This window comes from Cedecea davisae DSM 4568 (genome assembly GCF_000412335.2).
GTDB classification, from domain to species: domain Bacteria; phylum Pseudomonadota; class Gammaproteobacteria; order Enterobacterales; family Enterobacteriaceae; genus Cedecea; species Cedecea davisae.
Map to the genome: position 1 here is coordinate 426,982 of NZ_KE161030.1, position 57,671 is coordinate 484,652.

51 protein-coding genes and 1 other annotated feature (1 of these 52 running past the window's edge) are annotated in these 57,671 nt (G+C 54.9%); of the genes, 37 read left to right on the plus strand and 14 right to left on the minus strand.

The window, feature by feature from the left end; genetic code table 11:
- Positions 1–107 precede the first annotated feature (107 nt).
- Both sltY and trpR read left to right on the plus strand, forming a co-directional pair.
- Complete coding sequence (gene sltY / locus HMPREF0201_RS02115; RefSeq protein WP_016534796.1) at positions 108–2,042, plus strand: murein transglycosylase; 1,935 nt, start codon at positions 108–110, stop codon at positions 2,040–2,042.
- Positions 2,043–2,097: 55 nt separating this feature from the next.
- Complete coding sequence (trpR, locus tag HMPREF0201_RS02120; RefSeq protein WP_016534797.1) at positions 2,098–2,436, plus strand: trp operon repressor; 339 nt, start codon at positions 2,098–2,100, stop codon at positions 2,434–2,436.
- Positions 2,437–2,441: 5 nt separating this feature from the next.
- Here trpR and yjjX read toward each other — a convergent pair whose 3' ends face one another.
- Positions 2,442–2,960: an inosine/xanthosine triphosphatase gene (gene yjjX / locus HMPREF0201_RS02125; RefSeq protein WP_016534798.1), complete on the minus strand. Its 519-nt coding sequence runs from the start codon at positions 2,958–2,960 to the stop codon at positions 2,442–2,444.
- A 52-nt stretch (positions 2,961–3,012) separates the two neighbouring features.
- Between yjjX and gpmB the strand changes: the two genes are divergently transcribed.
- Positions 3,013–3,660: a 2,3-diphosphoglycerate-dependent phosphoglycerate mutase GpmB gene (gpmB, locus tag HMPREF0201_RS02130; RefSeq protein ID WP_016534799.1), complete on the plus strand. Its 648-nt coding sequence runs from the start codon at positions 3,013–3,015 to the stop codon at positions 3,658–3,660.
- Here gpmB and robA read toward each other — a convergent pair.
- Complete coding sequence (gene robA, locus HMPREF0201_RS02135; RefSeq protein WP_016534800.1) at positions 3,657–4,526, minus strand: MDR efflux pump AcrAB transcriptional activator RobA; 870 nt, start codon at positions 4,524–4,526, stop codon at positions 3,657–3,659. The two genes, gpmB and robA, sit on opposite strands and share 4 nt — an antisense overlap.
- 211 nt (positions 4,527–4,737) lie before the next feature.
- On the opposite strand from robA, the gene creA reads away from it, so the two are divergent.
- Both creA and HMPREF0201_RS02145 read left to right on the plus strand, forming a co-directional pair.
- The gene (gene creA / locus HMPREF0201_RS02140; protein ID WP_016534801.1) at positions 4,738–5,211 is read left to right on the plus strand and encodes a protein CreA; all 474 of its coding nucleotides are present in this window, start codon (positions 4,738–4,740) and stop codon (positions 5,209–5,211) included.
- A gap of 143 nt (positions 5,212–5,354) precedes the next feature.
- Complete coding sequence (locus HMPREF0201_RS02145; RefSeq protein WP_016534802.1) at positions 5,355–6,275, plus strand: LysR substrate-binding domain-containing protein; 921 nt, start codon at positions 5,355–5,357, stop codon at positions 6,273–6,275.
- Between the two features lie 125 nt (positions 6,276–6,400).
- Here HMPREF0201_RS02145 and HMPREF0201_RS02150 read toward each other — a convergent pair whose 3' ends face one another.
- On the minus strand, positions 6,401–6,688 hold the full coding sequence (locus HMPREF0201_RS02150; protein WP_039899095.1) for a CBU_0592 family membrane protein: 288 nt from the start codon (positions 6,686–6,688) through the stop codon (positions 6,401–6,403).
- A 191-nt stretch (positions 6,689–6,879) separates the two neighbouring features.
- Here HMPREF0201_RS02150 and HMPREF0201_RS02155 point away from each other — a divergent pair, with 191 nt between their 5' ends.
- Genes HMPREF0201_RS02155 through HMPREF0201_RS02175 form a run of 5 tightly spaced genes read left to right on the plus strand, consistent with a single transcriptional unit; the run spans position 6,880 to position 13,887 of the window.
- Positions 6,880–8,469 carry an ABC transporter substrate-binding protein gene (locus tag HMPREF0201_RS02155; RefSeq protein WP_016534804.1) on the plus strand — a complete coding sequence of 530 codons (1,590 nt, stop codon included), beginning with the start codon at positions 6,880–6,882 and terminating at the stop codon, positions 8,467–8,469.
- The gene (locus HMPREF0201_RS02160; RefSeq protein WP_016534805.1) at positions 8,469–9,416 is read left to right on the plus strand and encodes an ABC transporter permease; all 948 of its coding nucleotides are present in this window, start codon (positions 8,469–8,471) and stop codon (positions 9,414–9,416) included. The genes HMPREF0201_RS02155 and HMPREF0201_RS02160 overlap by 1 nt, the downstream gene beginning before the upstream one ends.
- Positions 9,417–9,419: 3 nt before the next feature.
- Complete coding sequence (locus tag HMPREF0201_RS02165; protein ID WP_016534806.1) at positions 9,420–10,250, plus strand: ABC transporter permease; 831 nt, start codon at positions 9,420–9,422, stop codon at positions 10,248–10,250.
- Positions 10,247–11,869: an ABC transporter ATP-binding protein gene (locus HMPREF0201_RS02170; RefSeq protein WP_016534807.1), complete on the plus strand. Its 1,623-nt coding sequence runs from the start codon at positions 10,247–10,249 to the stop codon at positions 11,867–11,869. Before HMPREF0201_RS02165 ends, HMPREF0201_RS02170 begins: the two co-directional genes overlap by 4 nt.
- Positions 11,866–13,887, plus strand: a complete 2,022-nt coding sequence (locus HMPREF0201_RS02175) for a CocE/NonD family hydrolase (RefSeq protein WP_016534808.1) — start codon at positions 11,866–11,868, stop codon at positions 13,885–13,887. Before HMPREF0201_RS02170 ends, HMPREF0201_RS02175 begins: the two co-directional genes overlap by 4 nt.
- A 58-nt stretch (positions 13,888–13,945) precedes the next feature.
- On the opposite strand, the gene arcA is transcribed toward HMPREF0201_RS02175, so the two are convergent.
- Positions 13,946–14,662 carry a two-component system response regulator ArcA gene (gene arcA / locus HMPREF0201_RS02180; RefSeq protein WP_008461663.1) on the minus strand — a complete coding sequence of 239 codons (717 nt, stop codon included), beginning with the start codon at positions 14,660–14,662 and terminating at the stop codon, positions 13,946–13,948.
- A 96-nt stretch (positions 14,663–14,758) separates the two neighbouring features.
- Between arcA and yjjY the strand changes: the two genes are divergently transcribed.
- From yjjY to thrC, 6 genes are all read left to right on the plus strand, one after another.
- Positions 14,759–14,899 (plus strand): YjjY family protein, encoded by a 141-nt coding sequence (yjjY, locus tag HMPREF0201_RS22960; RefSeq protein WP_115586303.1) that lies wholly within the window; start codon positions 14,759–14,761, stop codon positions 14,897–14,899.
- Positions 14,900–15,300: 401 nt separating this feature from the next.
- Positions 15,301–15,987, plus strand: coding sequence for a tRNA/rRNA methyltransferase (locus tag HMPREF0201_RS02185; protein ID WP_016534809.1), 687 nt, complete (start codon positions 15,301–15,303; stop codon positions 15,985–15,987).
- Positions 15,988–16,184: 197 nt separating this feature from the next.
- Positions 16,185–16,253, plus strand: coding sequence for a thr operon leader peptide (gene thrL, locus HMPREF0201_RS22325; RefSeq protein ID WP_071530522.1), 69 nt, complete (start codon positions 16,185–16,187; stop codon positions 16,251–16,253).
- Positions 16,192–16,309: a sequence feature (Thr leader region), on the plus strand. Its footprint overlaps the gene before it by 62 nt.
- Positions 16,310–16,334: 25 nt before the next feature.
- Positions 16,335–18,797 carry a bifunctional aspartate kinase/homoserine dehydrogenase I gene (gene thrA, locus HMPREF0201_RS02190; RefSeq protein WP_016534810.1) on the plus strand — a complete coding sequence of 821 codons (2,463 nt, stop codon included), beginning with the start codon at positions 16,335–16,337 and terminating at the stop codon, positions 18,795–18,797.
- Between the two features lies 1 nt (position 18,798).
- Positions 18,799–19,728, plus strand: a complete 930-nt coding sequence (thrB, locus tag HMPREF0201_RS02195) for a homoserine kinase (RefSeq protein WP_016534811.1) — start codon at positions 18,799–18,801, stop codon at positions 19,726–19,728.
- Positions 19,729–19,731: 3 nt separating this feature from the next.
- The gene (gene thrC, locus HMPREF0201_RS02200; RefSeq protein ID WP_016534812.1) at positions 19,732–21,018 is read left to right on the plus strand and encodes a threonine synthase; all 1,287 of its coding nucleotides are present in this window, start codon (positions 19,732–19,734) and stop codon (positions 21,016–21,018) included.
- A 46-nt stretch (positions 21,019–21,064) separates the two neighbouring features.
- Here thrC and yaaA read toward each other — a convergent pair whose 3' ends face one another.
- Both yaaA and HMPREF0201_RS02210 read right to left on the minus strand, forming a co-directional pair.
- Positions 21,065–21,838: a peroxide stress protein YaaA gene (yaaA, locus tag HMPREF0201_RS02205; RefSeq protein WP_016534813.1), complete on the minus strand. Its 774-nt coding sequence runs from the start codon at positions 21,836–21,838 to the stop codon at positions 21,065–21,067.
- Between the two features lie 68 nt (positions 21,839–21,906).
- Positions 21,907–23,352: an alanine/glycine:cation symporter family protein gene (locus HMPREF0201_RS02210; RefSeq protein WP_016534814.1), complete on the minus strand. Its 1,446-nt coding sequence runs from the start codon at positions 23,350–23,352 to the stop codon at positions 21,907–21,909.
- Between the two features lie 217 nt (positions 23,353–23,569).
- Between HMPREF0201_RS02210 and tal the strand changes: the two genes are divergently transcribed.
- The 3 genes from tal (at position 23,570) to HMPREF0201_RS02225 (ending at position 26,656) form a co-directional block, all read left to right on the plus strand.
- Positions 23,570–24,523, plus strand: coding sequence for a transaldolase (gene tal / locus HMPREF0201_RS02215; RefSeq protein WP_016534815.1), 954 nt, complete (start codon positions 23,570–23,572; stop codon positions 24,521–24,523).
- 109 nt (positions 24,524–24,632) lie between these two features.
- Positions 24,633–25,220: a molybdopterin adenylyltransferase gene (gene mog, locus HMPREF0201_RS02220; RefSeq protein ID WP_016534817.1), complete on the plus strand. Its 588-nt coding sequence runs from the start codon at positions 24,633–24,635 to the stop codon at positions 25,218–25,220.
- 125 nt (positions 25,221–25,345) lie between these two features.
- Complete coding sequence (locus HMPREF0201_RS02225; protein ID WP_016534818.1) at positions 25,346–26,656, plus strand: MFS transporter; 1,311 nt, start codon at positions 25,346–25,348, stop codon at positions 26,654–26,656.
- 51 nt (positions 26,657–26,707) lie between these two features.
- Here HMPREF0201_RS02225 and satP read toward each other — a convergent pair whose 3' ends face one another.
- Entirely contained in the window at positions 26,708–27,274 is a 567-nt protein-coding gene (satP, locus tag HMPREF0201_RS02230; RefSeq protein ID WP_016534819.1) for an acetate uptake transporter, read from the minus strand.
- Positions 27,275–27,570: 296 nt separating this feature from the next.
- Between satP and dnaK the strand changes: the two genes are divergently transcribed.
- The 4 genes from dnaK (at position 27,571) to nhaR (ending at position 33,042) form a co-directional block, all read left to right on the plus strand.
- Positions 27,571–29,493, plus strand: a complete 1,923-nt coding sequence (gene dnaK, locus HMPREF0201_RS02235; RefSeq protein WP_016534821.1) for a molecular chaperone DnaK — start codon at positions 27,571–27,573, stop codon at positions 29,491–29,493.
- An 84-nt stretch (positions 29,494–29,577) separates the two neighbouring features.
- Positions 29,578–30,711 carry a molecular chaperone DnaJ gene (gene dnaJ, locus HMPREF0201_RS02240; RefSeq protein WP_016534822.1) on the plus strand — a complete coding sequence of 378 codons (1,134 nt, stop codon included), beginning with the start codon at positions 29,578–29,580 and terminating at the stop codon, positions 30,709–30,711.
- 196 nt (positions 30,712–30,907) lie between these two features.
- The gene (gene nhaA, locus HMPREF0201_RS02245) at positions 30,908–32,080 is read left to right on the plus strand and encodes a Na+/H+ antiporter NhaA (RefSeq protein ID WP_016534824.1); all 1,173 of its coding nucleotides are present in this window, start codon (positions 30,908–30,910) and stop codon (positions 32,078–32,080) included.
- A 68-nt stretch (positions 32,081–32,148) separates the two neighbouring features.
- Positions 32,149–33,042 (plus strand): transcriptional activator NhaR, encoded by an 894-nt coding sequence (gene nhaR / locus HMPREF0201_RS02250; RefSeq protein ID WP_016534825.1) that lies wholly within the window; start codon positions 32,149–32,151, stop codon positions 33,040–33,042.
- A 63-nt stretch (positions 33,043–33,105) separates the two neighbouring features.
- Here the strand turns inward: nhaR and rpsT are convergent, their stop codons facing one another.
- Positions 33,106–33,369, minus strand: a complete 264-nt coding sequence (gene rpsT / locus HMPREF0201_RS02255) for a 30S ribosomal protein S20 (protein WP_039897887.1) — start codon at positions 33,367–33,369, stop codon at positions 33,106–33,108.
- A 327-nt stretch (positions 33,370–33,696) separates the two neighbouring features.
- Here rpsT and ribF point away from each other — a divergent pair, with 327 nt between their 5' ends.
- The 5 genes from ribF to ispH are packed head-to-tail and all read left to right on the plus strand — an operon-like array spanning position 33,697 to position 39,386.
- Positions 33,697–34,629, plus strand: a complete 933-nt coding sequence (gene ribF / locus HMPREF0201_RS02260; RefSeq protein ID WP_016534828.1) for a bifunctional riboflavin kinase/FAD synthetase — start codon at positions 33,697–33,699, stop codon at positions 34,627–34,629.
- 32 nt (positions 34,630–34,661) lie between these two features.
- Positions 34,662–37,478, plus strand: coding sequence for an isoleucine--tRNA ligase (gene ileS, locus HMPREF0201_RS02265; protein ID WP_016534829.1), 2,817 nt, complete (start codon positions 34,662–34,664; stop codon positions 37,476–37,478).
- Positions 37,475–37,981, plus strand: coding sequence for a signal peptidase II (lspA, locus tag HMPREF0201_RS02270; protein ID WP_039897888.1), 507 nt, complete (start codon positions 37,475–37,477; stop codon positions 37,979–37,981). The genes ileS and lspA overlap by 4 nt, the downstream gene beginning before the upstream one ends.
- A 3-nt stretch (positions 37,982–37,984) precedes the next feature.
- Entirely contained in the window at positions 37,985–38,455 is a 471-nt protein-coding gene (gene fkpB, locus HMPREF0201_RS02275) for an FKBP-type peptidyl-prolyl cis-trans isomerase (RefSeq protein WP_016534831.1), read from the plus strand.
- On the plus strand, positions 38,436–39,386 hold the full coding sequence (gene ispH, locus HMPREF0201_RS02280) for a 4-hydroxy-3-methylbut-2-enyl diphosphate reductase (protein WP_016534832.1): 951 nt from the start codon (positions 38,436–38,438) through the stop codon (positions 39,384–39,386). The genes fkpB and ispH overlap by 20 nt, the downstream gene beginning before the upstream one ends.
- An 84-nt stretch (positions 39,387–39,470) precedes the next feature.
- On the opposite strand, the gene HMPREF0201_RS02285 is transcribed toward ispH, so the two are convergent.
- Positions 39,471–40,400, minus strand: coding sequence for a LysR family transcriptional regulator (locus HMPREF0201_RS02285; protein WP_039897889.1), 930 nt, complete (start codon positions 40,398–40,400; stop codon positions 39,471–39,473).
- A 91-nt stretch (positions 40,401–40,491) separates the two neighbouring features.
- Here HMPREF0201_RS02285 and HMPREF0201_RS02290 point away from each other — a divergent pair, with 91 nt between their 5' ends.
- From HMPREF0201_RS02290 to caiF, 5 genes are all read left to right on the plus strand, one after another.
- Positions 40,492–41,121, plus strand: a complete 630-nt coding sequence (locus HMPREF0201_RS02290; protein ID WP_016534834.1) for an alanyl-tRNA editing protein — start codon at positions 40,492–40,494, stop codon at positions 41,119–41,121.
- Positions 41,122–41,364: 243 nt separating this feature from the next.
- The gene (gene dapB, locus HMPREF0201_RS02295; protein ID WP_016534836.1) at positions 41,365–42,186 is read left to right on the plus strand and encodes a 4-hydroxy-tetrahydrodipicolinate reductase; all 822 of its coding nucleotides are present in this window, start codon (positions 41,365–41,367) and stop codon (positions 42,184–42,186) included.
- A 468-nt stretch (positions 42,187–42,654) separates the two neighbouring features.
- Entirely contained in the window at positions 42,655–43,803 is a 1,149-nt protein-coding gene (carA, locus tag HMPREF0201_RS02300) for a glutamine-hydrolyzing carbamoyl-phosphate synthase small subunit (protein WP_039899097.1), read from the plus strand.
- Positions 43,804–43,821: 18 nt separating this feature from the next.
- Positions 43,822–47,046 carry a carbamoyl-phosphate synthase large subunit gene (gene carB, locus HMPREF0201_RS02305; protein ID WP_016534839.1) on the plus strand — a complete coding sequence of 1,075 codons (3,225 nt, stop codon included), beginning with the start codon at positions 43,822–43,824 and terminating at the stop codon, positions 47,044–47,046.
- Positions 47,047–47,200: 154 nt separating this feature from the next.
- A complete protein-coding gene (gene caiF, locus HMPREF0201_RS02310; protein WP_016534840.1) occupies positions 47,201–47,596 on the plus strand; it encodes a carnitine metabolism transcriptional regulator CaiF in 396 nt (131 codons plus the stop codon).
- Between the two features lie 6 nt (positions 47,597–47,602).
- Here caiF and caiD read toward each other — a convergent pair whose 3' ends face one another.
- From caiD to caiT, 5 genes are all read right to left on the minus strand, one after another.
- The gene (caiD, locus tag HMPREF0201_RS02315; protein ID WP_016534841.1) at positions 47,603–48,388 is read right to left on the minus strand and encodes a crotonobetainyl-CoA hydratase; all 786 of its coding nucleotides are present in this window, start codon (positions 48,386–48,388) and stop codon (positions 47,603–47,605) included.
- Between the two features lie 73 nt (positions 48,389–48,461).
- Positions 48,462–50,015 (minus strand): crotonobetaine/carnitine-CoA ligase, encoded by a 1,554-nt coding sequence (gene caiC, locus HMPREF0201_RS02320; protein WP_039897892.1) that lies wholly within the window; start codon positions 50,013–50,015, stop codon positions 48,462–48,464.
- Positions 50,016–50,046: 31 nt separating this feature from the next.
- Entirely contained in the window at positions 50,047–51,288 is a 1,242-nt protein-coding gene (gene caiB, locus HMPREF0201_RS02325; RefSeq protein WP_039897894.1) for an L-carnitine CoA-transferase, read from the minus strand.
- 63 nt (positions 51,289–51,351) lie between these two features.
- A complete protein-coding gene (gene caiA, locus HMPREF0201_RS02330; protein ID WP_016534844.1) occupies positions 51,352–52,494 on the minus strand; it encodes a crotonobetainyl-CoA dehydrogenase in 1,143 nt (380 codons plus the stop codon).
- A gap of 25 nt (positions 52,495–52,519) precedes the next feature.
- On the minus strand, positions 52,520–54,043 hold the full coding sequence (gene caiT / locus HMPREF0201_RS02335) for an L-carnitine/gamma-butyrobetaine antiporter (RefSeq protein WP_016534845.1): 1,524 nt from the start codon (positions 54,041–54,043) through the stop codon (positions 52,520–52,522).
- 384 nt (positions 54,044–54,427) lie between these two features.
- Between caiT and fixA the strand changes: the two genes are divergently transcribed.
- The 4 genes in view from fixA to fixX are tightly spaced (at most 20 nt apart) and all read left to right on the plus strand, a layout consistent with a single transcriptional unit that may run on beyond the window.
- Complete coding sequence (gene fixA / locus HMPREF0201_RS02340) at positions 54,428–55,201, plus strand: putative electron transfer flavoprotein FixA (RefSeq protein ID WP_039897895.1); 774 nt, start codon at positions 54,428–54,430, stop codon at positions 55,199–55,201.
- 11 nt (positions 55,202–55,212) lie between these two features.
- Positions 55,213–56,154 (plus strand): FAD-binding protein, encoded by a 942-nt coding sequence (locus HMPREF0201_RS02345; RefSeq protein ID WP_016534848.1) that lies wholly within the window; start codon positions 55,213–55,215, stop codon positions 56,152–56,154.
- A gap of 20 nt (positions 56,155–56,174) precedes the next feature.
- Positions 56,175–57,461 (plus strand): FAD-dependent oxidoreductase FixC, encoded by a 1,287-nt coding sequence (fixC, locus tag HMPREF0201_RS02350; protein WP_016534849.1) that lies wholly within the window; start codon positions 56,175–56,177, stop codon positions 57,459–57,461.
- Positions 57,458–57,671: the 5' portion of a ferredoxin-like protein FixX gene (gene fixX, locus HMPREF0201_RS02355; RefSeq protein ID WP_016534850.1), read on the plus strand. 74 nt of this gene lie beyond the right edge of the window; only the first 214 of its 288 coding nucleotides appear in the window; it begins with the start codon at positions 57,458–57,460; its stop codon lies off the right edge, out of view. Before fixC ends, fixX begins: the two co-directional genes overlap by 4 nt.

Here is a 57,671-nt window from a genome sequence, read left to right on the forward strand (position 1 = left end):
AATATACCTTTCGGACATGGCGTAATGGGCGCCCCCTGGTTAGCATGAATTCATTCGCTTATTGCAGCGCTGGCATGATGCCGTCAGGAAAATAGTGAGGAGAAGTTGTGGTAAAAGCCAAACAAGTCGTATGGCAGTTGCTTGTCGCGGGCGTCAGCCTGGTGATGTTAAACAGCGCGGTGCGTGCTGACTCGCTGGATGAGCAACGCGGCCGCTACGCGCAAATCAAACAGGCGTGGGATAACAAGCAAATGGATGTGGTGGCGCAGCTGATGCCCACGCTACAAACTTATCCTCTTTACCCTTATCTCGAATATCGCCAGCTAACCGATGACCTGATGAATGAGCCCGCCATGTCGGTGGCCCAGTTTATTCAGGCTAACCCCACGCTGCCGCCCGCGCGCTCGTTAAGCTCACGCTTTGTTAATGAACTGGCAAGACGCCAGGACTGGCGCGGCCTGCTGGCGTTTAGCCCCGAGCCGCCGGCCACCAATGAAGCAAAATGTAATTACTACTTTGCGAAGTGGAGCACCGGGCAGATGGACGCTGCCTGGGCCGGAGCCAAAGAGCTGTGGCTGACGGGCAAAAGCCAGCCTTCGAGCTGCGATGCGCTGTTCTCGGCGTGGCGCGCCTCGGGCACTCAGGACCCGCTCGCTTATCTGGAACGTATTCGCCTGGCGATGAAAGAGGGCAATACCTCGCTGGTGAACGCTCTTGCAAACCAAATGCCTGCGGATTATCAGACCATCGCCAGCGCGCTGATTAGCCTGCAAAACAACCCCAGCACGGTGCTGACTTTCGCCAATAGCGTTGGGGCGACGGATTTCACGCGCCAGGCGGCGGCCATCGCCTTTGCGAGCGTTGCTCGCCAGGACGTTGAGAATGCTCGTTTGATGATCCCGTCCCTGGTTCAGGCGCAAAAGCTGAACGATGAGCAGGCGCAGGAACTGAGGGACACCGTGGCGTGGCGGCTGATGGGCAACGACGTTACCGACGAGCAGGCCAAATGGCGTGATGATGCGATCATGCGCTCCCAGTCTACTTCGCTGATTGAGCGCCGGGTGCGCATGGCTCTGGGTAGCGGAGACCGTTCCGGCCTGAACACCTGGCTTGCGCGTCTGCCGATGGAATCGAAGGAAAAAGATGAATGGCGCTACTGGCAGGCGGACCTGTTACTGGAGCGCGGGCGCGATGATGAAGCAAAAGAGATTCTGCATGCGCTGATGAAAGAGCGCGGTTTCTATCCGATGGTCGCCGCCCAGCGCCTTGGGGAAGAGTATCCGCTGCGCGTAGAGAAGGCCGAAAGCGTGAACCCGGCGCTGGTGCAGGGGCCGGAGATGGCGCGCGTGCGCGAGCTGATGTACTGGAATATGGATAACACCGCGCGCAGCGAGTGGGCTAACCTGGTCACCAGCCGAACCAAACAGGAACAGGGCGGGCTGGCGCGTTATGCCTTTGAGCAGGACTGGTGGGATCTCAGCGTGCAGGCAACCATTGCCGGTAAGCTGTGGGATAACCTCGAGGAGCGCTTCCCGCTGGCTTACAAGGAGACGTTTGCCCGCTACGTTAGCGGCAAAACCGTGCCGCAAAGCTATGCCATGGCGATTGCCCGCCAGGAGAGCGCATGGAACCCGAAAGTTCGTTCTCCGGTAGGCGCCAGCGGCCTGATGCAAATCATGCCGGGAACCGCCACCCATACCGTGAAGATGTTCAGCATCCCAGGCTACAGCAGCCCGGTGCAGCTGCTCGACCCGGAGACCAATATCAATATTGGCACCAGCTATCTGCAATACGTGTTCCAGCAGTTTGAGAGCAACCGTATCTTTGCCTCCGCCGCCTACAACGCCGGGCCGGGGCGGGTCAGAACCTGGCTTGGCAATAGCGGGGGGCGCATCGACGCTATCGCCTTTGTGGAGAGTATTCCGTTCTCGGAAACTCGGGGTTACGTGAAAAACGTGCTGGCTTACGACGCCTACTATCGCTATTTCATGGGGCAGCCCGACAAAATTCTGTCGGATAGCGAGTGGCAGCGGCGTTACTGATTGCGCTGAGAGTATGTTATGCTGCCGTACTAGTTAAAGAGTATGGTGGCCTGACATGACTCAGCTCTCTCAATATTCGGCGGAACAGGCCGAGCAAAGTAACAAAGAGTGGCTCCGCTTTGTGGGGCTGTTGCAGCAGGCGTTTGGGCAGGAGCTTCATTTGCCCCTGCTGACGCTGCTGCTAACCCCGGATGAGCGCACGGCGCTCGGCACCCGGGTGCGGATTATCGAAGAGCTACTGCGCGGTGAACTGAGCCAGCGCGAGCTGAAGAATGAACTGGGCGCGGGGATAGCAACAATTACTCGCGGCTCTAACAGCCTGAAGGCCGCGCCTCCCGAGCTGCGGGCATGGCTGGAACAGCAGTTGCTTCAGGGCGGCAAGCCCGCCGAATAAAGTCTCTAGCGGCGATAAATCTCGTTATGAAACGGGCTTAGCGCCAGAATCACCGCCTGATGGTAAACGCTGCTGCGCGTGAGCTTTCCGGCGGTGAAAACCCCGATTGCCCCCTCTTTACGCCCAATTTTATCGATACCGGTGTATTCCGACATAACCGGCCCGAGCGCGTTCCCGGCGGTCACTTTTTCAAGAATAACGTCCGGCAGCGGCAGGGTGGCGGAGCGCGCTTCACCGCGCTGATTACCCGCTTCTATCACCACCCAACTGAAGGTACTGCCTTCGTCAATTCCGGCCTCAATGGCGACCCAGAAGTCGGCTTCTGGTCTGACTTCCCGGGCATTTAGCACCCGGCTTCGTGCGCCAGTTCGCGTTTCGCTGCTGCCGAAGGGTTGTTCAGGCACGCCGCTATCGACGACAACCGACTCAATATGGCAGGATCCTTCACCATAGATTTGGTTAAAAGCCTGCAGAATCGCCTGAATTTTGGCGGGATTAGTTGTTGCAGCAACGACATGGTTCATAATAAGTCAGAACTCTCGATATTTCGTGACCGCAGTATAACGGATAAAACGCATGTTACAGGTATACCTTGTTCGTCATGGCGAAACGCAGTGGAACGCGGAACGCCGCATTCAGGGCCAGTCAGACAGCGCGCTGACTGAAAACGGAGAACGTCAGGCCTGGCAAGTTGCCGAGCGGGCCAGAGCCCTTGGAGTCACCCACATTATCAGCAGCGATTTAGGCCGCACGCGCCGCACCGCAGAGATTATCGCCGAGGCTTGCGGCTGCGATATTATTTTTGATGAGCGCCTGCGTGAGCTGAACATGGGCGTGCTTGAATGCCGCAAAATGGATACGCTGACCGAGGAAGAAGAGGGCTGGCGCCGTCGCCTGGTGGACGGTACGCCGGACGGGCGTATTCCCGAGGGCGAAAGCATGCAGGAGCTGAGCAATCGCATGCATGAGGCGCTTAACGCCTGCCGCGAACTGCCGGAAGGAAGCCGACCGCTGCTGGTGAGCCACGGCATGGCGCTGGGTGGGTTGGTGAGCACTATTCTGGGGTTGCCCGCATCGGCTGAACGCCGTCTGCGCCTGCGTAACTGCTCAATCTCCCGGGTGGATTATCAGCACAGCCCGTGGCTGGCGTCCGGGTGGGTAGTTGAAACGGCAGGAGACATCTCGCATCTCGACGCTCCTGCCCTGGATGAACTCCAGCGTTAACGGCGTACCGGGATCAGGTATTCGCAGCGGATTTGCATCGGCACGTCCTGTTCCCGCGTTTCATCCTGCGGATAGAAAAGCTCAATGTCCTGACCCTGGCGGCGCGTAAGGTTCAGGGAAGGCATGCAGGTGCCGTAAACCGTCAGGATAAAGTCCTGTAGCCCGGTGCCCAGCCCTTCATAGTTAAACTGCACGTAATCCCCGCCTTCCAGCACCACCGGGTGCGAGTCCGGCAGGAACCCGTTGGCCAGTTCCGGCGTCAGCGCGGTGGTGTAGAACACTTCCTGCTCGTCATCTTTTTCCGAGCTTGGGCGCGGTTCATGCAGGCCATACAGTACTCGCGGAATGGTTGGCGAATTGCCCAGGAACTGCGTCCAGAACTGAATACGCATTTCATTACGGAAGTCTGATATCTGCTCCAGCGTGCAGCTGTAGCTTTGCGTCACCCCGACCAGATGGGTTTCCGGCAACGTAATGAAATGGGCCTGAGGCAGCGTGAACTCGCCCAGGCGCAGCGGCGGACGCATACCGAATGCGCTCCAGTCCGGGGAACGGCGGTACAGGGCCGGCGTTTGAGCGAACTGTTTCTTAAAGGCGCGGGTAAACGTCTGCTGTGAGTCAAAACGATATTGCAGCGCAATATCAAGAATTGGGCGCGCCGTTAAACGCAGGGCAACGGCAGATTTGGAGAGTCGGCGGGCGCGAATATAGGCACCTATGGCGTGCCCGGTAACCTCTTTGAACATCCGTTGTAAATGCCACTTGGAATACCCTGCTTTTGCCGCCACATTATCAAGGGCGAGGGGCTGATCGAGGTGGCCCTCCAGCCAGCTAAGCAGATCGCGAATGATCGCAGCCTGATCCATAAAATATCCTCATCCATACAAGCGAATGCCTGTTTACTAAGGTAGCGGATGATAGCATTTTTGTACTTTATGCATTCAGCGTTTTTTTTTAACAAGTTGTGCCAAATCTGCGCATTATGGAGACAGGTTTTGCTAATAATGTGATATTCAACGGTTTTTTACGCAACTATTGAATAATCGCGTAGTGTAATTTTTATACAATGGTAACAATATGAAATATAAAGCTTTAGCACTTTGCAGTGCGCTTCTGGCTCTGAGCTACGGCGCTCACGCGGAGCAGATCGGATCGGTCGATACGGTGTTTAAAGTCTTTGGCCCGGATCACAAGATCGTAGTAGAAGCGTTTGACGATCCCGACGTTAAGAACGTGACCTGCTACATCAGCCGCGCCAAAACCGGCGGTATCAAAGGCGGGCTTGGGTTGGCGGAAGATACTTCCGACGCAGCAATTTCCTGCCAGCAGGTCGGGCCTGTTGAGCTAAGCGACAAGATCAAAGCGGGTAAAGCTCAGGGCGATGTCGTATTCCAGAAGCGTACCTCGCTGGTGTTCAAGAAGCTTCAGGTTGTGCGTTTTTACGATTCAAAACGCAACACGCTCGCCTATCTGGCCTACTCCGACAGAGTGGTAGAAGGCTCGCCGAAAAACGCCATCAGCGCGGTGCCGATTATTCCGTGGAGTAAATAATCACCCGGCCGGCGCTGAACGGATGCGCTTGCGCGTCATCAGCATGAGAAGCCTGATGTATTTCTGACTCATCAGGCTTGTCAGCCCCGGCCTTCCTTATTAGTGTGTGCTCACGACTCCGCCGCCGATTAAGGCATCGATTGATGCAGATTGAACCTCTACCGCCCCTCAATACCCTTATCGCTTTCGAATGTGTTGCCCGCTACGGCAATATCTCTCGCGCCGCGGAAGAGCTAAACCTCACGCAAAGTGCCATCAGCCGCCAGATTTTACAGCTGGAAGAGATGCTGGGGTGCAAGCTGTTTACCCGCACCCAGAGACGAGTTTTACTTACGCCGCGCGGTGAATCCTACGCAACCAGGGTACGCCAGCAGCTGGCCGCATTGTCTCACGCGACTGCCGAAGTTATGGGCTGGACCGGACTGCCGCAGGTGACCATTGCCTGTACCAGCGCCATGAGTTCGCTCTGGTTGTCATCGCGTTTATCTGCGCTGCACCGCGAACTTCCGGATTTACAGGTGCGGATGAAAATTACCGACAACTTCACCGAACTTCGCTCATCTGAATTCGATCTGGCTATCTTTTATCTGCGTGAGGCACCGCCGGGGTTTCATGCTGAGCCACTGTTTGATGAAGTCTGCTACCCGATGTGTTCCCCGGCGTTCTTGTCGCGTATCGATACCGCTGCACCCGCAGAAGCGCTGCTACAGCACACATTGCTGATTCAGGACGATCCGCAGCGGGAATGGACGGGCTGGAGCGACTGGTTTGCCTCGCAGAATGTTCTCAGCTTTGTGCCTCGCCAGACCTGGCGGGCAAATAATTATCCGTTTTTAGTCGAGACGGCGGCGCGCGGAGACGGGATATTACTCGGCTGGGAAGGGCTGGTGCAGGATTATCTTAATCGCGGCGATCTGGTGGCGGCGCACCCGGGAAAACTGGCGGCGGGCAGTAAGTGCTTCTTGCTGGTTCCTGAAGATCGTTATATCAAGCCGGTTGTTCGCCATGTGATGAGCTGGCTGCAGCGGCCGCAGCCAGTTGAATCGGGTATTCCTGGCGTGTAGTCGCCACGGAATATTATTTTACTATGGAATGTATCACTAAATTATTTATCTGAAATCTTTGCCATAACATTTTCTTATATATATTCCGTGAACTGACAGGAATAAATAAGTATTAAGCCACTGGTTTATTTGTGGGTGTCTAAATCTAAAGGCGGTAATTTATTTCTTAAGGCTCCACGTCGGCGATAAGAAGTATGCATACCTACAAGGGTGAAAACCAGCCACATTGATTGCGATATTACCGATGCCAAATTAAAATCATGGCTTAAGGAATACAGCCCGCCCACGCAGCCTGCGATATTAAGACAGGCATAACTGTTTGAATCTATTGATACCCTGCGCATCTGAACCAGCGCGTATGCCAGCAGGTAGCAAAACACGCCCACTAATCCTACAAAGGTATGCAGTTCCACTTTTTTTTCCTGAGATGACTCCGTGATCGGCAAATTATCTTTTTTGCTGAAGCTCTGCTGTGCATTTTTTTCATAGTCTGATACGAAAAACTCATGCATCAGAATTAAGCGCTTTTGATATAAATCATAAATAGATGTGCTATGGCATCAGACCCGTGGTCAGACAGACAAATAATAACGGAGAAAAATAAATGAAAGACGAGCGTTCAGATTTGAATAAATACATGCAGGGCGTAAACATCAGCCGCCGTTCATTTATCAACACTGCCGCCCTTATCGGGGCGGGCACCGCGTTGTCGCTCTCGCCGCTGGCCGGTTTCGCCGCAGAGGCTGCGCCAAAAAAAGGGGGCGTGCTAAAGCTTGGGATGTCGGGCGGCAATACCAGCGACTCGCTCGACCCTACGTTGTTTAGCGACTGGGTACCGCTTAACCAGGCCTATATGCTGATGAACGGCCTGGTGGAGATTGATGAAAATAACCAGGCTATACCCGAGCTGCTCGAAAGCTGGGAGGCGAAGCCGGGAGCGCAGGAGTGGACGTTTAAGGTTCGCTCCGGCGTCACCTTCCATAACGGCAAGATCCTGAGCGTGGAAGACATTCTCTATTCTATCAACCTGCACCGCGGCGACCAGTCGCGCAGCGCCATTAAGACCCAGCTCGCCAGCATCAAAGAGCTGAAAAAGAGCGGCGATAACGAAATCAGTATCGTGCTGGACGGCGGCAACGCGGACCTGCCGTTCCTGCTGGCGGACTACCACCTCGTCGTGGTGCCGGACGGCTTTACCGACTGGAAGCATCCGATTGGGACAGGTGGCTTTGTCTTCGACCAATATCAGCCGGGCGTACGCTCCTTCTTCAAGCGTAATCCTGATTACTGGAAACCGAATCGTGCGTTCGTGGATGCGGTGGAAGTGCTGGTCATCAACGATGCCACGGCACGAACCAACGCCCTGATTTCCGGCCAGGTACACGCTATCAACCGCGTTGACTTCAAAACCGTCGATTTCCTCAAACGCAGCCCGGCGCTGAATATCGTGCGTTCTTCGGGCGGCCAACACTTCACTTTCCTGATGGATTGCCGCGTTGCGCCGTTTAACAACAACGATGTGCGCATGGCGATTAAGTACGGCATCGATCGCGAAAAGCTGCTGGCCACCGTGCTGCGTGGCTATGGCGCGCTGGGCAACGATCATCCGATCCCGAAAACCGATCGCTTCTTTAATAAGAGCCTCGCGCAGCGCGCCTACGATCCGGATAAAGCGAAGTTCTATCTGCAAAAAGCCGGGCTTAGCACCTTGCCGCTGGAGCTTTCTTCCTCGGACGCCGCCTTTGCCGGAGCGCTGGATGCCGCGGCCCTGTTCCAGAGCGAGGCCTCTGCCGCCGGGATCCAGGTGAACATCAAACGGCAGCCCGCCGACAGCTACTGGGATGATGTCTGGATGAAAGCGCCGTTCAGCATGGGCTATTGGGGAGGCCGCCCGACGGCGGACCAGATGTTCTCCACCGCCTGGCAGTCCACGGCGAAATGGAATGACTCCCACTGGAAGAATGAGAAATTCGACAGCCTGCTGCTCCAGGCTCGTTCGCTGCTCGATGACCAGAAACGAGCGGAAATCTATGGCGAATTGCAGACTATTGCCCACGACGACGGTGGCGCAATGATCCCGCTATTTGGCGACTATCTGGACGCCGCCAGCAAGAAAGTCGGCGGGGTGAAGCCGCACCCGCTGTTCAACTTTATGGGTGGCCGTCTGGCTGAACGCGTCTGGCTGGAGTCGTAATGAAAAAACAGATCCTTCATCGCCTGCTGCTGGGCATTCTTACGCTGTGGCTGGTCTCGGTACTGATTTTTGTTGGCACCGAGCTGCTGCCGGGAGACGTGGCCAGCGCGATCCTTGGTCAAAACGGCACGCCTGAAACCATTGCCGCGCTGCGCCTGCAGCTCGGGCTCGATCAGCCAGCCGTCTACCGCTACCTGCACTGGTTTTCCGGCGTGCTGCACGGGGATTTGGGCAATTCGCTTACCAATAATCAACCGATTGGCGCCGAGCTGCTGCCCCGGCTGGCAAATACGCTGTTCCTTGCCGCCTATGCCGCGCTGATTGCTATTCCGCTGGCCGTAATGCTGGGCATTGCTTCTGCGGTATGGCGTGGCTCCTGGTTTGACCGCCTGGCAAACACGCTGACGCTGCTGAGTATATCGGTGCCGGAGTTTTTCGTCGGCTACGTGCTGGTTATCTTCTTTGCTATTCGCCTCGCCTGGTTTCCGAGCCTCGCGCTGGTCGACCCCGATGCCAGCCTGGGGGATCGTCTCTATGCCTGCACTTTGCCGATGCTGACGCTGGTGCTGGTCGTGCTGGCGCATATGCTGCGCATGACCCGGGCCTCGGTAGGAGCAGTGATGTCCAGCAGCTATATCGAAACGGCGCTGCTGAAAGGGCTATCCCGCTGGCGCATCGTGCTGGGTCACGCGCTGCCCAACGCGCTGGCGCCGATCATCAACGTTATCGCCTTTAACCTCGCCTACCTGGTGGTGGGCGTGATTCTGGTGGAAGTGGTGTTTGTCTATCCGGGCATTGGTCAACTGATGGTGGACGCGGTGACTAAACGTGATTTGCCGGTGGTGCAGGCGTGCGGGCTGCTGTTTGGTGGAACCTACATCCTGCTGAATACCACCGCAGATTTGCTGGCTATTTGGTTTAACCCACGACTGCGGCATGCGAGGTAAGTCATGAACAAGATAAAAATTCGCACGGTGCCGCTGTCGGCGATGCTGGGGATGGCAATTATTGCCGTCAATCTGATAGCCGCGCTTTTTGCGCCCTGGCTTGCTCCACACAGCGAAACCGCACAGGTTGGCGATATCTGGATGCTGCCATCCGGTGCGCTGCCGTTCGGCACCGACAGCCTCGGGCGCGATATGCTTTCGCGTATTTTGTATGGCGCTCGCACCACTATCGCTATTGCGCTGTCGATTACCGCCATCTCCTTTGTACTCGGGATTATCACCGGGTTTACCGCCGCTATTTATGGCCGCTGGGTGGATGTGGTCCTGACGCGCATTGTCGATACGCTGATGTCGATTCCGGTTCTGATCCTGGCCTTGATTGTGCTGTCGGTACTTGGAACCTCAATCCCTGTTTTGGTCGGCACTATTGCTTTGCTGGACGCCACGCGTGTGTTCCGGCTTGCGCGCCTCGTCGCTCAGGGGATTGTTTGCCTTGAGTATGTTGAGGCCGCTCGTCTGCGCGGGGAAGGTCTTTGGTGGATCGTGCGTAAAGAGTTTTTACCTAACGCTATGCCGCCGTTGCTGGCGGAGTTTGGCATGCGTTTTTGCTTCACCTTCCTGTTTATTGCCGGACTGAGCTTCCTTGGGCTGGGCATTCAGCCGCCGTGGGCGGACTGGGGCAGCATGGTGCGCGACAACGCCCAGGCGATTAACTTCGGGCAGCTGGCACCGCTTTACCCGGCTGCGGCCATCGCCCTTCTGACGATTGGCGTCAATCTGGTGGTCGACTGGCTGCTGGCGCGTAATAACCTTTCGCTGGGGGAAGAGAGATGACACAACCGATTTTACAGATGCGCGATTTACGCATCGACACTGAACAGGGGCTGCCGCTGGTTAAAGGCATTTCTCTTACCCTGATGCCGGGCGAAGTGCTGGGGCTGATTGGCGAGTCCGGCGCGGGCAAATCGACCATCGGGCTTGCGGCTCTTGGCTATGCTCGTCCGGGCTGCCGTATTGCAGGCGGCGAAGTGCTGATTGCCGGGCAGGATATTGTGCGCCTCTCGGGCAAGGAGAAGCGTGAAATTCGCGGCAGGCGCGTGGCCTATGTTGCCCAGAGCGCGGCGGCGGCCTTTAACCCGGCGCTGACTATCGGCAAGCAGGTTTGCGAGGGGCCGATTCGCCACGGGCTGATGAGCAGTGAGGAGGCGCAGGCGTGGGCGGTAACCTTGTTTCGGGCGCTGGACTTGCCCGAGCCTGAAACTATCGGCCAGCGCTACCCGCACCAGCTTTCCGGCGGCCAGCTTCAGCGTGCAATGGCGGCGATGGCAATGTCCTGCAGGCCGGACGTGCTGGTGCTGGATGAGCCAACAACGGCGCTGGACGTGACCACTCAAATAGAAGTGCTGGTGATGCTGCGCAAGCTGGTCAGAGAGTTTAATACCGCCGCGCTGTATATCACCCACGACCTCGCCGTTGTGGCGCAGATTGCCGACCGCATTATGGTGCTGAGGCAGGGGAGCGAAGTGGAAAGCGGCAGCACTGCCGATATTCTTCAACATCCCAAAGAAAGCTATACCCAGCGGCTGGTGTCCGAGCGGGCGCATGCGCTAACGCCGGTACACGCTGAGAATCGGCCCCAGGGTAAATTGCTAAGCATTGATAACCTGTCCACCGGCTATAACGGAAAAACCGTAGTGCGCGGCGTTTCGTTGACTATTTCTAAAGGGGAGACGCTGGCCATTATCGGCGAGTCCGGCAGCGGAAAGAGCACGCTGGCTCGCGCTTTATGCGGCCTGCTGACCGATACGCAAGGAGCGGTGACTTTTGCCGACAAGGCGCTGGCCAACCGCTATCAGCAGCGTGATAAAGAGACGCTGCGGCGGATCCAGATGATCTATCAACTGCCCGATGTCGCGCTTAACCCACGCCAGACGGTGCTTGAGGCAATTGGTCGGCCGGTCGCTTTCTATTTTGGCCTGGATAAGCAGCAGGTTCGCGCCCGCGTTGCAGAGCTGCTGAAGTTGACCGAGCTGCCTGATTACCTGATCGATCGTTACCCCGGCTCGCTTTCCGGCGGGCAAAAGCAGCGCGTCTGCATTGCGCGAGCGCTGGCCGCACAGCCTGATTTGATTATTTGCGATGAAGCCACTTCGGCGCTCGATCCTTTAGTGGCGGAAGAGGTGCTCAAGCTATTGCGCCATTTGCAGGAACAACTTGGGCTGTCGTATCTGTTTATCACCCACGATCTCAGCACCGTAAAACGCATCGCCCAGCAGGTGGCGGTGATGTACCAGGGCAACGTTGTTGCGCAGGGGCCGACCGAACAGGTATTCAGCGCGCCGATGCACAGCTATACCGAAAAACTGCTGACTTCCGTTCCGGAAATGCGCCCGTCCTGGCTGGATGAGGTGCTGGGTCAGCGCCAGTTAAATGCGATGGCAGGAGCCTCATGAAAACACTCATCACGCAATTTCCCCACAGCGTCAGCGTGACCGAACACCTGTGGATCGTCCTGAAAGACGGCACTCGCCTGGCGGCCCGAATGTGGCTGCCCTTGTCGGCTGCGCAGCACCCTGTTCCCGCAATTCTTGAATACATTCCCTACCGTAAGCGGGACGGTACGCGCACCCGAGACGAACCGATGCACGGCTATTTTGCCGGTCACGGTTATGCCGTTCTGCGCGTGGACATGCGCGGGAGCGGAGATTCCGACGGGCTGCTCGCCGACGAATATCTGCTACAGGAACATGAAGATGCGCTGGAGGTCATTGACTGGATCAGCCGTCAGGGCTGGTGCAACGGTTCGGTCGGCATGATGGGCAAATCCTGGGGGGGCTTTAACTGCCTGCAGCTGGCGGCCCGGCGTCCACCGGCGCTGAAAGCGATTATTACCGTCTGCTCGACGGACGACCGTTACAACGACGATATTCACTATAAAGGCGGCTGCCTGCTGAACGACAATCTGTGGTGGGGCGGGATTATGCTGGCCTATCAGAGTCGCCCGCAGGATCCGCAGCTGGTGGGGGATGGCTGGTACAAAGAGTGGCTGAATCGCCTGGAGAATATGCCCTTTTTCCCGGCGCTGTGGATGGAGCATCCGCTGAAAGATGCCTACTGGGAGCACGGCTCCGTGGGTGAAGACTGGCAGGCTATTACCTGCCCGGTTATGGCGGTGGGCGGCTGGGCGGACTCTTATAGCAACGCCGTCTTCCGCCTGATGGATAATCTCGACGTACCGCGTAAGGCAATCCTCGGCCCATGGGCGCACATCTACCCGCAGGACGGCACGCCGGAACCGGCGATAGGCTTTCTGCAGGAGGCGGTGAGCTGGTGGGATCGCTGGCTGAAGCAGGTGGACAATGACGCTCTCGAAGGGCCGCGCGTGCAGGCGTGGCTGAACGATAGCCAGCGTCCAGACTCTCAGCGTCCAAAAGCCTTTGGCGAGTGGATCGCTATCGACGGCGATACCGATGAAGTCACGCAGCCTCAGAGCTGGCATTTGCATCCCGGCGGGCTGGAGACGGAGCCATTAGCCGGGGAATACCTGCGGTCTGTCTGTAGCGTGCAAAACCACGGCCTGCTGGCGGGGGAGTGGATGGGCGCTGGTGTGTTAGGGGAAAGCCCGAGCGATCAGCGGATGGACGAAGGCATGGCCGAATGCTTCGACAGCGAGCCGCTGGGCGAGAGCCTGACGATTTACGGCTTCCCGCAGTTCAGCATTACGCTTTCCAGCGATAAACCCGCGGCCATGCTCTACGTGCGGCTTTCTGACGTAGCGCCGGACGGGGCATCGACACGCGTAAGCCACGGCTGGGTGAATCTCAGCCACCTCCAGGGGCAGCATCAGAATGTGCCGTTGACGCCGGGGGAAAAAGTTAGCGTACCGGTGCAGTTGGACGGCATTGCGTGGCGCTTTGCGGCCGGGCATCGGCTGCGCGTTTCGCTGGCGACAACCTTCTGGCCTATGATCTGGCCGATGGCGGAGGTTGCTACGCTCGATGTTGATTTGGCAAGCAGCAGGCTGCTGCTGCCGGTATGTCGGCAGGTCGTGCCCTGCGCCGGGCCGAACCCGCAGCCTGAAACTGCCGCCAATACGCCTTTAACGATTCTATCGCCGGGGAGGGTCGAGCGGGGACTGCGTTATGACGTGGTCAACGATAGCTGGCAAAGTATTACCGAGGGCGTGGGCGGCGTGTTCGGGGAAGGGGTTTACCGCTTTGACGATATTGATACCACCGTCGATCATAGCCTGCGCCGCCAGTTGACCGTTAATAATCAGGACCCGCTGTCAGCCCATTATTTGTTGACGCAAAGCATGAAGATTGGCCGGGAAGGCTGGTGGACGGAGACGGATATCGTGCTGGAGATGCGCAGTGACCTGACGCATTTTATCGTCAGCGGAGAGATGACGGTGCGGCATAACGGCGAGAAAGTATTTACCCGAGACTGGGCGCAGCGTATCGCGCGCTAGGATTTCGGGCATAAAAAAGGGCCGGCGAATGCCGGCCCTTTTCCGTGATTTTTACTGCTTATTCCTGCAGATCGCCGCAGAAACGGTAACCTTCGCCGTGGATAGTGGCGATGATTTCCGGCGTATCCGGCGTGGATTCGAAGTGCTTACGAATACGGCGGATAGTCACGTCTACGGTACGGTCATGCGGCTTCAGCTCGCGACCGGTCATTTTCTTCAGCAGTTCAGCACGAGACTGAATTTTGCCCGGGTTTTCGCAGAAGTGCAGCATCGCGCGGAATTCACTGCGCGGCAGCTTGTACTGCTCGCCGTTAGGGCTAACCAGAGAGCGGCTGTTGATGTCCAGCTCCCAGCCGTTGAATTTATAGCTTTCAACGGAGCGACGCTCTTCGCTGATGGCCCCTAAATTCATAGTGCGTGACAGCAGGTTGCGTGCACGAATGGTCAGCTCACGCGGGTTGAACGGCTTGGTGATGTAATCATCCGCGCCAATTTCAAGACCGAGGATCTTGTCCACTTCGTTATCACGGCCCGTCAGGAACATCAGCGCCACGTTGGCTTGCTCGCGGAGTTCACGCGCCAGCAGCAGGCCGTTTTTACCCGGCAGGTTGATGTCCATAATCACGAGGTTAATGTCATTATCCGCGAGGATTTGATGCATCTCGGCGCCATCGGTCGCTTCAAAGACATCATAGCCTTCCGCTTCAAAAATGCTTTTTAACGTGTTGCGTGTTACTAATTCGTCTTCGACGATAAGAATGTGCGGGGTCTGCATGTTTGCTACCTAAAATTGCCAACTAAATCGAAACAGGAAGTACAAAAGTCCCTGACCTGCCTGTTACATGCCATAAATTAACATGCCGGGCTTAACATGACTAAAGTACGTAATTGCGTTCTTGATGCACTTTCCATCAACGTCAACAACATCATTAGCTTGGTCGTGGGTACGCTCCCTTTGGACCCGACGGTGTCAAAAACGGTTGTTATCCTAACCATTTTAACAGCAACATAACAGGCTGGAGCGCCTTAGACACCTGATAAAACTGCGCTTCGTTGACATATATCAATTTCAATTGTAGCACGTTAACAGTTTCATTAAATCATCGTAGCTCAATGCTAGCTTTTGTCACAACTTTTTAATAATCAAGATCGTAAAGGGTTAAAAAAAGTAGCGCAAATCATTCACCGCACTTTATCCTTCACGGAATGAAATAAACCATGCCAAACAAGTGGATATAGTGCGTTGCAGAGACGATTTTTAGCCATATAACTGAATAAAAGCATAAGTTTAAGTTATAAATCTAGCGAGCCTGTATTGATAATATATGTTGCAACAAAGTAAATTTGCGATGCGTATTATCAAATTTTGTGCATCACTTCTCACGTTTTTGCGGATTTTAGAAGAGAGTTCCTATGCGTTTGCCAATTATCCTGGTTTCACCGGCCAGACCTGAGAACGTCGGGGCCGCCGCCCGGGCCATGAAAACTATGGGGTTTACCGAGTTGCGCATCGTTGCAAGCGATGCCCACCTGCAACCTGCGGCGCGTTGGGTTGCACACGGGGCGGGCGATATTCTTGACGGCGTGCAGCATTTTGCCACGCTGGCCGAAGCGCTGAGCGATGTTGATTTTACCGTTGCCACAACCGCCAGAAGCCGCGCGAAGTTTCATTATTACGCGACTCCGCAACAGCTGCTGCCGCTGCTGGAGGAGAAGCGCCAGTGGGTGCAAACCACCGCACTGGTGTTTGGGCGCGAAGACTCAGGCCTGACCAACGAAGAACTGGAGTTGGCCGATGTATTAACCGGCGTGCCGATGGTGGCCGACTATCCTTCGCTTAATCTGGGCCAGGCCGTAATGGTCTACTGCTATCAGCTTTCAGCATTAATGCAGCTGCCCGCGGTGGAAACTGCCGGGATGGACGGTCAACAATTGAACGCTCTGCGCTTGCGTATTAGCGCGCTTTTGACTCGCCTTGATGTGGCCGATGACCAAAAATTAGCCGACTGGGTTCAACAGCGCCTGGGACTGCTTGAGCAGCGCGACACCGCAATGTTGCATCGTTTGCTGCATGATATCGAAAAAAACATGACAGAATAAATGACTGCAAAATGGATCAGTCTCAGAATAATAAATCAATAAATGGCCGCGTGAGTTTGCCTTTTCTACCCTTTCTGGTGGATTTTCCAGCGTGAGTGAGCGTGGCCGATTAATGTGATGGATGTAAAAAAAATTGACTTAGCAGAGCGATTACTTTAACCAATAGAGCTAATTCAAATTTAGAGCACACAACATCCATGTTCCGCTTCAGCCTGATTACCACAATTATCACAACCACCATTACCACAGGTAACGGTGCGGGCTGACGCATACAGGTAAAAATGAAAAAAGCCCGCACCTAAACAGTGCGGGCTTTTTTTTCGGGAAAAAATCAAGGGGTCACAACAATGCGAGTGTTGAAATTCGGCGGTACATCAGTGGCAAATGCGGAGCGTTTCCTCCGCGTTGCCGATATCCTGGAAAGTAATGCCAAACAGGGGCAGGTAGCGACCGTGCTGTCTGCTCCGGCAAAAATTACCAACCACCTTGTGGCGATGATTGAGAAAACCATCGGTGGCCAGGATGCTGTGCCGAATATCAGCGATGCCGAACGTATCTTCTCAGAGCTGCTTAATGGCCTGGCCGAAGCGCAGCCCGGCTTCCCGCTTGCCGAGCTGAAGGCGGTGGTTGATCGGGAATTTGCCCAGCTTAAGCATGTCCTGCACGGTATTAGCCTGTTAGGGCAGTGCCCGGACAGCATCAATGCGGCAATCATCTGCCGCGGTGAGAAGCTTTCCATCGCCATCATGTCGGCGGTATTGCAGGCTCGCGGTTACCCGGTGACGGTCATCGATCCGGTTGAGAAGCTGCTCGCGGTGGGTCATTACCTTGATTCCAGCGTTGATATTGCCGAGTCCACCCGCCGTATTGCCGCCAGCCGTATTCCTGAAGACCACATGATCCTGATGGCTGGTTTTACCGCCGGTAACGACAAAGGTGAACTGGTAGTGCTGGGGCGCAATGGCTCCGACTATTCCGCTGCCGTGCTGGCCGCCTGCCTGCGGGCCGACTGTTGTGAGATCTGGACCGACGTTGACGGGGTGTATACCTGCGACCCGCGCCAGGTTCCGGATGCCCGGCTGCTGAAGTCGATGTCTTACCAGGAAGCGATGGAGCTTTCCTACTTCGGCGCCAAAGTTCTTCATCCCCGCACTATTACCCCGATAGCCCAGTTCCAGATCCCTTGTCTGATTAAAAATACCGGCAATCCGCAGGCGCCAGGCACGCTTATTGGCGACAGAAGCGACGATGAAGGCCTGCCGGTTAAAGGCATTACTAATCTGAATAACATGGCGATGTTCAGCGTCTCCGGCCCCGGCATGAAGGGCATGGTCGGCATGGCCGCGCGCGTGTTTGCCGCTATGTCCCGTGCCGGCATCTCCGTGGTGCTGATTACCCAGTCTTCTTCTGAATACAGCATTAGCTTCTGTGTGCCGCAGGCGGACTGCGGGCGCGCCCGTAAGGCAATGGAAGATGAATTCTATCTTGAGCTGAAAGAAGAGCTGCTGGAGCCGCTGGCGGTCACCGAACGTCTGGCCGTTATCTCGGTCGTGGGCGACGGTATGAAAACGCTGCGTGGTATTTCGGCGAAGTTCTTTGCCGCGTTGGCCCGCGCCAATATCAACATCGTGGCGATTGCTCAGGGTTCTTCCGAGCGCTCTATCTCGGTTGTCGTCGATAACGACGATGCGACGACCGGCGTGCGTGTTACTCACCAGATGTTGTTTAACACCGACCAGGTTATCGAGCTGTTCCTGGTGGGCGTAGGTGGAGTGGGTGCCGCGCTGCTGGAACAAGTTAAGCGCCAGCAGGCATGGCTGAAAGCGAAGCATATCGACCTGCGTGTGTGCGGCATAGCGAACTCAAAAGCCTTGTTGACCAACGTACACGGTCTGGACCTGGAAAACTGGCAGCAGGCGCTTGAGCAGGCTAAAGAGCCGTTTAATCTTGGCCGCCTGATTCGTCTGGTGAAAGAGTATCACCTGCTGAACCCGGTGATTGTCGACTGTACTTCCAGCCAGGCGGTGGCAGACCAGTACGCCGACTTCCTGAGCGAAGGTTTCCACGTGGTGACGCCGAATAAAAAGGCCAACACCTCCAGCATGAATTATTACCACCAGATGCGTAATGCGGCTGAGCATTCTCGCCATAAGTTCCTGTACGACACCAACGTAGGTGCCGGACTGCCGGTGATTGAAAACCTGCAAAACCTGCTCAACGCCGGGGATGATTTGCAGCGCTTCTCCGGCATTCTCTCTGGCTCGCTTTCGTTTATTTTTGGCAAGCTTGATGAGGGCATGAGCTTCTCGCTGGCGACCAGCACCGCCCGCGAAATGGGTTACACCGAACCGGATCCGCGCGACGATCTTTCCGGCATGGACGTTGCGCGTAAGCTGCTTATCCTGGCGCGCGAAACCGGCAGCGAACTCGAACTTTCCGATATTGCTATTGAGTCGGTGCTGCCGGAGAGCTTTGACGCCAGCGGAGACGTGGAGTCTTTTATGGCACGCCTTCCTCAGTTGGATGATGAGTTTGCGGCTCGTGTGAGGAAGGCGCGTGACGATGGGAAAGTGCTACGTTACGTCGGTATTATTGAAGAAGACGGCAGCTGTAAAGTGAAGATCGATGCCGTAGACGGCAACGATCCGCTGTATAAAGTGAAAAACGGCGAGAACGCGCTGGCCTTCTACAGCCACTATTATCAGCCGCTGCCTCTGGTATTGCGCGGTTACGGTGCCGGTAACGATGTTACTGCCGCGGGCGTGTTCGCGGATCTGTTGCGCACCCTGTCATGGAAGTTAGGAGTTTAAGATGGTTAAAGTATATGCACCGGCTTCCAGCGCCAATATGAGCGTGGGTTTTGACGTTCTGGGGGCTGCGGTGTCGCCGACTGACGGTTCGCACCTCGGCGATTACGTGACGGTGGAGGCGGCGGAAAGCTTCAGCCTCACCAACCTCGGGCGTTTTGCCAGCAAGCTGCCGGATGAACCTCGCGAGAATATTGTTTACCAGTGCTGGGAGCGCTTCTGCCAGGAGATTGGCAAAACCATTCCGGTGGCGATGACGCTTGAGAAAAATATGCCTATCGGCTCCGGGCTGGGCTCCAGCGCCTGTTCGGTGGTTGCCGGGCTGATGGCAATGAATGAGTTCTGCGGTAAACCGCTGAGCGACACGCGCCTGCTTGGCCTGATGGGCGAGCTGGAAGGGCGCATCTCCGGCAGCATTCATTACGACAACGTTGCGCCGTGTTTCCTCGGCGGCATGCAGTTGATGATTGAAGAAAGCGGCATCATCAGCCAGCAGGTGCCAGGCTTTGATGAGTGGCTGTGGGTGCTGGCTTATCCCGGCATCAAAGTTTCTACCGCCGAAGCGCGGGCTATTCTGCCGGCGCAGTATCGCCGCCAGGACTGCATCAGCCACGGGCGCCATCTGGCCGGTTTTATTCATGCCTGCCATACCCGCCAGCCTGCGCTTGCGGCCAAACTGATGCAGGACGTAATAGCCGAGCCTTACCGCGCTAAACTGCTGCCGAAGTTCGATGAGTCTCGTAAAGCGGTGGCCGATATTGGCGCGCTGGCGAGCGGTATTTCGGGCTCCGGCCCAACCTTATTTGCGCTGTGCGATAACAACGATACCGCGCAGCGTGTGGCTGACTGGCTAAGCCAACACTATTTGCAAAACCAGGAAGGTTTTGTACATATTTGCCGTCTGGATACGGCTGGCGCACGAGTTTTGGGATAACGCATGAAACTGTACAACCTTAAAGATCACAACGAGCAGGTCAGCTTTGCGCAGGCCGTCACCCAGGGGCTGGGCAAACAGCAGGGTCTGTTCTTCCCGCACGATCTGCCGGAATTTGAGCTGACTGAAATCGACGCCATGCTGAACCAGGATTTTGTCAGCCGCAGCAGCAAAATCCTCTCGGCGTTTATCGGCGATGAGATCCCTCAGGAGATTCTGGAAGAGCGCGTTCGCGCGGCCTTCGCTTTCCCCGCGCCGGTGAAGATGGTCGAGCCTGATGTCGGCTGCCTTGAGCTGTTCCACGGCCCGACGCTGGCGTTTAAAGACTTCGGCGGCCGGTTTATGGCGCAAATGCTGACTCATATCAGCGGTGACAAACCGGTCACTATTCTGACCGCGACTTCCGGCGATACCGGGGCTGCCGTTGCCCACGCTTTCTACGGTATTGAGAACGTTCGTGTCGTCATCCTGTACCCGCGTGGCAAAATCAGCCCGCTGCAGGAAAAACTGTTCTGCACCCTGGGCGGCAATATCGAAACTGTCGCTATCGATGGCGATTTCGACGCCTGCCAGGCGCTGGTGAAACAGGCATTTGACGACGAAGAGCTGAAAGCCGCTCTGGGGTTAAACTCGGCCAACTCCATTAATATCAGCCGCCTGCTGGCGCAGATTTGCTACTACTTTGAAGCGGTTGCTCAACTCCCTCAGGAAGCGCGTAACCAGCTGGTGGTCTCCGTGCCAAGCGGTAACTTCGGTGACCTGACTGCTGGCCTGCTGGCGAAATCCCTTGGCCTGCCGATTAAGCGTTTTATTGCCGCCACCAACGCCAACGACACGGTTCCTCGCTTCCTGGCTGAAGGGCAGTGGGCGCCGAAAACGACGGTTGCCACCCTTTCCAACGCCATGGACGTGAGCCAGCCAAACAACTGGCCGCGTGTAGAAGAGCTGTTCCGCCGTAAAATCTGGCGTCTTACCGATCTCGGCTATGCCGCCGTGACCGACGAAACGACCAAAGAGACGATGCGCGAGCTGAAAACTATCGGCTATGTTTCTGAGCCGCACGCGGCCATTGCCTATCGTGCGCTGCGCGACCACCTACAGCCCGGAGAATTTGGCCTGTTCCTGGGCACTGCGCATCCGGCGAAGTTTAAAGAGAGCGTGGAAGAGATTCTGGGCGAAGCGCTGCCGCTGCCGCAGGAGCTGGCGTCCCGCGCCGACCTGCCGCTACTGTCCCATAACCTTCCGGCTGACTTTGCAGAGCTGCGTAAGCTGATGATGGCGAGAGCTTAATATCATTCTGTGAATAAAAAACGCCAGCATTAAGCTGGCGTTTTTTTTACTGCTCGTGGCGCTTAAACACCAGCTCGTTTTTCTGCGAGGCTTCTTCATCGAAGAAGTAACCGTCGGTATTAAACGCCTTCAGTTGTTCCGGCTTGCTGAGGCGGTTTTCAATGATGTAGCGGCTCATCAGGCCGCGCGCTTTTTTAGCGTAGAAGCTGATGACCTTAAACTTGCCGTTCTTCTCGTCCAGGAACACCGGCTTGATGATTTCTGCATCGAGCTTTTTCGGTTTAACCGCTTTGAAATACTCGTCTGACGCCAGGTTTATAACGATCTTGTCGCCCTGGGCGGCCAGCACCTGGTTCAGCTTTTCGGTTATCGTATCGCCCCAGAAATGATACAGGTCTTTGCCTTTCGGGTTCTCAAGGCGGATACCCATCTCCAGGCGGTAAGGCTGCATCAGATCCAGCGGGCGCAGCACGCCGTACAGACCGGAGAGCATGCGCAAATGCTGTTGGGCAAAATCGAAGTCTGCTTCGCTAAATTCCTCAGCCTGTAAGCCGGTATAAACATCGCCTTTGAAAGCGAGGATAGCCGGGCGGGCATTCTGCGGGCTGAATTCCGGGTGCCACTCGTGGAAGCGGGTTTCGTTCAGGGAAGCCAGCTTATCGCTGATGCTCATCAGCGACGCAATTTGCGGCGCGCTAAGTTTGCGGGCAACGCTGATCAACTGCTGAGAGTATTCCAGCAGTTCCGGCTGCGTGTAGCGGTTAGTGGCTAACTCGCTCTGGTAGTCCAGCGTCTTGGCAGGTGAAATAAGAATTAGCATGTCCACTCCTTGCAGGTTTTGGCGGTTACTTTAGCAAATTTCCGGAACGTAGCGGCCTATGGCTGCAATTAGCGATCGGTTTTTTTTTCAGGATCCGTGCCCCAGACGCCGGGAGCCAGCTGGTTCTTTATCTCGGGGAAACGGTTGGGATTGAAGGTCGGCGTAATGCCCAGCTTTTGCTGGCGTAGATAGTCCGCAGCAAGATCCCGAACCACCGGCGAGAGCAATAAAATCGCCGTAATGTTAGTGATAGCCATAATGGCCATCGCCACATCTGCCAACTGCCAGACCAGCGGCAGCGCCGCCTGGGTGCCAAACATCACCATCGCCAGCACAAAGCAGCGCAGCAATAGCTTTGACACGCGGCTGTTTGGGTTAAGAAACAGAAGGTTATTTTCCGCATAGCTGTAGTTGGCGACTATCGAAGTGAAGGCGAACAGAAAAACGATAACGACGATGAAACCGCTGCCCCAGCTGCCGACAGCCGAGCTAAGCGCCTGCTGAACCAGAATAATTCCGCCGCGTGAGGTTACGGCTCCGTCGAGCATGCCGGACATTAATACGATGGCGGCGGTGGCGGTGCAGATAATAACCGTATCAATTAATACCCCAAACATCTGGACCACGCCCTGGGTAGCCGGGTGCGGAGGCCAGGCCGCTGCCGCTGCGGCCGCGTTGGGCGTTGAACCCATCCCCGCTTCGTTGGAAAACATGCCGCGCTGAAAACCGTTGGTGATAGCCTGGCTGACGGTGTAGCCGAGTGCGCCCGACGCGGCTTCATGCCAGCCAAACGCCTGGCTGAAAATTAGCCTGACCACCTCCGGGAAGCGCTCAATATGCAGCGCAACCACGTACAGGCTCATAAATACCCACAGCAGCGCCATCAGCGGCACCAGCCACTGGGACAGGCGGGCTATCACCCTCATCCCGCGCCAGATGACCAGCGCGGTGACGATGACCAGCGCAATGCCGACCCAGAGTTTCGGCACGTCGAACGCATAATGGGTGGCAATGGCAATAGAGTTTGCCTGAACGGCATTGAACACCATCCCAAAAGCGACGATTAAAAAGAGTGAGAACAGTACGCCCATCCAGCGCATACCCAGCCCGCGTTCCATATACCAGGCCGGGCCACCGCGATAATTTCCGTCTTTGTCGCGGCTTTTATAAAGCTGCGCCAGCGAGCATTCAGCAAAGGCGGTTGCCATGCTAAGCACGGCTGCAACCCACATCCAGAAAACGGCACCGGGGCCACCGGCCGAGATGGCGAGCGCAATACCGGCAAGATTGCCGCTGCCTACGCGTGCGGCGAGGCTGGTGCAGAGCGCCTGAAATGAGGATATTCCGGAAGGATCTGACGAGGTGCTGTTACGCAGGAAAAGGCGAAGCCGGGTGAAATAGCGAAACTGCACGAAGCCGCAGCGCCAGGTGAACCAGACTCCGGCCCCAATCAGCAGCCAGAGTAGAACGGACCCCCAAAGCACCTCGTTGATAAATAATAAAAAATCTGTCATTAACGTCCCTCTTGTTAATGCGTGATGGCGGCGAGGTTGACGGGCCCGTGCCATGCAGTCCATTACGTTACAGATAAAGATCGGGCGGAGTTTATCATATTCTCAGCCACTGGACGGACAGCACTTGTCGCGGTTGCACCTGATGGGCGGCGTGATATCATCAAGCCAGACCGGTTACATCTCCCTAACAAGCTACACCTGAAGAGAAACACTCATTATGACGGATAAATTGACTTCTTTGCGTCAACTGACCACCGTGGTTGCTGACACCGGAGATATCGCGGCGATGAAGCTGTATCAGCCGCAGGATGCTACTACTAACCCTTCTCTGATCCTTAACGCAGCGCAGATCCCTGAGTATCGCAAACTGATTGATGAAGCGATTACCTGGGCTCGCGGCCAGAGCAACGACCGCGCTCAGCAGGTTGTTGACGCTACCGACAAGCTGGCTGTGAACATCGGCCTGGAAATTCTGAAACTGATCCCGGGTCGTATCTCTACCGAGGTTGATGCTCGCCTGTCTTATGACACCGAAGCCAGCATCGCCAAAGCGAAGCACCTGATTAAACTCTATAACGATGCGGGCATCAGCAACGATCGCATTCTGATTAAACTGGCTTCTACCTGGCAGGGCATCCGCGCTGCCGAGCAGCTGGAAAAAGAAGGCATCAACTGTAACCTGACCCTGCTGTTCTCCTTCGCTCAGGCACGCGCCTGTGCGGAAGCTGGCGTGTTCCTGATTTCTCCGTTTGTTGGCCGTATCCTCGACTGGTACAAAGCTAACACCGACAAGAAAGAATACGCGCCGCAGGAAGATCCTGGCGTGGTTTCCGTTACTGAAATCTACCAGTATTACAAACAGCACGGCTATGAAACCGTAGTGATGGGCGCAAGCTTCCGTAACGTCGGTGAAATCATCGAGCTGGCTGGCTGTGACCGCCTGACCATCGCACCTGCTCTGCTCAAAGAGCTGGCGGAAAGCGAAGGGGCGCTCGAGCGTAAGCTGAGCTACACCGGTGAAGTGAAAGCGCGTCCAGAGCGCATCACTGAATCCCAGTTCCTGTGGCAGCACAACCAGGATCCAATGGCGGTAGATAAACTGGCGGACGGTATCCGTAAGTTTGCTATCGACCAGGAAAAACTGGAAAAAATGATCGGCGACCTGCTGTAATCATTATCGTGGCCGGCGCTCGTCGGCCACGCTTTTAGCGTCTTCCCCTGTCTGCAACGCCTTTCGCCGTGTATCATTTCGCCCAGACTTGCTCATTTCCGGGAATGATATGAATACCTTTCGCATTGGATTAGTTTCCATTTCAGACCGCGCCTCCAGCGGCATCTATCAGGACAAAGGCATCCCTGCGCTACAGGCGTGGCTGGAGCAAACCCTGACAACACCTTTTGAAGTCGAAACCCGCCTGATCCCCGATGAACAGCCGATCATTGAGCAAACGCTTTGCGAGCTGGTGGATGAGATGGGTTGCCACCTGGTGCTGACGACCGGCGGTACCGGCCCGGCGCGGCGCGACGTGACCCCGGATGCTACGCTGGCGATTGCCGACCGCGTGATGCCGGGCTTTGGCGAACAGATGCGCCAGATCAGCCTGCATTTTGTGCCGACGGCCATTCTCTCGCGCCAGGTCGGCGTTATTCGCAAGCAGGCGCTGATCCTTAACCTGCCGGGCCAGCCGAAGTCTATTCAGGAAACGCTCGAAGGCGTGAAAAACGAGAGCGGCAAGGTGGTGGTGCCCGGGATCTTCGCAAGCGTACCGTATTGTGTACAGCTCCTCGACGGCCCTTATGTTGAAACTAATGACGATGTGGTAGCAGCATTTCGCCCTAAGAGCGCGCGACGCGAAACAAAATCCTAAATAAATGCCTTTCTTGACATAAGATCGAGTTGATGTGGAGTGTTGGTTTTTAACCGTTATAGTAATCCTGGCTTTACAGCTAAACGGAAATAATAATTAACACTCCTCTTTACAAGCGGTTTCCTATGTCAATACAGCGCGTCAGACCTCTGAATGGTCAGGACTATAAAACCCTGACACTTGCCGCCCTCGGCGGCGCTCTCGAATTTTACGACTTCATTATCTTCGTATTTTTCGCCGCGGTAGTGGGGGAGTTGTTCTTCCCGGCCGATATTCCCGAGTGGCTCCGTCAGGTTCAGACTTTCGGGATATTTGCCGCTGGCTATCTTGCACGCCCGCTTGGCGGCATCGTGATGGCGCACTTTGGCGACCTGGTTGGCCGCAAAAAAATGTTTACCCTCAGCATTTTGCTGATGGCGCTGCCGACTCTGGCTATTGGTCTGCTGCCTACTTATGCCACGTTGGGCATTGCGGCTCCGCTGTTGTTACTGCTGATGCGTATCTTGCAGGGCGCAGCGATAGGCGGTGAAGTGCCGGGCGCGTGGGTCTTTGTTGCCGAGCACGTTCCGGCCAGGCGCATCGGTATCGCCTGCGGAACCCTGACGATGGGGCTGACCGTCGGTATTCTTCTTGGCTCGGTTGTTGCGACCATCATTAATACTTCGCTGACCCAGCAGACTATTCACGACGGCGGCTGGCGTATTCCTTTCTTACTCGGCGGCATTTTCGGCCTGGTGGCGATGTATTTACGCCGCTGGCTGCGTGAGACGCCGATATTCCTTGAGATGCAGCAACGTAAAGCGCTGGCCGCAGAGCTGCCGCTAAAAGCCGTTGTGGCTAAGCATAAGAAAGCGGTGGTGATTTCCATGCTGCTGACCTGGCTGCTTTCGGCCTGTATCGTCGTGGTCATTCTGATGTCGCCGATTTGGCTGCAAAAGCAGTACGGCATGGCACCGGCTTTGACGTTGAAGGCCAACAGCATCGCAACCATCATGCTGTGTATTGGCTGCCTGCTGGCCGGGCTGGCGGCGGACCGGTTCGGGGCAGGTAAAACCTTTACCGTAGGCAGTATTCTGCTGGCGATTTGCAGCTGGATGTTTTACCACCTGACGGCCACTCATCCCGAGCAGCTGTTCCTGCTATATGGCCTTGTGGGGCTAAGCGTTGGCGTTGTTGGCGCGGTGCCGTTTGTGATGGTACGGGCGTTCCCGGCGGAAGTGCGCTTCACCGGTATCTCTTTCTCTTATAACCTTTCTTATGCGATTTTCGGCGGACTGACGCCGGTGGCCGTCACGATGCTGATGGGCGTTTCGCCTATGGCTCCGGCGTGGTACGTGCTGGCGCTGGCGCTAGTTGGGCTGGGATTGGGACTCTGGCTCAGGCGCGACATCCACCATGAGGATGAAGCAAAGGAAAGGACGTTGGTGCAGTCATAAATAAAAAACGCGGAGCCGGGCTCCGCGTTTTTTATTGCTAAGCGAAAGAAATTAGTGCTTTTCGCCAATCGGCAGTACGGTGCGGCCAAACTGTTCGTTCAGCACTTCACCCATTGCCAGGTAGATAGCGCTCGCGCCACACACCAGGCCAATCCAGCCGGCAACTTTAACGATGCCTTCGTTATCGGTCAGATGGCCAACGGCCAGCAGGGCAAACAGCACGGTCAGGCTGGCAAACACGAATTGCAGCATGCGCGGCGCTTTCAGGGTGCCGAAGAACATGAACAGCGTGAACACGCCCCACAGGCCCAGGTACGCGCCGAGGAAGTGCCCGTTGGTTGCATCGCCAAGACCCATCTTAGGCAGCAGCAGGATAGCGACCAGCGTCAGCCAGAACGAGCCGTAAGAAGTGAAGGCGGTTAAACCGAAAGTGTTCCCTTTTTTAAACTCCAGCAGGCCCGCGAAGATTTGCGCGATACCGCCGTAGAAAATCCCCATAGCGAGGATAATAACGTCAAAACCAAAAATGCCTGCGTTGTGCAGATTGAGCAAAATGGTGGTCATGCCGAAGCCCATTAAGCCCAGGGGAGCTGGATTAGCCAACTTAGTGTTGCCCATAGTTCCTCTGAAAAATTCATCTGAAAAAAAGTATCAAGTAAGCCCACACCGCCGGGACTCCGGCAGCGGGCGCGGCATAATAATCAGGCGGCAGGCCGCCGTCTATGATCTGAGCGGGTGGAAAGCAGAAAATTTTTTTTCATCTGCCCCTTGATGGCGGGTGTTGCGACCCCATCTTGTATGCAACCGCAGTTGGCGGACCTGAAAAAAACGCGACGGGCAATTGAAACAGACGCCTTTGCCCATATAACAGGTTCACAACCACATGATGACGAATTTTTAGTGGAGACGTTTAGATGGGTAAAATTATTGGTATCGACCTGGGGACAACCAACTCTTGTGTCGCGATTATGGATGGTACTACTGCTCGTGTGCTGGAGAACGCCGAGGGCGACCGCACCACGCCTTCTATCATTGCTTACACTCAGGACGGCGAAATCCTGGTAGGTCAGCCGGCTAAACGTCAGGCAGTGACTAACCCGCAAAACACTCTGTTTGCGATCAAACGCCTGATTGGCCGTCGCTTCCAGGACGAAGAAGTGCAGCGTGATGAAGCCATCATGCCTTACAAAATCATCGGCGCCGACAACGGCGACGCATGGATTGATGTAAAAGGTCAGAAAATGGCACCGCCGCAGATCTCTGCTGAAGTGCTGAAAAAAATGAAGAAAACCGCTGAAGATTACCTGGGTGAGCCGGTAACTGAAGCTGTTATCACCGTACCTGCATACTTCAACGATGCTCAGCGTCAGGCAACGAAAGACGCCGGCCGTATCGCGGGTCTGGAAGTTAAGCGTATCATCAACGAACCAACCGCAGCGGCTCTGGCCTACGGTCTGGACAAAGAAGTTGGCAACCGTACTATCGCGGTTTACGACCTGGGTGGTGGTACTTTCGATATCTCTATTATCGAAATCGACGAAGTTGACGGCGAAAAAACCTTCGAAGTTCTGGCGACCAACGGTGATACCCACCTCGGTGGTGAAGACTTCGACAGCCGTATGATCAACTACCTCGTTGACGAGTTTAAGAAAGATCAGGGCATTGACCTGCGTAACGATCCGCTGGCCATGCAGCGCCTGAAAGAAGCGGCAGAGAAAGCGAAAATCGAACTTTCTTCTGCACAGCAGACCGACGTGAACCTGCCGTACATCACCGCAGACGCGACCGGTCCGAAACACATGAACATCAAAGTGACTCGTGCGAAACTGGAATCCCTGGTCGAAGACCTGGTAAACCGTTCAATCGATCCGCTGAAAGTTGCGCTGCAGGATGCTGGCCTGTCCGTTTCCGATATCCAGGACGTTATTCTGGTCGGCGGTCAGACTCGTATGCCAATGGTGCAGAAAAAAGTTGCTGAGTTCTTCGGTAAAGAGCCGCGTAAAGACGTTAACCCGGACGAAGCTGTTGCCATCGGTGCAGCGGTTCAGGGTGGTGTTCTGACCGGCGAAGTGAAAGACGTACTGCTGCTGGACGTTACCCCGCTGTCTCTGGGTATCGAAACCATGGGTGGCGTGATGACCGCGCTTATCGCGAAAAACACCACTATCCCAACCAAGCACAGCCAGGTGTTCTCTACCGCTGAAGACAACCAGTCTGCGGTAACCATCCACGTGATTCAGGGTGAGCGTAAACGCGCATCCGATAACAAATCACTGGGTCAGTTCAACCTGGATGGGATCAGCCCGGCACCGCGCGGCATGCCGCAGATCGAAGTCACCTTCGATATCGATGCTGACGGTATTCTGCACGTTTCCGCTAAAGACAAAAACAGCGGTAAAGAGCAGAAGATCACCATTAAAGCTTCTTCCGGCCTGAACGAAGAAGAGATCCAGAAAATGGTGCGCGAAGCCGAAGCTAACGCCGAGTCTGACCGTAAGTTCGAAGAGCTGGTTCAGACCCGTAACCAGGGCGATCACCTGCTGCACAGCACCCGTAAGCAGGTTGAAGAAGCAGGCGACAAGCTGCCGGCTGACGACAAAACGGCTATCGAGTCCGCTCTGAGTGCGCTGGAAGGTTCTCTGAAAGGCGAAGACAAAGCTGACATCGAAGCGAAAATGCAGGCTCTGGCTCAGGTTTCCCAGAAACTGATGGAGCTGGCTCAGCAGCAGCACGCCGAGCAGCAGGCAGGTAATGCCGCCGATGCTGGCAACGCTAACGCAGGCAAAGACGACGATGTTGTTGATGCTGAGTTCGAAGAAGTGAAAGATAAAAAATAATCGCCCTGATGCAGGGTAATTAACCGGCACGGGCGCGGAGTTTACTCCACGCCCGTGCTCGTATGTTAAGGGCAGAAAAAAGAGATGGCGAAGAGAGACTATTACGAGGTTTTAGGCGTTCCGAAATCAGCGGAAGAGCGTGAAATCAAAAAATCCTATAAGCGCCTGGCGATGAAGTTCCATCCGGACCGTAACCAGGGCGATAAAGAGGCCGAGGGTAAGTTCAAAGAGATCAAAGAAGCCTACGAGATCCTTACCGATTCTCAGAAACGTGCGGCCTACGATCAATATGGTCATGCTGCGTTTGAGCAGGGCGGTATGGGCGGCGGTGGCGGCTTTGGCGGCGGCGGTGCGGACTTCAACGATATCTTTGGCGACGTGTTTGGCGATATCTTTGGCGGCGGACGCCGTCAACGTGCGTCTCGTGGCGCGGACCTGCGCTACAACATGGACTTAACGCTTGAAGAAGCGGTTCGTGGCGTTACCAAAGAGATCCGTATCCCGACGCTGGAAGAGTGTGACGTTTGCCACGGCAGCGGTGCGAAAAAAGGCTCATCTCCGCAAACCTGTCCAACCTGTCACGGGCAGGGCCAGGTGCAGATGCGTCAGGGCTTCTTTACCGTGCAGCAGAGCTGCCCTCATTGCCAGGGCCGCGGCACCATCATTAAAGATCCGTGCAACAGCTGCCACGGCCATGGCCGGGTAGAGAAAACCAAAACCCTGTCGGTGAAAATTCCTGCGGGTGTTGATACCGGAGATCGTATTCGCCTGTCCGGCGAAGGTGAAGCCGGTGAGCATGGTGCGCCGTCCGGCGACCTGTATGTTCAGGTTCAGGTGAAACAGCACCCAATCTTTGAGCGCGAAGGTAACAACCTGTACTGCGAAGTGCCTATCAACTTCGCTATGGCCGCTCTGGGCGGGGAAATTGAAGTCCCAACCCTCGACGGTCGCGTAAAACTGAAGGTGCCGAGCGAAACGCAGACCGGCAAGCTGTTCAGAATGCGCGGTAAAGGCGTTAAGTCCGTACGCGGTGGTGCTCAGGGTGACCTGCTGTGCCGCGTGGTTGTCGAAACGCCTGTCAGCCTGAACGAAAAACAGAAAAAGCTGCTTCGTGATTTAGAAGAGAGCTTTGGTGGGCCAGCGGGTGAGCAAAACAGCCCGCGTTCGAAGAGCTTCTTCGACGGCGTGAAGAAATTCTTTGACGATTTGACCCGCTAATTTCTTCCGGCTTTAGCCACGCAAAAACCTGAACTGCTTCATTCGGTTCAGGTTTTTTTATGTCTCAGAAAACAGTTCGGTTTTTGCGATCTATATTTGCCATATAAGCTGATTTTATCGATGTGTCATTGTCGCTATGCTGACTACCATAATAGTGTTTGGGATGAACACGCTGTTTGGATAACTGGGTGAAATAATGACTAAAAATCTGCAACGCTTTTTTCAAAATGACGCCGCGGGCGGTATTTTTTTGATAGTTGCCGCCGCTCTGGCGATGCTGCTGGCAAACCTGAGTGCAACCAGCGCGGGCTACGAGGCATTTCTTGCCACGCCGGTTGAGGTACGCATTGGGCCGCTGGATATCAGCAAAAACCTGCTGCTGTGGGTCAACGACGCGTTGATGGCTATCTTCTTCCTGATGATTGGCCTGGAAGTGAAGCGGGAAATGGTGCTCGGCTCGCTTGCCGATCGCCGTCAGGCGGCGTTTCCGGTGATTGCCGCGCTCGGCGGGATGGTTGTTCCGGCGCTGCTCTATCTGGCCTTTAACTATTCTGACCCGGTAACCCGCGAAGGCTGGGCTATCCCGGCGGCGACCGATATCGCCTTTGCTTTGGGAATTCTGGCGCTGCTGGGCAACCGGGTGCCGCTGGCGCTGAAGGTTTTCCTGATGGCGCTGGCAATCATCGATGACCTGGGCGCCATCATCATTATCGCGCTGTTCTATACTCATGACTTATCCATGATGTCGTTGGGGATTGCGGCTGCGGCTATCGTTGCGCTGGCGCTGCTGAACCTGTTCAACGTGCGCCGCACGGGCGTTTACATCCTGGTGGGCGTGATTCTGTGGACTGCTGTTTTAAAATCCGGGGTTCATGCGACGCTAGCGGGGGTCATCATCGGCTTCTTTATTCCGCTAAAAGAGCAGAACGGGCGTTCGCCTGCTCAGGAGCTTGAGCATGTGCTGCATCCGTGGGTGGCGTTCCTGATCCTGCCGCTGTTCGCTTTTGCCAATGCTGGCGTGTCGCTCTCTGGCGTGACCATGGAAGGCCTGACCTCGCTGCTGCCGCTCGGCATCATTGCCGGTTTGTTTATCGGCAAGCCGCTGGGGATAAGCCTGTTCTGCTGGCTGGCGCTTAAGCTTAAGCTCGCCACGCTGCCAAAGGGGACGCGGTTCAGCGACATCATGGCGGTAGGCGTGCTGTGCGGCATCGGCTTTACTATGTCGATTTTCATCGCTTCGTTGGCCTTCGGCGACGTGGATGCGGAGCTGATTACCTGGGCGAAACTCGGCATTCTTCTTGGGTCGCTGCTTTCAGCCGTGGTGGGCTTTAGCATGCTGAGAGCGCGCCTTTCTGAGGCCAAAGCATGATACTTGTGTTAACCGGGCCATCGGCAGGATGGCCCGATAACGGAATAACTTTCAGGGAGTGAAGGGCGATGTCCCATATTAATTACAACCATCTTTATTACTTCTGGCACGTCTGCAAAGAAGGTTCGGTGGTCGGCGCTGCCGAAGCGTTGTTTCTGACGCCGCAGACCATCACCGGGCAAATTAAAGCGCTCGAAGAGCGGCTGCAGGGAAAATTGTTTCGCCGTCAGGGCAGGGGGCTGGTGCCTTCGGAGCTGGGCCAGCTGGTGTTTCGCTATGCCGACCGCATGTTCACCCTGAGCCAGGAAATGCTGGATATCGTTAACTATCGCAAAGAGGCCAATATTCTTTTCGACGTTGGCGTAGCGGATGCGCTTTCCAAGCGGCTGGTCAGCGGGGTGCTGGACGCTGCGGTGGTTGATGATGAGCAAATCCACCTGCGCTGCTTCGAGTCGACTCACGAAATGCTGCTGGAACAGCTGAGCCAGCATAAGCTGGACATGATTATTTCAGACTGCCCGATAGACTCGACCCAGCAGGAAGGGCTGTTTTCCGTCAGACTTGGCGAATGCGGGATTAGCTTCTGGTGCAAGGGGCCTGCTCCTGAACTGCCTTTCCCGGCCTGCCTTGAAACCCGGCGCCTGCTTATTCCGGGGCGTCGCTCGATGCTGGGACGTAAGCTGCTGAACTGGATTAACATCCAGGGCCTGAAGATTGAGATCCTCGGCGAATTTGACGATGCCGCGCTGATGAAGGCATTTGGGGCGACCCATAACGCTATTTTTGTTGCGCCAACGCTCTACGCGCAGGACATCTATAGCGACGACGATATCATCGAGGTTGGGCGGATTGATAATGTGCTGGAGGAGTATCACGCGATTTTTGCCGAACGAATGATTCAGCATCCTGCGGTGCAGCGAATTTGCAGCAAGGATTACTCGGCGTTGTTTAAGGTGGAGTGATTTGCGGATATAAAAAAACCGGCGTTAGCCGGTTTTTTTATCAAAGCGACAGCAAACGAGCGATTAAGCCAGTTTGTTGATTTGCGCAGTCAGATTTGCTTTATGACGCGCAGCTTTGTTTTTGTGGATCAGACCTTTGCTAGCCTGACGATCCACGATTGGTTGCATTTCGTTAAATGCTTTCTGTGCAGCAGCTTTGTCGCCAGTTTCAATCGCTGCGTATACTTTCTTGATGAAAGTACGCATCATAGAGCGACGGCTTGCGTTGTGCTTACGAGCCTTTTCAGACTGTACAGCACGTTTCTTAGCTGATTTGATATTAGCCAAGGTCCAACTCCCAAATATGATCTATGTGGACAATTCAAAGGCCGAGGAATATGCCCCGCTAGCCTTCTTTTGTCAATGGATTTGTGCAAATAAGCGCCGTTAAATTTTCGGCACCTCTTACGTTGTGATGGCGCGGATTCTACCAGCATCAGGGCCGGGAATACAGTCTTTCGCATCAAAAATCGTCGAGACAAAGCCTAAGCCTGCTCAAAGAGCGGCTCAGCGTAATGAATTCATTAAAGCTTTATGCCAAAGGCGGCAATCGCCGGTTAACCTTAATCGCTGTCCTTGATATAATCCGCCAATTTCCACTGTTTTGAGCCAGCCATGAAGCTGATACGCGGTATACATAACCTGCGCCAGAACCACCACGGGTGTGTCCTCACCATTGGTAATTTCGACGGCGTACATCGTGGCCATCAGGCGCTGTTAAAGGGCCTGTGTGAAGAGGGGCGTGCGCGCAACCTCCCGGTCATGGTGATGATTTTTGAGCCTCAACCGCTTGAACTGTTCGCCCCGGAAAAGGCCCCAGCCCGCCTGACTCGCCTGCGTGAAAAACTGCGCTATCTCGCTGGGTGCGGCGTGGACTACGTGCTGTGCGTGCGCTTCGATCGCCGTTTTGCCGCCTTGAGCGCGCAGAACTTCGTCAGCAATCTGCTGGTGGACCGTCTGGGGGTTAAATTCCTCGCGGTAGGCGATGATTTCCGCTTTGGCGCTGGTCGTCAGGGGGATTTCTTGTTATTACAGAAGGCTGGTCAGGAATACGGCTTCGACATCGCAAGTACTCAAACATTTTGCGAAGACGGGGTGCGTATTAGCAGTACCGCCGTGCGTCAGGCGCTGGCGGATGACGATTTGCAACAGGCTGAAAGCCTGCTGGGGCATCCGTTTATGATCTCCGGGCGTGTGGTACACGGCGATGAGCTGGGTCGCACTATTGGTTTCCCTACGGCGAATTTACCGCTGCGTCGTCAGGTTTCCCCGGTAAAAGGGGTGTATGCGGTTGAAGTCTCAGGCCTCGGTGATAAGCCGATAGCTGGCGTGGCTAATATTGGCACTCGCCCTACGGTGGCGGGTGTCCGCCAGCAGCTTGAAGTCCACTTATTGGACGTTGTAATGGACCTTTATGGTCGCCATATAGAAGTAGTGCTGCGTAAAAAGATACGTAATGAGCAGCGGTTTGCTTCACTCGATGAGCTGAAAGCGCAAATCGCCAGAGATGTGGTATCAGCCCGCGAATTTTTTGAGTCAAATGCCTGAAAGGCTAACCGAAATACGGAACCGAGAATCTAATGAGTGACTTTAAATCTACCCTAAATTTGCCTGAAACAGGGTTCCCGATGCGCGGCGACTTAGCCAAGCGCGAACCGGGCATGCTGGCGCGTTGGAACGATGATGACCTGTACGGCATCATTCGTAATGCGAAAAAGGGCAAAAAAACCTTCATTTTGCATGATGGCCCTCCTTATGCGAACGGTAGCATTCACATTGGTCACTCAGTTAACAAGATTCTGAAAGATATTATTATCAAGTCCAAAGGGCTGTCCGGCTTCGACTCGCCGTACGTGCCGGGCTGGGACTGCCACGGTCTGCCGATTGAACTGAAAGTAGAACAGCTGATCGGTAAGCCGGGTGAGAAGGTCTCTGCCGCTGAGTTCCGTGCAGCATGCCGTAAATATGCCGCAGAGCAGGTTGATGGCCAGCGCGCTGACTTTATCCGTCTTGGCGTGCTGGGCGACTGGTCTCGCCCGTACCTGACTATGGACTTCAACACCGAAGCTAACATCATTCGTGCGCTGGGCAAAATCATCGGCAACGGCCATCTGCATAAAGGCGCCAAGCCGGTGCATTGGTGCGTTGATTGCCGTTCCGCACTGGCGGAAGCGGAAGTTGAGTATTACGACAAAACCTCGCCATCTATCGACGTGACGTTTAACGCCGTCGATAGCGATGCGGTGAAAGCGAAGTTTGGCGCGGCTGAAGTTAAAGGCCCAATCTCTCTGCTTATCTGGACCACCACGCCGTGGACCCTGCCGGCTAACCGCGCTATTTCTCTGGGCGCCGAGTTCGAATATGTGCTGGTACAGGTTGAAGGCCAGGCGCTGATCCTCGCAAAAGACCTGCTGGAAAGCGTGCTGAAACGCGCTGGCATCACTGATTATCAAATCCTCGGCACAGTCAAAGGTTCCGAGCTGGAACTGCTGCGCTTCAGGCATCCGTTTATGGGCTTCGACGTGCCTGCAATCCTCGGCGATCACGTTACGCTGGACGCGGGTACCGGTGCTGTACATACGGCGCCAGGCCACGGCCCGGACGACTACGTTATCGGCCAGAAATACGGTCTGGAAGTTGCTAACCCGGTTGGCCCGGACGGCAGCTATCTGCCGGGCACTTATGAAGGCCTCGACGGCGTTCAGGTGTTTAAAGCCAACGATCTGGTGGTTAACATCCTGCGTGATAAAGGCGCTCTGCTGCACATTGAAAAACTGCTGCACAGCTACCCGCACTGCTGGCGCCATAAAACGCCAATCATCTTCCGTGCGACCCCGCAGTGGTTCATCAGCATGGATCAGAAAGGTCTGCGCGCTCAGTCTCTGAAAGAGATCAAAGGCGTGCAGTGGATCCCGGACTGGGGCCAGGCGCGTATCGAGTCCATGGTGGCAAACCGCCCTGACTGGTGTATTTCGCGTCAGCGTACCTGGGGCGTGCCGATGTCCCTGTTTGTGCATAAAGAGACCGAAGAGCTGCACCCGCGCTCTCTGGAGCTGATGGAAGAAGTTGCTAAGCGCGTAGAGCAGGACGGCATTCAGGCGTGGTGGGATCTCGACCCGCGCGACATCATGGGCGATGACGCCGATAACTACGTCAAAGTGCCGGATACGCTGGACGTTTGGTTCGACTCCGGGTCAACCAACTCCTCCGTTGTGGATGTTCGCCCTGAATTTAACGGCCATTCTGCGGATATCTATCTGGAAGGTTCGGATCAGCATCGCGGCTGGTTCATGTCCTCTCTGATGATCTCCACGGCGATGAAAGGCAAAGCGCCTTACCGCCAGGTGCTGACCCACGGTTTCACCGTTGATGGTCAGGGCCGCAAAATGTCCAAGTCCATCGGCAACACCGTTAGCCCGCAGGACGTAATGAACAAACTCGGCGCGGATATCCTGCGCCTGTGGGTGGCGTCTACCGACTACACCGGCGAAATGGCGGTTTCTGATGAAATTCTGAAACGCTCCGCCGACGCTTATCGTCGTATCCGTAACACCGCACGTTTCCTGCTGGCTAACCTGAACGGCTTTAATCCGGAAACCGACATGGTGAAACCGGAAGATATGGTGGTGCTGGATCGCTGGGCAGTAGGCTGCGCCCAGGAAGCCCAGGCTGATATTCTGGCTTCCTACGAAAACTACGATTTCCACGAAGTGGTTCAGCGCCTGATGCGCTTCTGCTCCGTTGAGATGGGCTCGTTCTACCTCGACATCATTAAAGACCGCCAGTACACCGCGAAGTCCGACAGCGTGGCTCGCCGCAGCTGCCAGACCGCGCTGTACCACATCTGTGAAGCGCTGGTGCGCTGGATGGCACCTATCATGTCCTTCACCGCGGATGAAATCTGGGGCTACCTGCCGGGTTCTCGCGAGAAGTACGTGTTTACCGGCGAGTGGTACGAAGGTCTGTTCGGCCTGGCGGAAAGCGAAGCGATGAACGGTGAGTTCTGGGATACGCTGCTGACCGTGCGCGGTGAAGTTAACAAGGTTATCGAGCAGGCGCGTGCCGATAAACGCATCGGCGGTTCTCTGGAAGCGGCAGTCACTCTGTTTGCCGACAGCGAGCTGGCGGCGAAGCTAAATAGCCTGAGTGATGAATTGCGATTTGTCCTGTTGACCTCCGGGGCTGCGGTTGCCGATTATGCACAGGCGGGTGAAGACGCTCAGCAGAGCGAAATCCTCAAAGGGCTGAAAGTTGCCCTGCGTAAAGCCGATGGTGAGAAGTGCCCGCGCTGCTGGCATTACACCACCGACATCGGTCAGGTTGCGGAACACGCAGAAATTTGCGGCCGCTGTGTTACCAACGTAGCCGGTGACGGCGAACAACGTAAGTTTGCCTGATGAAACCATTACTCTCTACCGGGTTGCGCTGGCTTTGGCTGGTGGTCGTGGTACTGATTGTGGATCTGGGCAGTAAATACCTGATCCTCCAGCATTTTATGCTGGGGGACACGGTGTCTCTGTTCCCGTCCCTGAATCTGCACTACGCTCGTAACTACGGGGCGGCGTTCAGCTTCCTCGCGGATAAAGGCGGCTGGCAGCGCTGGTTCTTCGCCGGTATCGCAATCGGTATCTGCGTAGCGCTGGTGTGGATGATGTACCGCGCTAAAGCGAGCCAAAAGCTGAATAACATCGCCTATGCTCTGATTATCGGCGGTGCGCTCGGCAACCTGTTTGACCGCTTATGGCACGGCTTTGTGGTCGACATGATCGATTTCTACGTTGGCGACTGGCACTTTGCCACCTTCAATCTGGCCGATACGGCAATCTGTATCGGCGCGGCGCTGATTGTGCTGGAGGGCTTCTTTGTCTCCTCCGACAAGCCCGCGAAGCAAAAAGGGTAACCCATGGCTGAGTCTGTACAGAGCAACAGCGCGGTGCTGGTGCATTTCACGCTGAAGCTTGAAGATGGCTCCACCGCGGAGTCCACCCGCGCTAACGGTAAGCCTGCGCTGTTTCGCCTTGGGGATGAAACGCTGTCTCCGGGCCTCGAAAGCGAGCTGATTGGCCTGAAAGCCGGAGAGAAAAAAGCATTCTCTCTGGCCCCGGAAGCGGCGTTTGGCATTCCAAGCCCGGATATGATCCAGTATTTCTCGCGTCGTGAATTCGTTGACGCGGGCGAGCCGGAGCCGGGCGCTATAATGTTGTTTACCGCAATGGATGGCAGCGAAATGCCTGGCGTCGTGCGCGAAGTTAACGGTGACTCGATTACCGTCGACTTCAACCATCCGCTGGCCGGGCGAACCGTTCATTTTGATATTGAAGTGCTGGAAGTCGATCCGGTGCTGGAGGCGTTGAATGCAGATCCTGTTGGCTAATCCCAGAGGCTTTTGTGCTGGGGTCGACCGCGCTATCAGCATTGTCGAAAACGCGCTGCAAATTTACGGCGCGCCAATCTATGTTCGTCACGAAGTAGTGCACAACCGCTACGTGGTGGACAGCCTGCGCGAGCGCGGCGCTATTTTCATCGAGCAAATCAGCGAAGTGCCGGACGGTGCGATCCTGATTTTCTCGGCGCACGGCGTTTCTCAGGCGGTGCGTAACGAAGCCAAATGCCGCGAGCTGACGGTGTTCGATGCGACCTGCCCGTTGGTCACCAAAGTGCATATGGAAGTTGCCCGAGCCAGCCGCCGTGGCGAAGAGTCGATTTTAATCGGCCACGCAGGCCACCCGGAAGTGGAAGGCACCATGGGCCAGTACAGCAATCCGAAGGGCGGGATGTACCTGGTTGAGTCGCCGGACGATGTGCTGACGCTTGAAGTTAAAGACGAAAGCAATTTGTCGTTTATGACCCAGACTACGCTCTCGGTGGACGACACTTCTGAGGTTATCGACGCGCTGCGTAAACGCTTCCCGAAAATCATCGGCCCGCGTAAAGACGATATCTGCTATGCCACCACTAACCGCCAGGAAGCGGTGCGTGCGCTGGCTAATGAAGCGGATGTGGTGCTGGTTGTGGGGTCAAAAAACTCCTCCAACTCCAACCGTCTTGCCGAACTGGCTCAGCGTATGGGAAAAGCCGCTTATCTTATCGATGACGCAGCCGATATCCAGGAAGCGTGGGTAAAAGAGGCAAACTGCGTGGGCGTAACGGCCGGGGCTTCTGCGCCGGATGTGCTGGTTCAAAACGTCATTTCACGCCTGCGTGAAATGGGCGGTAGCGAAGCCCGCGAACTCACCGGCCGCGAAGAGAATATTGTCTTTGAAGTGCCGCGAGAGCTGCGGGTTGACGTGCGTGAAGTAGAGTAACGTCGTCGATTTTTGCCAGCCTGAAAATGCCAGCCGGTGTAAACCCGCTGGTATTTTTTTTGCATATCTAGGTCATGATGTGGTTCAAACAAGATTTACCGCCGTATCGGCAGCACGAGCGGCAAGCTCCTCGCTTAAATAGTCAATCATCGCCCGCATCGGGCCTGGCATATGCTGATTGCGAGTCCACAATAGCCACAGTTCGCCAGTATAGGCGCTGATAAACTCCCATTCCGGCAGCACTTGCACTATTTCGCCATGCGCCAGCGCGTCGCGTGCGGTAAACAGCGGCAGGCTGCCGATCCCCAGATTACGTTTAACAGCATCCAGCCTCACTCCCGTATGGTTTGCCGCATAGCGCCCGTGGGTTTGAACCGTCTCCGTCTTGCCGGGGCGGTGAAACTTCCAGCGTGAATCTGCCGGAGTCTCTCCAAGGCTGATACAGCTATGCTGGCGAAGCTCCGCGGGGGTTTCAGGCGTGCCGTGCAGACGCAGGTATTCCGGGGTTGCACAAATGATGTGTGCGATGGGCATCAGCGGTTTGCCGTAAAGTCCCGGAGAGGGCGTGCCGGTAATACGCAGTGCGAGATCGACTCCGTCATCAATGAGATCCATGTAGCGGTCTTCCAGGCGCAGGCTGACATCCACCTGCGGGTAGCGGGCGAGAAATTCGGGGATCAAAGGATGAATAACAAAGTGGCCAACGGCCTTCGGCACGCTAAGGGTCAGCCTGCCCTGGACTACCGTTTGTAAGCTGCGCCCTTTATCCATAGCCTGCCGGGCCGCATCCAGCATCTCCAGGGCATGCTGATGCACCGTTTTTCCCGTATCGCTCAGCGCCAGCTTGCGCGTTGTGCGGTGCAGCAATTTACAGCCCATTTCGCGTTCAAGGCGTGAGACGCTGCGGCTGATGGCGGAGGGGGTTGCCCCCGTTACTCTTGCGGCGGCGGAAAAGCTGCCCTGCTCAACAATAACAACGAAAGTCGCCAGATCGGGAAGTAAAGTTAAATTCATTTGTGCATACCAGGCAAAGGTGCATTGTTCTGCGAGAAGATTATCCGCATTGATAAACGCAATATACTCTTCTGACAATGAGGAGAACACGATGACTGAACGACTTTATTATACGAGTGATGTAACCGAGGGGCGCGCAAGGGTTGTTAGCTGCACGGCTGATGCCGACGGGCGTTATGTTGTTGAACTGGATAAAACGCTGTTCCATCCGCAGGGCGGCGGGCAGCCTGCGGACAAAGGCTGGATCGCTGACATCCCGGTTGAGGAGGTGGTGCAGCGCGGCGACAATGTGGCGCATATCCTTTCCCAGCCGCTGGAACCCGGCGAGGTAGAAGTCCGCGTTGATGCGGCAATTCGGCAGCAGCATTCGCGCTGGCACTCCGCGGGGCATCTGGTGGGCTATGCTGGTGAAATCTCTGGCTGGCAGCCCGTTAAAGCTCATCACTGGCCAGGGGAGGGACGCATTACCTTTGCAGCTAAAGATAATGTCTCCCAACCCACGGGCGCGGAGCTTCTCGAAATAATCCAGCCGTGGCTGGAAGATGGGTTAAGCCGCTTTGTTGCATTTGAAGAAGGGCGGCGCAAAGTGTGGTTTGGCGACCTGCCTGCCTACCTTTGCGGCGGAACCCACGTTAAGACGCTGGCCGAGATTAATGGCCTCGCTATTACGGCTGTCAAAATCAAAAAAGGGCAGCTTATCGTGAATTACACGCTCGCATAAACGCCATGAGTGCACCTTTTTAGCGCGAATTCTATTACTCTTGGGGAAATAACCGGGGCAGCGGGAGCCGTTTTGCCGGGCTTGATTTAAGCCTGGTAAAAGAAGGGTTTTTATGGCTGATATTGATAACTGCCGCGTCATGACAGTAAATTCTAATTATCGCTGTTTTCGGCTGGCGGCCCGACACCGGGCTGGTTAACCTGAGAACGTTTTCTACGAATTATTTAACCAAAGAGTAAAGATATGCATGATGCACAAATTCGCGTAGCCATTGCGGGAGCTGGTGGGCGCATGGGACGCCAGCTTATTCAGGCCACTTTGCAGCTGGACGGCGTGGAGCTTGGTGCCGCCCTGGAACGTCCTGGCTCTTCTCTGCTCGGCAGCGATGCGGGTGAACTGGCCGGAGTGGCAAAAACGGGCGTGCTGGTCAGCGATAGTCTGGACGCGGTAGTGAACGATTTTGATGTCTTTATCGACTTCACCCGCCCGGAAGGCACGCTTGCCCATCTGGCGTTCTGCCTCAAACACGGCAAAGGCATGGTTATCGGGACTACCGGTTTTGATGAGGCCGGTAAGCAGGCAATCCACGATGCTTCTCGCGAGATCCCTATCGTCTTCGCGGCCAATTTCAGCGTTGGCGTAAATGTGATGCTGAAGCTGCTGGAGAAGGCGGCCAAAGTGATGGGCGATTATACCGACATCGAAATTATTGAGGCCCACCACCGCCACAAAGTTGATGCTCCATCCGGCACGGCGCTGGCAATGGGCGAAGCTATTGCTCAGGCGATGGACAAAGATCTGAAGCAGTGCGCGGTTTATTCTCGCGAAGGCTATACAGGCGAACGTGTGCCTGGAACCATTGGCTTTGCTACGGTACGTGCGGGTGACATTGTGGGTGAGCATACCGCGATGTTCGCCGATATCGGAGAGCGTATTGAAATTACCCATAAGGCGTCCAGCCGGATGACTTTTGCTAATGGTGCAGTTCGTTCTGCATTATGGTTAAAGTCCAGAAAAAATGGTCTTTTTGATATGAGAGATGTGCTCGATCTCAACAGTTTGTAATTTAACTTATCCTTAGTGATGTGGTTGTTTCAATCGTAATCTATTGATTGTCAGGGCAATATGTTATTGCCCTTTTTTATTGTCTTGATTTAATGGGTTTGATTTTAATTTTCACTTTAGAACCTTATAAAAACAACTTATCGTTCATTTTTGTGTTGTGGTGTTGTTAATTTTGACCATTTGGTCTACTTTTTTACGCTGTTACGACCACTTTCCCACTATTCATGGTCAGCAACCGATTACTTTTCCTTTGTTAGCTGGCTATTTTGACCTTCAAATCAGATCTTTTTGCTCTGAGCGCTAAAATACACAGAAAAACTTCGCGATAAGGTAGACTTTTGCCCAGCCAGTCCCTAGAATGCCGCCGTTTGCCAAAAATCCGAAAGGCAGACGCTTTTGCATTTGATTCAGGAACTGGTTTTGAATTAATATGCGAATAAATTGAATGTTTATTCCCTGGAGGACGTTTTGATTAAGTCAGCGCTGTTGGTTCTGGAAGACGGAACCCAATTCCACGGTCGGGCCATTGGGGCATCGGGTACGGCAGTGGGTGAAGTCGTTTTCAATACCTCATTGACCGGTTATCAAGAAATCCTCACTGATCCTTCTTACTCCCGCCAGATAGTCACTCTTACTTATCCTCATATCGGTAATGTCGGCACCAATGAAGCCGATGAAGAATCCTCCCAGGTACATGCGCAAGGCCTCGTCATCCGTGACCTGCCGCTGATTGCCAGCAACTTCCGCAGCACCGAAGACCTTTCTTCTTACCTTAAGCGCCATAACATCGTGGCGATTGCCGATATTGATACCCGCAAACTGACCCGCCTGCTGCGTGAGAAAGGCGCACAGAATGGCTGCATTATTGCTGGTGATAACGTTGATGCGGCGCTGGCGCTGGAAAAGGCAAAAGCCTTCCCGGGCCTGAACGGTATGGATCTGGCAAAAGAAGTCACGACTAAAGAAGCTTACGCCTGGCAGCAGGGGAGCTGGACGCTGGAGCACGACCTGCCGGAAGCCGCAAAAGCAGAAGATTTGCCGTTCCACGTTGTGGCTTACGATTACGGCGCAAAGCGCAATATCCTGCGCATGCTGGTAGACAGAGGCTGCCGCCTGACTGTTGTTCCTGCGCAAACGCCAGCTGAAGAAGTGCTGAAGATGAATCCTGACGGTATCTTCCTTTCCAACGGTCCCGGCGACCCGGCACCGTGTGATTACGCTATCAGCGCGATTAAATCTTTCCTGGAAACCGATATTCCTGTGTTCGGCATCTGCCTCGGTCACCAACTGCTGGCGCTGGCGAGCGGCGCAAACACCGTGAAAATGAAGTTTGGTCACCACGGCGGCAACCATCCGGTAAAAGACCTGGATAAAGACTGCGTGATGATAACCGCTCAAAACCACGGTTTTGCGGTTGACGAAACCACGCTGCCTGCCAACCTGCGTGTGACCCATAAATCGCTGTTCGACGGCACCCTGCAGGGCATCCATCGCACCGATAAAGCCGCGTTTAGCTTCCAGGGGCACCCTGAAGCAAGCCCGGGGCCGCACGATGCCGCGCCGCTGTTTGACCACTTTATCGATTTGATTAAGCAATACCGTTCGACCGCCAAATAAAATCAGGAGCTAAAGAAAATGCCAAAACGTACAGATATAAAAAGCATCCTGATCCTCGGCGCTGGCCCGATTGTTATCGGCCAGGCGTGTGAGTTCGACTACTCCGGTGCTCAGGCGTGTAAAGCGCTGCGTGAAGAGGGCTACCGCGTTATCCTGGTGAACTCTAACCCGGCCACCATCATGACTGACCCTGAAATGGCCGATGCGACCTATATCGAGCCGATTCATTGGGAAGTGGTTCGCAAAATCATTGAGAAAGAGCGCCCGGACGCGGTGCTGCCTACGATGGGCGGCCAGACTGCGCTGAACTGCGCGCTGGAACTCGAGCGTCAGGGCGTGCTGGAAGAATTTGGCGTCACCATGATTGGCGCCACAGCTGATGCTATCGATAAAGCCGAAGACCGCCGTCGTTTCGACATCGCGATGAAAAAAATCGGCCTCGACACCGCTCGCTCCGGTATTGCGCACAATATGGAAGAAGCGCTGGCGGTTGCCGCCGACGTGGGCTATCCGTGCATCATCCGTCCTTCCTTTACCATGGGCGGCACCGGCGGCGGTATCGCCTATAACCGCGAAGAGTTCGAAGAGATTTGCGAACGCGGTCTGGATCTTTCCCCAACCAAAGAGCTGCTGATTGACGAGTCGCTGATTGGCTGGAAAGAGTACGAGATGGAAGTGGTTCGCGATAAAAACGACAACTGCATCATCGTCTGCTCTATCGAAAACTTAGACCCGATGGGCATCCACACCGGCGACTCCATCACCGTTGCTCCGGCTCAGACCCTGACCGACAAAGAATACCAAATCATGCGTAACGCCTCGATGGCGGTCCTGCGTGAAATCGGTGTGGAAACCGGCGGCTCCAACGTGCAGTTCTCGGTTAACCCAAAAACTGGCCGCCTGATTATCATCGAGATGAACCCGCGCGTATCCCGCTCCTCGGCGCTGGCTTCTAAAGCAACCGGTTTCCCGATTGCTAAAGTGGCGGCGAAACTGGCGGTGGGTTACACCCTCGATGAGCTGATGAATGACATCACCGGCGGCCGCACTCCGGCTTCGTTCGAGCCGTCCATCGACTACGTTGTGACTAAAATTCCTCGCTTTAACTTCGAGAAATTCGCCGGTGCTAACGACCGTCTGACCACCCAGATGAAATCCGTGGGTGAAGTCATGGCGATTGGCCGGACCCAGCAGGAGTCGCTGCAGAAAGCGCTGCGCGGTCTGGAAGTGGGCGCTACCGGTTTTGACCCGAAAGTTAACCTTGATGACCCGGAAGCGCTGACCAAAATCCGCCGCGAGCTGAAAGATGCTGGCGCGGAGCGTATCTGGTACGTGGCTGACGCCTTCCGCGCGGGTCTCTCCGTTGACGGCGTGTTCAACCTGACCAACATCGACCGCTGGTTCCTGGTGCAGATTGAAGAGCTGGTTCGCCTGGAAGAGCAGGTAGCGGAAATCGGTATTACCGGCCTGAACCACGACTTCCTGCGTATGCTGAAGCGTAAAGGCTTTGCCGATGCGCGCCTGGCTAAACTGGCCGGCGTGCGTGAAGCGGAAATCCGTAAACTGCGCGAGCAATATGGCCTCCACCCGGTCTACAAGCGCGTAGATACCTGCGCCGCTGAATTTGCTACCGACACCGCTTATATGTACTCCACATATGAAGATGAGTGCGAAGCAAACCCGAACAACGACCGTGACAAAATCATGGTGCTGGGCGGCGGGCCGAACCGTATCGGCCAGGGCATTGAGTTTGACTACTGCTGCGTACACGCCTCGCTGGCGCTGCGCGAAGATGGTTACGAAACCATCATGGTTAACTGCAACCCGGAAACCGTCTCCACCGACTACGACACTTCCGACCGTCTCTACTTCGAGCCGGTTACCTTCGAAGACGTGCTGGAAATCGTCCGCGTTGAGAAGCCAAAAGGCGTTATCGTCCAGTACGGCGGCCAGACTCCGCTGAAACTTGCGCGTGCGCTGGAAGCCGCCGGCGTACCGGTTATAGGTACCAGCCCGGATGCTATCGACCGTGCCGAAGACCGCGAGCGCTTCCAGCATGCGGTTGAGCGCCTGAAGCTGAAACAGCCGGCTAACGCCACCGTGACCGCTATTGAGCAGGCCGTTGAGAAAGCGGTTCAGATTGGTTACCCGCTGGTGGTTCGCCCTTCTTATGTCCTTGGTGGCCGCGCAATGGAAATCGTCTATGACGAGGTGGATTTACGCCGCTACTTCCAGACCGCGGTTAGCGTCTCCAACGACGCGCCGGTGCTTCTTGACCGCTTCCTTGACGATGCGGTTGAAGTGGATGTTGATGCAATCTGCGACGGCGAGACCGTGCTGATTGGCGGCATCATGGAGCATATCGAGCAGGCAGGCGTTCACTCCGGCGACTCCGCCTGTTCTCTGCCAGCCTATACGCTGAGCCAGGAAATTCAGGATGTGATGCGTCAGCAGGTACAGAAGTTAGCCTTCGAACTACAGGTGCGCGGCCTGATGAACGTGCAGTTTGCGGTGAAGGACAACGAAGTTTATCTGATTGAGGTGAACCCACGTGCGGCACGTACCGTACCGTTTGTCTCCAAGGCGACCGGCGTACCGCTGGCGAAAGTGGCCGCCCGCGTAATGACCGGCAAAACGCTGGTCGAGCAGGGTATGACCAAAGAAACGATTCCGCCGTACTACTCGGTGAAAGAAGTGGTGCTGCCGTTCAACAAATTCCCGGGCGTTGACCCGCTGTTAGGGCCTGAAATGCGCTCTACCGGGGAAGTGATGGGCGTGGGCCGTACTTTCGCAGAGGCGTTCTCTAAAGCAATGCTGGGTAGCCAGTCCACGATGCGTAAACCAGGACGCGCGCTGCTTTCGGTACGCGAAGGGGATAAAGAGCGCGTGGTAGACCTGGCCGCTAAGCTGCTTAAACAGGGCTTTGAGCTGGATGCAACCCACGGCACGGCCATCGTTCTGGGCGAAGCCGGGATCAACCCGCGCCTGGTGAACAAGGTGCATGAAGGTCGCCCTCACATTCAGGACCGTATCAAGAATGGCGAGTACACCTACATCATCAACACCACCGCTGGCCGCCAGGCGATTGAGGATTCCAAACTCATCCGCCGCAGTGCTCTGCAATACAAGGTGCATTACGACACCACCCTGAACGGCGGCTTTGCCACCGCAATGGCGCTGAATGCCGATGCGACCGAAAAAGTAATTTCGGTACAGGAAATGCACGCTCAGATTAAGAAGTAACTTGTTAACCGGGAGGGAGCCTTCTGTGCTCCCTCTCACACTAATTAATACCCCACTCGCATACCATCTCCCTTATATCCAATTTTAATATAGCCTGACTTTGTCTATTTCTGACAGAGTGCGGCAGAACTTTTAATTTATAAGAGGTGAACTTATGTGTGACGAATATGTTGAAAAGCCGCTTTATTTGTTAATTTCAGAATGGGTGATGGCGGAAAACCGTTGGGTAAGCGCTAAAGAGATCGCAAAGCAATTTAATATGGATTACTGCAAGGCGATTAATACAGTCTCTTATATCCTCGCGCAAGTGAAAGAAATAAGCTGTGAAACCAGAATCATTCCTAACAAAATTGAGGGGCGAGGATGCCAGTGCCATCGGCTGGTAAGAGTGACGCATATTGACGAAAGAATTTATCTGCGTGCCGGATACAGTATCCAGGATAAAATGTTCAAAACTAAAAAAGCACCGCCTGTAGCCGCGGTGCCTCCCGAGGAACTTAATCGCGAGCAGAAATGGAAGATAATGCTGTCAAAAAGCATGCGCCGTTAAGCGCTGTTAGCGGCCTTTCCATACCGGCTCTCGTTTTTCAGCAAACGCCTGAGGTCCTTCGATAGCATCTTCAGAATGCAGCACGGCGGGATAATGTTTTAACGCGCCGCTGCGGATGTAACGATAACCTTCCTCAACCGTCATCTCGCCGGTAGTGCGGCAAATCTCTTTGAGTGCGGCGATAGCCAGCGGCGCGCTGTGTATCAGTTGCTGTGCCAGTTCACGGGCGCTGTTCAGCAGTTCCTCCCCGGCGACAACGCGATTGATAATGCCCCAACGTAGCGCTTCTTCTGCATCCATGCGCCTGCCGGTCATAATCAGTTCATTGACGACGGCCCTGGGCAGCAGTTTGGGCAGGCGGAGTACGCCGCCGCTGTCCGGCACTATCCCGAGCAGGGCTTCCGGCAGCGCAAAGCAGGCATTTTCTGCACAGATGATAAAATCAGCCGCCAGCGCCAGCTCGAACCCGCCGCCAAAGGCGTAGCCGTTGACCGCCGCAATCACCGGTTTATCGAGGTCAAACATTTCGGTTAGCCCGGCGAACCCTCCGGGGCCAAAATCAGCATCTGGCGCTTCACCTTCCGCCGCGGCTTTTAAGTCCCATCCGGCGGAAAAAAATTTCTCCCCGGCACCGGTAATTATCGCCACGCGCAGCTGCGGATCATCGCGGAAATTAACAAAAACCTCACCCATTTCAAAGCTGGTACAGGCGTCTATGGCATTGGCCTTGGGTCTGTCTAAGGTGATTTCAAGAATCGGGCCGTTGCGGATCAGATGTAATGATGTGCTCATATCTTTTCTCCGGTGTTATAAATATTCTTCACGGTATGGCTATTTGGCGGGAAACATTTGCCCGCCGTATGTTTTATTTCAGATGTTTTTTAATGATCTTCCCCGAGCAGTTGCGGGGGAGGTCTGATGTTATCTCCAGAAATGAAGGAACCTTGAATTTCGCCATATTCCTTTCGCAGAAACTAAAAAACTCATTTTCGCCCAGCGTTTCCCCTTCATTTAGCACGACAAAGGCTTTAATTGCCTCGTCACGAATAGAGTCTTTGGTTCCAATAACGACCACTTCCTGAATTTTTGGATGAAGAGCAATAATATTTTCCAGCTCTACGCAGGAGACGTTTTCCCCGCCGCGTTTGATCATATTGCAGCGCCGGTCGACAAAATAAAAAAAACCGTCTTTGTCACGGTAGCCGGAGTCACCGGTGTGAAGCCAGCCGCCGGGGTCGAACGCTTTGGCCGTGGCATCCGGACGGGCGTAATACTCCTTGAAAATGGTTTTGCCCGGCACGCCCTTAATGCAAATTTCGCCGGTTTTGCCCGCCGCTAAAGAGCGGTTTTGATCGTCCCGAATATCGGCTTCATAGCAAAATCCCGGGCGGCCAATAGACGGCCAGCGCCGCTTATCGCCCGGGCGATCGCCAATAACGCCGACAATTGTCTCCGTCATTCCGTATGAGGTCAGCAACCTGACGCCGAACCGCTCAACAAATGCGTCTTTTCCCTGCTCGGGTAGATTGAGGTAGAACATCACTTCGCGCAGGCTGTGCTGGCTGTCTTGCGGGGTCGGGGGCTGAGCCATCAACGTTTTTATCATCATCGGGATGCATTCTGTCACCGTAGCCTGGTAACGACGTACCTGGCTCCAGAAGGCTCGAGCGCTGTATTTCTCCAGCAGCACGAAGGTGGCTCCGGCCGAGAATGCCGCTATTGCCGCCGTGCACTGGCAGTCAATGTGGAAAGCGGGCATGGTGGTCAGATAGATGTCATCTTCCCGCAGGCCGCACTGCCAGGAGGAGTAATACCCCGCGAAGCGCAGGTTGTAATGGGTAATGACCACGCCCTTTGGTCTCGAGGTGGTGCCGGAGGTAAACAGAATTTCCGCCGGATCGTCCGAGCACAACCAGGGCGTATACTCAGGCACCGCCGACTGGCGGTTTTTTAATGCCGTAAACAGGCTAACGTCTTCACTCGCCGTTGCCTGTTCGCCGATCAGGCAAATATGATCCAGCGGTGAAGCCTCGTCCCGTAGGGTCTGGCGGTATATAGAATAAAATTGTGGGGCGGTAACCAGCAGGCTCGCGCCGCTGTTTTGCAGGATCCACGCGCTTTCTTCACGCAGCAGGCGAGCGTTAATCGGCACCATAATGGCCCCCATTTTTGCCAGTCCAAACCAGCAAAAAATAAACTCCGGGCAGTTGTCCAGGTGCAGAGCAACCTTATCGCCTTTACGAATACCCAGGGCGTGAAACAGGTTTGCCGTACGATTGATCTCAGCATTCAGGCTGGCATAGCTATACTGCCGAACCTCGCCCGCAGAGGATTCAAAAATGAGCGCCGTTTTATTCCCGTAAACCTCGGCCAGGTCATCCCACATCTGGCCCAGGTTTTGTTCGCCAACGATATCCATTACGTTCCGTCCGTGTTTTCTTTCGAGCGCGTCAGGCGAATGAACCGCTTTGCTCATCCTCAATTTTGGCCAGCCCCTTGCTGACCAGCGCTTCGATATCTGCCGTGCTGTAGCCGATGTTTTTAAGGATGGCGGCGGTGTCCATACCCTGGGAAGGCATACCGCGCCAGATTTTTCCCGGGTGATTTTTGAATTTTGGCATGACGTTAGGGCCTTTGTATGTGCGGCCGTCCAGCGTTTGCCACTGCGTAATAGATTCGCGAGCGAGATACTGCGGATTGCCTTCGAGCTCGGGAACAGTCAGCACTTTTGCGCAGGCAATTTTCAGTTCGGCAAAGCGTGCCTGGACCTCGTTGATGGTGCGGGCCGCCAGCCATTTATCTAATTTTTCTTCCACTAGTGGCCCATAAGGGCACTCGACGCGGTGAATCAGCTGCGTGCCCTCCGGCACTTCCGGCGTGCCGATAAGGTGAGCCAGGCCGATATCTTTAAAGTTTTCGGTAATTTGACCAGCACCGACCAGCTCCATCACGATATAGCCGTCGGCACACTTATAAAGTCCGCAGCCTGCGTAGTAGGGATCTTTGCCCCTGGTCATGCGCGGGCAAATTTCGCCGCCGTTGAAGTAGTCCATCATGAAGTATTGACCCATGCGCAGCATCACTTCATACATTGCAACATCAATGCTTTCGCCTTTGCCGGTTTCGCGCACCTTATAAAGCGCGGCCAGCGCGGCACTGGTGGCAGTCATGCCGGAAAAATAGTCTGCGGTGTAGGGAAAGGCGGGCATGGGCTGGTCAACATCGCCGTTCTGAATAAGGTAACCGCTGAAGGCCTGAGCGATGGTGTTATAGGCCGCGAGGTTGGTGTATTCCTCACTGCCGTACTGGCCAAAGCCCGAAAGATGGGCAATCACCAGCTTCGGGTTATGCTGCCAGAGCAACTGGTCAGTTATACCGCGGCGAGCAAACGCCGGACCTTTGCTGGCTTCGATAAAAATATCGGTGGTTTCCATCAACTTCAGAAAAGCTTCACGGCCTTCTTCTTTAAAAATATTCAGGGAGAGGGCGTGCAGATTACGGCGCGAGAGCTGCGGATAGTTGGGCTGGACGCGAATAGTATCGCCGCTGGCTACATTTTCGATCCAGATAACTTCTGCGCCCCATTCAGCAAACATCTGCCCGGCAAACGGCCCGGCAATTTCGATACCTGAGAACACTACTCGTAGCCCGGAAAGTGGCCCAAAGGCGGGCATAGATAGACGATCGTTCATTGAAGATCTCCTGTTGTGCGTGTCAGTAGCCGCATCAACGGCGATAAAGCTACATTCGGCGGCTTAGCGATACTGCTTCAGCACGGCGCGACCCAGAGTCAGGATCTGCATTTCATCGGAGCCTCCTGAAATGCGGTCAACGCGCAGGTCGCGCCAGAAGCGTGTGATGCGATGGTTGCCCGCAATACCCGCCCCGCCGAGCACCTGCATGGCGCTGTCCACCACCGCAAACGCAGCATTGGCGCAGAAATATTTGCACATTGCGGCATCGCCAGAGGTAATCGTACCGTTATCGCTTTTCCACGCAGTTTCCAGCAGCATGTTTTTCATCGAGCTTAGTTTGATGGCCATATGTGCGAATTTTTCCTGAATTAGCTGGAAGCGGCCGATCGTTTCACCAAACTGCACGCGCTGGTTGGCATAGCGGGCGGCATCTTCAAATGCGCACATCGCGGTACCGTAGTTAGTCAACGCGACCAGGAAGCGCTCGTGGTCAAATTCTTCTTTAACGCGGTTAAATCCGTTTCCCTCGCGGCCAAACATGTCTTTTTCGTCCAGTTCGAGGTCATCAAAGTTAATCTCGCAGCAGCTGTCCATGCGCAGGCCGAGTTTTTCCAGCTTGTTGACCTGGATACCGGTTTTGTTCATATCAACAAACCATTCGGTATAGACGGGGGCGTCCGGAGAGGAGGCGTCTCTCGCCATCACTACGATATAGGGAACGTGGGCGCTGCTGGTGATGAAGCACTTGCTGCCGTTAAGGTAAACCTTGTTATTTTTGCGGGTATAGGTGGTTTTCAGACTACCGACATCTGACCCGGCGCCCGGTTCGATAATGGCAGAGTTCCACATCTGCTTGCCGGTGCCCCGAAATGCCATAATCTTGTCGATTTGCTCCGGCGAACCTTCGCGAAGCACGGTATTAAAGCCGCCCGGTAGCTGATACAGCACGTAGGTTGGCGCGCCCAGGCGCCCCAGTTCCATCCAGATGGCGGCAAGGGTGACGAACCCTGCATCAAGGCCGCCGTGCTTCTCCGGAAGCAGCAGGCCGTCTATGCCCATATCTGCCAATGTTTTGACAAAACGTTCAGGGTAGACGCTGTCGCGATCGCATTCGGCAAAATAAGCCTCCCAGTTCTCGCTGGCCATCAGTTCGCGAATGCCGGCGACAAACAGTTCCTGTTCGTCATTTAAGTGAAAGTCCATCTTTCAGCCTCTTGATATATTGGGTTTAAATTGATTTATCTTGCCAGTGCACTTTGGCATCTTTGATAAAGGACAGCGTTACCATGATATTGACGAAGAACAGCGGACAACCTCCGGCAATGATTGCGGTTTGAATCGGCTTCAGCCCGCCGAGCGCCAGCAAAACGATGCCGATAACGCCCACCAGAACCGACCAGCCGATGCGCACCAGCAAGGGGGGCTCTTCGCCATCGCGTATTTCGCGGCAGGTAGACATTGCCAGGGTGTAAGAGCAGGCGTTAATCAGCGTGACGGTGGCGATAAAACAGAGAATAAAGAAGCCCCACATCGTGGCGGTGCTCAGCGGCAGCGCGGCCCAGGTTTCGATAATTGCGCGCGCCAGGCCATATTGCTCGACCAGGTGTGGGATATTGAGGACGTTTTTATCCATCAGCAGCAGGGTGTTACTGCCGAGGATGGTCCAGAGGATCCAGGTTGAGGCGGTCAGGCCAAGCACCATCCCAAAACACAATTCACGCACGGTACGGCCGCGGGAGATGCGCGCGAGGAAGATACTCATCTGGATGGCGTAAATTACCCACCACGCCCAGTAGAAGACGGTCCAGCCCTGCGGGAAACCGCCTTTGGCGATAGAGTCGGTGTAGAACAGCATACGCGGCAGGTGCATCAGCAGCGCGCCGACGGAGTCGGTAAAGTAATTCATGATGAAGCTGGCGCCGCTGACGATAAACACCCAGGCCAGGATCAGAAAGCTCAGGTAGCTGCGCACATCGCTGGCGATCCTCACCCCTTTTTGCAGGCCGCAGGCCACGCAGATAGCGTTGAGAATTATCCAGCAGGTAATAATGATGGCGTCGAGCATCAGGGTATGCGGAATACCGAACAGATATTGCATGCACTCTGTCACCAGCGGCGTTGCCAGGCCAAGGCTGGTACCCATCGCAAAGATTAGCGCCACCAAATAGAAATTGTCGATAATGGTGCCGAAAAGGCCTTTAGCGTGTTTTTCGCCGACTAACGGCGCCAGCGTTGAACTTGGGCGAATCACATTCATCTTGCGAACAAAGAAGAAGTAGCCGAAGGCGACGGAAAGAAAGCTGTAAGTAGCCCACGGCAGTGGCCCCCAGTGGAACAGGCTGTAGGCGAGGGCTATCTCTTTTGCGCCGTTAGAATAAGGCTCCAGGGCAAACGGAGGTGTGGAGATATAGTAGAAGATCTCAATCGAGCCCCAGTACAATACGGCGGCAGAGGTGCAGGATGCGAAGATCATAAATATCCAACTGACGGTACTGAACTCCGGCGGATCGTCACCTAATCTCTTTTTGGCGTAGGGACCAAAGACCAGCCAGAACCAACCGAAAAGCATCACCACCATATACCACTCGAATGCCCACCCCCAGACGTTGGTGACATAGCTGAATACCGCATTAATGACGATGTTTGCAGCATCAAGATCGCGAACGGTTAACCAGCAGAGTAGGGCGACGATGATAAGCGGAGGGAAAAAAACCTTTGGTTCAATTCCTGTCTTTCTCTCTTTGTTTTTCATATTTTCATTCCAGAATAAAAAGTAAATTTATTTTTGTTCCCGGACAATGTTTTTTGTTAGTTATTTATTGTGAGCAATATAGTTTCTTAGTGTCTCAGTCATTAATTCATAATGGTGATTCGCTTTTTCTTATTCTGTTATCTTGCCCACAGTTCTATTGTGTTTTTGTATTTTATTTATTACTTCAATGTAATCATCTATTTGGGTTTTTTTTGTCATTATTTTCAGTATTGGTGATCCTGAAAGCAATATTGGATATTTATAATTTCTCGGGTGTTGTTTTCAATATTGGTGATTGTTATTTTATTTTTTAATTAAATCTCATGCTATTTCTTTAAACGCTGTCAATAACGGTAACGTTTTCGCATGGTTTCTGGAGATGCAATGAAGATAATTACTTGCTACAAATGCGTGCCTGACGAACAGGATATTGCTGTCGATAATGCCGATGGCTCATTAGATATTAGCGAAGCTAAGACCATCATTAGCCAGTACTGCCTGAACGCTATTGAAGAGGCCTGTCGGTTAAAGCTGCAGGCGGAAGAGAGTCAAGTCATTGCTATGAGCGTGGGCGGCAGGGCGTTGGCTAACGTTAAAGGGCGGAAAGATGTTCTCTCTCGCGGCCCGGATGAGCTTGTGCTGGTGATTGATGAGCAGTTTGAACAGGCGCTTCCTGCCCATACCGCAGGTGCTCTTGCCGCCGCGGCACAACAAGTTGGTTTCAATTTAATTATCTGCGGGGACGGCTCCTCCGATCTCTGCGCGCAACAGGTCGGCCTGTTGATGGGAGAAGCGCTGCATATTCCGGCCATTAACGGCGTCAGCAAAATCCTTTCTCTGACGCAGGATGCGCTGATTGTTGAACGTGAGCTGGAGGAGGAGGTTGAGACTCTGCGTATTCCTCTTCCTGCGGTTGTGGCGGTAACCAGCGATATTAATCTCCCGCCAATCCCCTCCATGAAAGCCATCCTCGGTGCGGCGAAAAAACCGGTTCAGGTACTGACTGCGGCGGATATTGGCTTCAGCGCCACGGATGTTTATTCCGTGCAGCGGGTTGCCGCTCCAAAACAGCGCCAGCGTCGGGGCATCGTTATTGATGGCGATGATGAAGAACAGATTGCCGCATTTGCCGATAGCCTGCGCAAAATCATTAATTAAGAGGGGATGTTATGAGCAAGTTTTCCAGCGTTTGGGTATTTAGCGATACGCCTTCCCGCCTTCCGGAACTGATGAGCGGCGCACGCGGCTTAGGCGAGGAAATTAATGCCTTTGTGCTAGATGAGACTGATGCGGCAACCGCGTTGAGTGCGGGAGCCCACCACGTCTGGTATCTGAGCGGCAAGCCGGACGATCGCATGATGGAGGATTATGCCGACGTCATGGTTGCCACCCTGTGTCGACAGGATGCTGGTGGTTTGGTGCTGCTGTCCAATACTCGCCGCGGAAAGCTGCTGGCGGCTCGACTCGGTTTTCGCCTTGGGGCTGCGGTATCCAACGATGTCATCTCTGTTGCCCGGCAGGATGATAAAGCGGTGCTACAGCACAGGGTCTACGGCGGACTGGCGATTGGCGAAGAGACGGTTTTCTCGTCCTTTGCCGTGGTAACAATGAGTAGCGGTGCGTTTGAGGTGCTGCCGCCGGATGATTCTCTCTACGGTGAAACGCACACAGTTGAGTGGCGGGAACAAGCGGCAGTCGTGACACTTAGCAAAACACAGGTTCGCCGGAAAAGCAGCGTAAATCTCGATAAGGCTCGACTGGTGGTTAGCGTGGGGCGCGGTATTGGCGGTCAAGAGAATATTCCGCTGGCAGAGGCGTTGTGCCGGGCAATAGGGGCAGAGCTTGCCTGCTCTCGCCCGGTGGCGGAAAACGAAAAGTGGATGGAGCACGAGCGCTATGTCGGCATCTCAAATTTGATTATCAAACCCCATTTGTATCTGGCGGTAGGGATCTCAGGCCAGATCCAACACATGGTAGGCGCTAATGGGGCGCAGGCAATTTATGCCATCAACAAAGATAAAAACGCGCCGATCTTCCAGCATGCGGACTGCGGCATCGTTGGCGATGCGGTGAAAATTCTTCCCGCCCTTACCGCCGCACTATCACGCTGATCTTTCTGCCGGGAGTTGTTATGTCTGAAGATATCTTTGATGCCATCATCGTGGGGGCGGGGCCTGCCGGTTCTGCTGCTGCGCTGGTACTTGCCCGGCAGGGAGCACAGGTGCTGGTGATTGAGCGCGCGAATTCTGTTGGAGAGAAAAATGTCACCGGCGGGCGCATTTACGCCCACAGCCTGGAGCGCATTATACCGGGCTTTGCCAGCCGTGCTCCGCTTGAGCGCAGGATAAGCCGTGAAAGACTCACCTTTATGACTGAAAAAGGTGCGATGGCGATGGACTACCTCAATGCCGAAGAGGGCGTGCCTTCGCAACTCTCTTACTCCGTTCTGCGCGCCAAATTTGACCCCTGGCTGATGGAGCAGGCTGAAGAGGCGGGTGCTCAGCTTATTACCGGTATCTGCGTGGAGAGCGTTGTCCAGCGAGATGGCAAAGCGGTCGGCGTGGAGGCCGGGGGCGAGATTATCGAAGCAAAGGTTGTGATCCTTGCAGACGGGGTTAACTCGCTGCTGGCAGAAAAGCTGGGCATGGCAAAGCGCATTGAAGCCAGGCAGGTTGCTGTCGGTCTTAAAGAACTTATCGAGCTGCCTCGCCCGGTAATTGAAGACCGTTTCCAGCTGTTGCCGGGCGAAGGTGCTGCCTGTTTATTCGCCGGTTCGGCAACCGCAGGGCTGGTGGGGGGAGGCTTTCTTTATACTAACAAAAATACCCTCTCTCTCGGCCTGGTCTGCGGCCTGCATGCTCTAAAAGGGGCTGAGAATTCGCTACCGCAAATGCTGGAGCATTTTAAGCTTCATCCCGCCGTCGCTCCGCTGATTGCCGGAGGAAAATTGCTGGAGTATGCGGCGCATCTGGTGCCTGAAGGCGGGATAAACATGCTGCCTGAACTGGTAGGTAACGGGGTGCTGGTAGCCGGTGATGCAGCAGGAATGTGTATGAATTTAGGTTTTACCCTTCGCGGTATGGATCTCGCCATCGCGGCCGGTGAGGCGGCGGCTAAAACAGTGCTTTCCGCCATGCAGAGCAACGATTTTAGCCGTGAGAGGCTGGAGGAATATCGCCGTCATCTGGAAAGCGGTCCGCTGCGCGATATGCGCATGTATCGGCGTCTTCCGGCTTTTCTCGATAATCCACGAATGTTTAGCGCCTGGCCGGAGATGGTGGTTGGTATTGCTCATGACGTATTTACCGTCAACGGCGGTGAGCCGGTGCCGATACGCAAAAAAATTCTACGCCACTGCAAGAAAGTCGGGTTTATCAATCTGATAAAGGACGGCATGAAAGGAGTGACCGTATTATGACTTCCTCCGTTAACGTGGATCTCAAGCTGGGCGTCAATAAATTCAATGTTGATGAAGAAAACCCACACATCATTCTGAAAAAGAACCCTGATAAGCACGCTCTGGAGAGGCTAATTGCTGCCTGCCCGGCCGGGCTATACAAAAAACAGGAGGATGGTAGCGTGCGTTTCGATTATGCCGGATGCCTGGAGTGCGGCACCTGCCGGGTCC

Bases quoted from the DNA above. Each gene is read 5' to 3' on its own strand.
- trpR (WP_016534797.1), top strand. From the start codon at position 2,098: ATGACTCAGCTCTCTCAATATTCGGCGGAACAGGCCGAGCAAAGTAAC.
- yjjX (WP_016534798.1), bottom strand. From the start codon at position 2,960: ATGAACCATGTCGTTGCTGCAACAACTAATCCCGCCAAAATTCAGGCG.
- gpmB (WP_016534799.1), top strand. From the start codon at position 3,013: ATGTTACAGGTATACCTTGTTCGTCATGGCGAAACGCAGTGGAACGCG.
- robA (WP_016534800.1), bottom strand. From the start codon at position 4,526: ATGGATCAGGCTGCGATCATTCGCGATCTGCTTAGCTGGCTGGAGGGC.
- creA (WP_016534801.1), top strand. From the start codon at position 4,738: ATGAAATATAAAGCTTTAGCACTTTGCAGTGCGCTTCTGGCTCTGAGC.
- HMPREF0201_RS02145 (WP_016534802.1), top strand. From the start codon at position 5,355: ATGCAGATTGAACCTCTACCGCCCCTCAATACCCTTATCGCTTTCGAA.
- HMPREF0201_RS02155 (WP_016534804.1), top strand. From the start codon at position 6,880: ATGAAAGACGAGCGTTCAGATTTGAATAAATACATGCAGGGCGTAAAC.
- HMPREF0201_RS02160 (WP_016534805.1), top strand. From the start codon at position 8,469: ATGAAAAAACAGATCCTTCATCGCCTGCTGCTGGGCATTCTTACGCTG.
- HMPREF0201_RS02165 (WP_016534806.1), top strand. From the start codon at position 9,420: ATGAACAAGATAAAAATTCGCACGGTGCCGCTGTCGGCGATGCTGGGG.
- HMPREF0201_RS02170 (WP_016534807.1), top strand. From the start codon at position 10,247: ATGACACAACCGATTTTACAGATGCGCGATTTACGCATCGACACTGAA.
- HMPREF0201_RS02175 (WP_016534808.1), top strand. From the start codon at position 11,866: ATGAAAACACTCATCACGCAATTTCCCCACAGCGTCAGCGTGACCGAA.
- arcA (WP_008461663.1), bottom strand. From the start codon at position 14,662: ATGCAGACCCCGCACATTCTTATCGTCGAAGACGAATTAGTAACACGC.
- yjjY (WP_115586303.1), top strand. From the start codon at position 14,759: ATGACTAAAGTACGTAATTGCGTTCTTGATGCACTTTCCATCAACGTC.
- HMPREF0201_RS02185 (WP_016534809.1), top strand. From the start codon at position 15,301: ATGCGTTTGCCAATTATCCTGGTTTCACCGGCCAGACCTGAGAACGTC.
- thrA (WP_016534810.1), top strand. From the start codon at position 16,335: ATGCGAGTGTTGAAATTCGGCGGTACATCAGTGGCAAATGCGGAGCGT.
- thrB (WP_016534811.1), top strand. From the start codon at position 18,799: ATGGTTAAAGTATATGCACCGGCTTCCAGCGCCAATATGAGCGTGGGT.
- thrC (WP_016534812.1), top strand. From the start codon at position 19,732: ATGAAACTGTACAACCTTAAAGATCACAACGAGCAGGTCAGCTTTGCG.
- yaaA (WP_016534813.1), bottom strand. From the start codon at position 21,838: ATGCTAATTCTTATTTCACCTGCCAAGACGCTGGACTACCAGAGCGAG.
- HMPREF0201_RS02210 (WP_016534814.1), bottom strand. From the start codon at position 23,352: ATGACAGATTTTTTATTATTTATCAACGAGGTGCTTTGGGGGTCCGTT.
- tal (WP_016534815.1), top strand. From the start codon at position 23,570: ATGACGGATAAATTGACTTCTTTGCGTCAACTGACCACCGTGGTTGCT.
- mog (WP_016534817.1), top strand. From the start codon at position 24,633: ATGAATACCTTTCGCATTGGATTAGTTTCCATTTCAGACCGCGCCTCC.
- HMPREF0201_RS02225 (WP_016534818.1), top strand. From the start codon at position 25,346: ATGTCAATACAGCGCGTCAGACCTCTGAATGGTCAGGACTATAAAACC.
- satP (WP_016534819.1), bottom strand. From the start codon at position 27,274: ATGGGCAACACTAAGTTGGCTAATCCAGCTCCCCTGGGCTTAATGGGC.
- dnaK (WP_016534821.1), top strand. From the start codon at position 27,571: ATGGGTAAAATTATTGGTATCGACCTGGGGACAACCAACTCTTGTGTC.
- dnaJ (WP_016534822.1), top strand. From the start codon at position 29,578: ATGGCGAAGAGAGACTATTACGAGGTTTTAGGCGTTCCGAAATCAGCG.
- nhaA (WP_016534824.1), top strand. From the start codon at position 30,908: ATGACTAAAAATCTGCAACGCTTTTTTCAAAATGACGCCGCGGGCGGT.
- nhaR (WP_016534825.1), top strand. From the start codon at position 32,149: ATGTCCCATATTAATTACAACCATCTTTATTACTTCTGGCACGTCTGC.
- ribF (WP_016534828.1), top strand. From the start codon at position 33,697: ATGAAGCTGATACGCGGTATACATAACCTGCGCCAGAACCACCACGGG.
- ileS (WP_016534829.1), top strand. From the start codon at position 34,662: ATGAGTGACTTTAAATCTACCCTAAATTTGCCTGAAACAGGGTTCCCG.
- fkpB (WP_016534831.1), top strand. From the start codon at position 37,985: ATGGCTGAGTCTGTACAGAGCAACAGCGCGGTGCTGGTGCATTTCACG.
- ispH (WP_016534832.1), top strand. From the start codon at position 38,436: ATGCAGATCCTGTTGGCTAATCCCAGAGGCTTTTGTGCTGGGGTCGAC.
- HMPREF0201_RS02285 (WP_039897889.1), bottom strand. From the start codon at position 40,400: ATGAATTTAACTTTACTTCCCGATCTGGCGACTTTCGTTGTTATTGTT.
- HMPREF0201_RS02290 (WP_016534834.1), top strand. From the start codon at position 40,492: ATGACTGAACGACTTTATTATACGAGTGATGTAACCGAGGGGCGCGCA.
- dapB (WP_016534836.1), top strand. From the start codon at position 41,365: ATGCATGATGCACAAATTCGCGTAGCCATTGCGGGAGCTGGTGGGCGC.
- carB (WP_016534839.1), top strand. From the start codon at position 43,822: ATGCCAAAACGTACAGATATAAAAAGCATCCTGATCCTCGGCGCTGGC.
- caiF (WP_016534840.1), top strand. From the start codon at position 47,201: ATGTGTGACGAATATGTTGAAAAGCCGCTTTATTTGTTAATTTCAGAA.
- caiD (WP_016534841.1), bottom strand. From the start codon at position 48,388: ATGAGCACATCATTACATCTGATCCGCAACGGCCCGATTCTTGAAATC.
- caiC (WP_039897892.1), bottom strand. From the start codon at position 50,015: ATGGATATCGTTGGCGAACAAAACCTGGGCCAGATGTGGGATGACCTG.
- caiB (WP_039897894.1), bottom strand. From the start codon at position 51,288: ATGAACGATCGTCTATCTATGCCCGCCTTTGGGCCACTTTCCGGGCTA.
- caiA (WP_016534844.1), bottom strand. From the start codon at position 52,494: ATGGACTTTCACTTAAATGACGAACAGGAACTGTTTGTCGCCGGCATT.
- caiT (WP_016534845.1), bottom strand. From the start codon at position 54,043: ATGAAAAACAAAGAGAGAAAGACAGGAATTGAACCAAAGGTTTTTTTC.
- fixA (WP_039897895.1), top strand. From the start codon at position 54,428: ATGAAGATAATTACTTGCTACAAATGCGTGCCTGACGAACAGGATATT.
- HMPREF0201_RS02345 (WP_016534848.1), top strand. From the start codon at position 55,213: ATGAGCAAGTTTTCCAGCGTTTGGGTATTTAGCGATACGCCTTCCCGC.
- fixC (WP_016534849.1), top strand. From the start codon at position 56,175: ATGTCTGAAGATATCTTTGATGCCATCATCGTGGGGGCGGGGCCTGCC.